The 56,619-nt window shown below is 58.8% G+C and carries 53 protein-coding genes and 2 pseudogenes (1 of these 55 only partly in view); 15 read left to right on the top strand and 40 right to left on the bottom strand.

Annotated features, from left to right (window positions below; all coding sequences use genetic code 11):
• Positions 1-88, top strand: partial view of a DUF2790 domain-containing protein gene (locus AC1DVF_RS20015; RefSeq protein ID WP_477783026.1) — the final stretch only. 245 nt of this gene lie to the left of the window's left edge; only the last 88 of its 333 coding nucleotides appear in the window; the start codon falls outside the window, past its left edge; it ends in the stop codon at positions 86-88.
• A 396-nt stretch (positions 89-484) separates the two neighbouring features.
• A complete protein-coding gene (locus AC1DVF_RS20010; RefSeq protein WP_477783025.1) occupies positions 485-865 on the top strand; it encodes a DUF6124 family protein in 381 nt (126 codons plus the stop codon).
• 556 nt (positions 866-1,421) lie between these two features.
• Here AC1DVF_RS20010 and AC1DVF_RS20005 read toward each other — a convergent pair.
• The 24 genes and pseudogenes from AC1DVF_RS20005 to AC1DVF_RS19890 all read right to left on the bottom strand — a co-directional run bounded on the left by AC1DVF_RS20005 (position 1,422) and on the right by AC1DVF_RS19890 (position 30,118).
• The gene (locus tag AC1DVF_RS20005) at positions 1,422-2,747 is read right to left on the bottom strand and encodes an OprD family porin (RefSeq protein ID WP_477783024.1); all 1,326 of its coding nucleotides are present in this window, start codon (positions 2,745-2,747) and stop codon (positions 1,422-1,424) included.
• A gap of 442 nt (positions 2,748-3,189) precedes the next feature.
• Positions 3,190-3,282 (bottom strand): annotated as a pseudogene (locus tag AC1DVF_RS20000) (transcriptional regulator); the annotation flags it as partial.
• 620 nt (positions 3,283-3,902) lie between these two features.
• Positions 3,903-5,366 carry an NADH-quinone oxidoreductase subunit NuoN gene (gene nuoN / locus AC1DVF_RS19995; RefSeq protein WP_007920173.1) on the bottom strand — a complete coding sequence of 488 codons (1,464 nt, stop codon included), beginning with the start codon at positions 5,364-5,366 and terminating at the stop codon, positions 3,903-3,905.
• A 7-nt stretch (positions 5,367-5,373) separates the two neighbouring features.
• The gene (gene nuoM / locus AC1DVF_RS19990) at positions 5,374-6,906 is read right to left on the bottom strand and encodes an NADH-quinone oxidoreductase subunit M (RefSeq protein WP_077573624.1); all 1,533 of its coding nucleotides are present in this window, start codon (positions 6,904-6,906) and stop codon (positions 5,374-5,376) included.
• Between the two features lie 39 nt (positions 6,907-6,945).
• On the bottom strand, positions 6,946-8,799 hold the full coding sequence (gene nuoL, locus AC1DVF_RS19985; protein WP_007920175.1) for an NADH-quinone oxidoreductase subunit L: 1,854 nt from the start codon (positions 8,797-8,799) through the stop codon (positions 6,946-6,948).
• Positions 8,796-9,104 carry an NADH-quinone oxidoreductase subunit NuoK gene (gene nuoK, locus AC1DVF_RS19980; protein WP_003223790.1) on the bottom strand — a complete coding sequence of 103 codons (309 nt, stop codon included), beginning with the start codon at positions 9,102-9,104 and terminating at the stop codon, positions 8,796-8,798. The genes nuoL and nuoK overlap by 4 nt, the downstream gene beginning before the upstream one ends.
• A 3-nt stretch (positions 9,105-9,107) precedes the next feature.
• The gene (gene nuoJ, locus AC1DVF_RS19975; protein WP_007920176.1) at positions 9,108-9,608 is read right to left on the bottom strand and encodes an NADH-quinone oxidoreductase subunit J; all 501 of its coding nucleotides are present in this window, start codon (positions 9,606-9,608) and stop codon (positions 9,108-9,110) included.
• Between the two features lie 9 nt (positions 9,609-9,617).
• On the bottom strand, positions 9,618-10,166 hold the full coding sequence (gene nuoI / locus AC1DVF_RS19970; RefSeq protein ID WP_007920177.1) for an NADH-quinone oxidoreductase subunit NuoI: 549 nt from the start codon (positions 10,164-10,166) through the stop codon (positions 9,618-9,620).
• An 11-nt stretch (positions 10,167-10,177) separates the two neighbouring features.
• On the bottom strand, positions 10,178-11,185 hold the full coding sequence (nuoH, locus tag AC1DVF_RS19965) for an NADH-quinone oxidoreductase subunit NuoH (RefSeq protein WP_007920179.1): 1,008 nt from the start codon (positions 11,183-11,185) through the stop codon (positions 10,178-10,180).
• Positions 11,182-13,896 (bottom strand): NADH-quinone oxidoreductase subunit NuoG, encoded by a 2,715-nt coding sequence (nuoG, locus tag AC1DVF_RS19960; protein WP_150693916.1) that lies wholly within the window; start codon positions 13,894-13,896, stop codon positions 11,182-11,184. The genes nuoH and nuoG overlap by 4 nt, the downstream gene beginning before the upstream one ends.
• Positions 13,897-14,032: 136 nt before the next feature.
• Positions 14,033-15,388 (bottom strand): NADH-quinone oxidoreductase subunit NuoF, encoded by a 1,356-nt coding sequence (gene nuoF / locus AC1DVF_RS19955; protein ID WP_007920184.1) that lies wholly within the window; start codon positions 15,386-15,388, stop codon positions 14,033-14,035.
• The gene (nuoE, locus tag AC1DVF_RS19950) at positions 15,385-15,882 is read right to left on the bottom strand and encodes an NADH-quinone oxidoreductase subunit NuoE (protein ID WP_477783023.1); all 498 of its coding nucleotides are present in this window, start codon (positions 15,880-15,882) and stop codon (positions 15,385-15,387) included. Before nuoE ends, nuoF begins: the two co-directional genes overlap by 4 nt.
• 2 nt (positions 15,883-15,884) lie before the next feature.
• Positions 15,885-17,669, bottom strand: coding sequence for an NADH-quinone oxidoreductase subunit C/D (nuoC, locus tag AC1DVF_RS19945; protein WP_093434270.1), 1,785 nt, complete (start codon positions 17,667-17,669; stop codon positions 15,885-15,887).
• Positions 17,670-17,742: 73 nt separating this feature from the next.
• Positions 17,743-18,417: a NuoB/complex I 20 kDa subunit family protein gene (locus AC1DVF_RS19940; RefSeq protein WP_003223809.1), complete on the bottom strand. Its 675-nt coding sequence runs from the start codon at positions 18,415-18,417 to the stop codon at positions 17,743-17,745.
• Positions 18,418-18,427: 10 nt separating this feature from the next.
• Positions 18,428-18,841, bottom strand: coding sequence for an NADH-quinone oxidoreductase subunit A (locus tag AC1DVF_RS19935; RefSeq protein WP_003223812.1), 414 nt, complete (start codon positions 18,839-18,841; stop codon positions 18,428-18,430).
• A gap of 645 nt (positions 18,842-19,486) precedes the next feature.
• Complete coding sequence (aceA, locus tag AC1DVF_RS19930) at positions 19,487-20,812, bottom strand: isocitrate lyase (protein ID WP_093434273.1); 1,326 nt, start codon at positions 20,810-20,812, stop codon at positions 19,487-19,489.
• Positions 20,813-21,285: 473 nt separating this feature from the next.
• The gene (locus AC1DVF_RS19925; protein ID WP_116256078.1) at positions 21,286-22,047 is read right to left on the bottom strand and encodes a secretin N-terminal domain-containing protein; all 762 of its coding nucleotides are present in this window, start codon (positions 22,045-22,047) and stop codon (positions 21,286-21,288) included.
• Positions 22,048-22,280: 233 nt separating this feature from the next.
• Complete coding sequence (locus AC1DVF_RS19920; protein ID WP_477783022.1) at positions 22,281-22,706, bottom strand: GNAT family N-acetyltransferase; 426 nt, start codon at positions 22,704-22,706, stop codon at positions 22,281-22,283.
• On the bottom strand, positions 22,699-23,868 hold the full coding sequence (locus tag AC1DVF_RS19915) for a ribosomal protein uL16 3-hydroxylase (protein WP_007920198.1): 1,170 nt from the start codon (positions 23,866-23,868) through the stop codon (positions 22,699-22,701). Before AC1DVF_RS19915 ends, AC1DVF_RS19920 begins: the two co-directional genes overlap by 8 nt.
• Positions 23,869-23,954: 86 nt before the next feature.
• Entirely contained in the window at positions 23,955-25,325 is a 1,371-nt protein-coding gene (gene purB, locus AC1DVF_RS19910; RefSeq protein ID WP_477783021.1) for an adenylosuccinate lyase, read from the bottom strand.
• Between the two features lie 127 nt (positions 25,326-25,452).
• Positions 25,453-26,076 carry a high frequency lysogenization protein HflD gene (gene hflD, locus AC1DVF_RS19905; RefSeq protein ID WP_016987411.1) on the bottom strand — a complete coding sequence of 208 codons (624 nt, stop codon included), beginning with the start codon at positions 26,074-26,076 and terminating at the stop codon, positions 25,453-25,455.
• Positions 26,073-27,197: a tRNA 2-thiouridine(34) synthase MnmA gene (mnmA, locus tag AC1DVF_RS19900; protein ID WP_242207630.1), complete on the bottom strand. Its 1,125-nt coding sequence runs from the start codon at positions 27,195-27,197 to the stop codon at positions 26,073-26,075. Before mnmA ends, hflD begins: the two co-directional genes overlap by 4 nt.
• A gap of 59 nt (positions 27,198-27,256) precedes the next feature.
• Positions 27,257-27,703: an NUDIX hydrolase gene (locus AC1DVF_RS19895; protein WP_095048072.1), complete on the bottom strand. Its 447-nt coding sequence runs from the start codon at positions 27,701-27,703 to the stop codon at positions 27,257-27,259.
• Positions 27,704-27,892: 189 nt separating this feature from the next.
• On the bottom strand, positions 27,893-30,118 hold the full coding sequence (locus AC1DVF_RS19890) for an NADP-dependent isocitrate dehydrogenase (RefSeq protein WP_095124498.1): 2,226 nt from the start codon (positions 30,116-30,118) through the stop codon (positions 27,893-27,895).
• A 481-nt stretch (positions 30,119-30,599) separates the two neighbouring features.
• On the opposite strand from AC1DVF_RS19890, the gene icd reads away from it, so the two are divergent.
• A complete protein-coding gene (icd, locus tag AC1DVF_RS19885; protein WP_007920207.1) occupies positions 30,600-31,856 on the top strand; it encodes an NADP-dependent isocitrate dehydrogenase in 1,257 nt (418 codons plus the stop codon).
• A gap of 82 nt (positions 31,857-31,938) precedes the next feature.
• Here icd and cspD read toward each other — a convergent pair whose 3' ends face one another.
• Positions 31,939-32,214, bottom strand: a complete 276-nt coding sequence (gene cspD, locus AC1DVF_RS19880; protein ID WP_477783020.1) for a cold shock domain-containing protein CspD — start codon at positions 32,212-32,214, stop codon at positions 31,939-31,941.
• Between the two features lie 224 nt (positions 32,215-32,438).
• Here cspD and clpS point away from each other — a divergent pair, with 224 nt between their 5' ends.
• The gene (gene clpS, locus AC1DVF_RS19875) at positions 32,439-32,822 is read left to right on the top strand and encodes an ATP-dependent Clp protease adapter ClpS (RefSeq protein WP_016987405.1); all 384 of its coding nucleotides are present in this window, start codon (positions 32,439-32,441) and stop codon (positions 32,820-32,822) included.
• 30 nt (positions 32,823-32,852) lie between these two features.
• Positions 32,853-35,123, top strand: a complete 2,271-nt coding sequence (gene clpA, locus AC1DVF_RS19870; protein ID WP_016987404.1) for an ATP-dependent Clp protease ATP-binding subunit ClpA — start codon at positions 32,853-32,855, stop codon at positions 35,121-35,123.
• 961 nt (positions 35,124-36,084) lie between these two features.
• Here the strand turns inward: clpA and infA are convergent.
• The 4 genes from infA to trxB all read right to left on the bottom strand — a co-directional run bounded on the left by infA (position 36,085) and on the right by trxB (position 38,882).
• Positions 36,085-36,303, bottom strand: a complete 219-nt coding sequence (gene infA / locus AC1DVF_RS19865; RefSeq protein WP_002553999.1) for a translation initiation factor IF-1 — start codon at positions 36,301-36,303, stop codon at positions 36,085-36,087.
• A gap of 112 nt (positions 36,304-36,415) precedes the next feature.
• The gene (locus tag AC1DVF_RS19860; RefSeq protein WP_093434294.1) at positions 36,416-37,123 is read right to left on the bottom strand and encodes an arginyltransferase; all 708 of its coding nucleotides are present in this window, start codon (positions 37,121-37,123) and stop codon (positions 36,416-36,418) included.
• A 57-nt stretch (positions 37,124-37,180) separates the two neighbouring features.
• Positions 37,181-37,861: a leucyl/phenylalanyl-tRNA--protein transferase gene (gene aat / locus AC1DVF_RS19855; RefSeq protein WP_477783019.1), complete on the bottom strand. Its 681-nt coding sequence runs from the start codon at positions 37,859-37,861 to the stop codon at positions 37,181-37,183.
• Between the two features lie 61 nt (positions 37,862-37,922).
• On the bottom strand, positions 37,923-38,882 hold the full coding sequence (gene trxB, locus AC1DVF_RS19850; RefSeq protein WP_093434300.1) for a thioredoxin-disulfide reductase: 960 nt from the start codon (positions 38,880-38,882) through the stop codon (positions 37,923-37,925).
• 297 nt (positions 38,883-39,179) lie between these two features.
• Here trxB and AC1DVF_RS19845 point away from each other — a divergent pair, with 297 nt between their 5' ends.
• The 6 genes from AC1DVF_RS19845 (at position 39,180) to cysG (ending at position 46,800) form a co-directional block, all read left to right on the top strand.
• Positions 39,180-41,588, top strand: a complete 2,409-nt coding sequence (locus AC1DVF_RS19845) for a DNA translocase FtsK (RefSeq protein WP_034155142.1) — start codon at positions 39,180-39,182, stop codon at positions 41,586-41,588.
• A gap of 67 nt (positions 41,589-41,655) precedes the next feature.
• Positions 41,656-42,276 (top strand): outer membrane lipoprotein periplasmic chaperone LolA, encoded by a 621-nt coding sequence (gene lolA / locus AC1DVF_RS19840; protein WP_477783018.1) that lies wholly within the window; start codon positions 41,656-41,658, stop codon positions 42,274-42,276.
• 136 nt (positions 42,277-42,412) lie between these two features.
• On the top strand, positions 42,413-43,735 hold the full coding sequence (locus AC1DVF_RS19835) for a replication-associated recombination protein A (protein ID WP_034155144.1): 1,323 nt from the start codon (positions 42,413-42,415) through the stop codon (positions 43,733-43,735).
• The gene (gene crcB, locus AC1DVF_RS19830) at positions 43,735-44,109 is read left to right on the top strand and encodes a fluoride efflux transporter CrcB (protein ID WP_007908079.1); all 375 of its coding nucleotides are present in this window, start codon (positions 43,735-43,737) and stop codon (positions 44,107-44,109) included. The genes AC1DVF_RS19835 and crcB overlap by 1 nt, the downstream gene beginning before the upstream one ends.
• A 15-nt stretch (positions 44,110-44,124) precedes the next feature.
• A complete protein-coding gene (serS, locus tag AC1DVF_RS19825) occupies positions 44,125-45,405 on the top strand; it encodes a serine--tRNA ligase (protein ID WP_007908080.1) in 1,281 nt (426 codons plus the stop codon).
• On the top strand, positions 45,406-46,800 hold the full coding sequence (cysG, locus tag AC1DVF_RS19820) for a siroheme synthase CysG (protein ID WP_099756637.1): 1,395 nt from the start codon (positions 45,406-45,408) through the stop codon (positions 46,798-46,800).
• Between the two features lie 117 nt (positions 46,801-46,917).
• On the opposite strand, the gene AC1DVF_RS19815 is transcribed toward cysG, so the two are convergent.
• The 8 genes from AC1DVF_RS19815 to AC1DVF_RS19780 form a co-directional block, all read right to left on the bottom strand.
• On the bottom strand, positions 46,918-47,919 hold the full coding sequence (locus AC1DVF_RS19815) for a glutathione S-transferase family protein (protein WP_116256746.1): 1,002 nt from the start codon (positions 47,917-47,919) through the stop codon (positions 46,918-46,920).
• Between the two features lie 91 nt (positions 47,920-48,010).
• Complete coding sequence (locus tag AC1DVF_RS19810) at positions 48,011-49,012, bottom strand: glycosyl transferase family protein (RefSeq protein WP_477783017.1); 1,002 nt, start codon at positions 49,010-49,012, stop codon at positions 48,011-48,013.
• Positions 49,009-49,344 (bottom strand): TusE/DsrC/DsvC family sulfur relay protein, encoded by a 336-nt coding sequence (locus AC1DVF_RS19805; RefSeq protein ID WP_095118237.1) that lies wholly within the window; start codon positions 49,342-49,344, stop codon positions 49,009-49,011. The genes AC1DVF_RS19810 and AC1DVF_RS19805 overlap by 4 nt, the downstream gene beginning before the upstream one ends.
• Positions 49,341-49,634 carry a sulfurtransferase complex subunit TusB gene (gene tusB, locus AC1DVF_RS19800; protein WP_093434334.1) on the bottom strand — a complete coding sequence of 98 codons (294 nt, stop codon included), beginning with the start codon at positions 49,632-49,634 and terminating at the stop codon, positions 49,341-49,343. The genes AC1DVF_RS19805 and tusB overlap by 4 nt, the downstream gene beginning before the upstream one ends.
• Positions 49,634-49,990 carry a sulfurtransferase complex subunit TusC gene (gene tusC, locus AC1DVF_RS19795; protein ID WP_116256749.1) on the bottom strand — a complete coding sequence of 119 codons (357 nt, stop codon included), beginning with the start codon at positions 49,988-49,990 and terminating at the stop codon, positions 49,634-49,636. Before tusC ends, tusB begins: the two co-directional genes overlap by 1 nt.
• A 1-nt stretch (position 49,991) precedes the next feature.
• A complete protein-coding gene (gene tusD / locus AC1DVF_RS19790) occupies positions 49,992-50,384 on the bottom strand; it encodes a sulfurtransferase complex subunit TusD (RefSeq protein ID WP_116256750.1) in 393 nt (130 codons plus the stop codon).
• A 171-nt stretch (positions 50,385-50,555) separates the two neighbouring features.
• Positions 50,556-51,260 (bottom strand): YoaK family protein, encoded by a 705-nt coding sequence (locus tag AC1DVF_RS19785; RefSeq protein ID WP_477783016.1) that lies wholly within the window; start codon positions 51,258-51,260, stop codon positions 50,556-50,558.
• Between the two features lie 25 nt (positions 51,261-51,285).
• Positions 51,286-51,615, bottom strand: coding sequence for a DUF6388 family protein (locus tag AC1DVF_RS19780; protein WP_460091408.1), 330 nt, complete (start codon positions 51,613-51,615; stop codon positions 51,286-51,288).
• Positions 51,616-51,749: 134 nt separating this feature from the next.
• On the opposite strand from AC1DVF_RS19780, the gene AC1DVF_RS19775 reads away from it, so the two are divergent.
• Positions 51,750-52,100, top strand: a complete 351-nt coding sequence (locus tag AC1DVF_RS19775) for a hypothetical protein (protein WP_093434342.1) — start codon at positions 51,750-51,752, stop codon at positions 52,098-52,100.
• 115 nt (positions 52,101-52,215) lie between these two features.
• Here AC1DVF_RS19775 and AC1DVF_RS19770 read toward each other — a convergent pair whose 3' ends face one another.
• On the bottom strand, positions 52,216-52,641 hold the full coding sequence (locus tag AC1DVF_RS19770) for a GNAT family N-acetyltransferase (protein WP_477783015.1): 426 nt from the start codon (positions 52,639-52,641) through the stop codon (positions 52,216-52,218).
• A gap of 147 nt (positions 52,642-52,788) precedes the next feature.
• Here AC1DVF_RS19770 and AC1DVF_RS19765 point away from each other — a divergent pair, with 147 nt between their 5' ends.
• The 3 genes and pseudogenes from AC1DVF_RS19765 to AC1DVF_RS19755 form a co-directional block, all read left to right on the top strand.
• On the top strand, positions 52,789-53,226 hold the full coding sequence (locus tag AC1DVF_RS19765; protein ID WP_093434348.1) for a hemerythrin domain-containing protein: 438 nt from the start codon (positions 52,789-52,791) through the stop codon (positions 53,224-53,226).
• A gap of 221 nt (positions 53,227-53,447) precedes the next feature.
• Complete coding sequence (locus tag AC1DVF_RS19760) at positions 53,448-54,083, top strand: lytic polysaccharide monooxygenase auxiliary activity family 9 protein (protein ID WP_099756632.1); 636 nt, start codon at positions 53,448-53,450, stop codon at positions 54,081-54,083.
• 43 nt (positions 54,084-54,126) lie between these two features.
• Positions 54,127-55,128 (top strand): annotated as a pseudogene (locus AC1DVF_RS19755) (chitinase); the annotation flags it as partial.
• A gap of 274 nt (positions 55,129-55,402) precedes the next feature.
• On the opposite strand, the gene AC1DVF_RS19750 reads toward AC1DVF_RS19755, so the two are convergent.
• Together AC1DVF_RS19750 and AC1DVF_RS19745 are read right to left on the bottom strand one after the other, a co-directional pair.
• On the bottom strand, positions 55,403-55,831 hold the full coding sequence (locus AC1DVF_RS19750) for a DUF6896 domain-containing protein (RefSeq protein WP_414926397.1): 429 nt from the start codon (positions 55,829-55,831) through the stop codon (positions 55,403-55,405).
• Positions 55,828-56,619 (bottom strand): RHS repeat-associated core domain-containing protein (locus AC1DVF_RS19745; protein WP_477783014.1); only part of this gene is annotated, 792 nt, incomplete at its 5' end. The genes AC1DVF_RS19745 and AC1DVF_RS19750, both read right to left, overlap by 4 nt.

Here is a 56,619-nt window from a genome sequence, read left to right as displayed (position 1 = left end):
CACCGCGATGACCTACGAGGACTCCAAAGGTCAGATCAATACCATCAAGTACAACGTGATGGGCGTGTGTCGCAACGGCGGGAGCTGAATCCTTTACGGCGAAACGCGGTCCCGTGTAGGAGCTGCCGAAGGCTCCTACACGTTCTGTATTTCAATTCGTAATGTTTAAGTGTTGTGTGAGAAGTGCGGAACCTTCCCACAATGTTTTCAGGTTGTCCGTCGGACGTCCGCTCTCTAGCCTGTGTGGGTCGCTGCCAAATCAGTGATCGGGATTGGAACCCCGGAGAACGTGTCAGCGCCAAAGCGTCTTTCATGACGTATGCTTGCCCACCTTCATGGTGTGCAGTCTGTTATGGCGGCTGTGCGCGGGAGACTTTCGAGTCTGCCGGGTTTCTCCGTTCCCCGGGTTCCAACCTGCGTACAGCTGCCACCCCTTCGCGTGGAACCGAATGGATCAGCTTCAACGTTATGAAGGAGAAATATCATGAAAAAGCCAACCCCAAATCCCCCCGAAACAGACGCCATCCCCGACGCCAACTCAACATCGCCTTACGCCTCCGTCGACACCCGAAAACTCCACGAAGCCGCCGACCGCGCCCTCGATTTCTACCTCAAACCCTCAGCCGCCATCATGTCCGCGCCGTACATCCCCAACCAGATGTTCCTGGTCAATCCCAAAGCCGATACCGAATCATTACTGGCCAACGCCAGCGAATCCCTGGCCTCTGCCACGGTGATGCTCGGTGACTTCGCTGCGCTGCTGAACGGCACCCATCGCAAGACTCTGCTCGGCATCGCGCAGGTCGTCATGCTTGGTGAACTGGCGGTGAACAAGGCGCTGGATAACGTAGATCCTGCGGCGTAGCTATCAATGGCCGGGTTTTATCCGTTGTTTGTGTGTTGAACTCACAATCCTGCCCCCTCACCCCAGCCCTCTCCCCCGAGGGGGCGAGGGGTAAGGGAGCAGATCTTCAAGCCATTCAAAATCAGAGTACGCCCCGGTTTTTCAGGTCGGTGTATCTTCAGCAACCAGCTCGGTCCGTTCCCTTTCCCCCAGGGGGGCGAGGGGAGCAGATCTTCAAGCCATTCAAAATCAGAGTACGCCCCGGTTTTTCGGGTCGATGTATCTTCGACAACCAACTCGGTCAGTCCCCTCTACTCGAGGGGGAAGGGAGCAGGCTTTCAAGCCATTCAAAACCAGAGTACGCCCCGGTTTTTCAGGTCGATGTATCTGCAACAGCCAACTCGGTCAGTCCCCTCTACCTCTGGGAGAGGGCTAGGGTGAGGGCCGGGCCTAAACCTGGAAAACATAACCACGGCAAAACGCAAAGCAAAAAAAGCGCCCCGAAGGACGCCAAAAGATTCACCTCTTACCAAAGGAGCAAGGAGCTTCTAAAGGTGAATTTGTATCAGCCGCGCAATCAAAGAATCGCCAGCGGATACTCGACAATCACCCGCACTTCATCCAGATCCGACTCGAACGCCGTGGCGCGGGTTGTGGCCTGGCGCAAGCGCAGTGACAGATCTTTCATCGAACCGCTTTGCACCACGTATTTGACTTCGATATCGCGCTCCCAACGTTGCTGATCGGTCAGCGGATTGCCCTCGGCATCGCGGCGCATATACACGGCGTTAGCGTTTGAATAATCAGCGTCGGTGCCGCGTGCGTAACGGGTCATGAACGACAGACCCGGTACGCCGTAGGTGCTCATGTCGAGGTCATAACGCACCATCCACGAACGTTCTTTCGGCGAGTTGAAGTCGCTGTACTGGATCGAGTTGTCGAGGAAGATCGAGTCGGACTGGCGCAGGTAGTCGAAGTCGTCATTACCGTTGTTGCGCTGGTGGGAGAGGGCGACAGAGTGGGCACCAAGCTTGACGCCAACGCGGCCGCTCCAGATGTTGTTGTCGAATTCGCCGAGCAGTTGTTTGCCCTCGTCGACGGCCTTGTAATAGTTCAGGCCACCGAACAGCGACAGGTCATCCGAGAGCGGATAAGTCCAGGCGGTGCCGGCGTAGTACTGATTCCACGCATCCTTGAGACGGCTGGAATACAGACTGAAACTGAGATTCTTGTTCAGCACATAATCACCGCCACCATAAGCGATCCACGGCGAATTGACCGGACCTGCATAGAAGGTCGCGAAGTTCTCACGCATGTCGCTGGACGCCGGCTGGCTCATCGCATGCAACCGGCCACCCTGCACCGACAGACCTTCAATGCTGGTGTTGGTCGCCGTCACCCCGCGAAAGCTCTCCGGCAGCAAGCGCGAGTCACCGGCCGCGACCATCGGGTTGGCCGGGAACACATCCCCCACCCTGACCACCGTATCGAACGCCCGGATTTTCGCGGCGCCGCCGACCTTGGTGTATTCGTCCCGCGCCTCGCCGTCACTGTTGACCGGCAATACATCAAACGAACTGCGCCCACCGTTGCATCCGTCACCGGTATCGAGTTTCAGACCAATCATCGCAAATGCATCGACACCGATCCCGACGGTGCCTTGGGTAAAACCGGATTCGAACTTGCTGATCACCGCATGCGACCAGGCCTCGGAATAACCGTTGCCGGTGGGGCTGGACTGGCCGTTGCGATGATCACGATTGAAGTAGAAGTTACGGTTGAGCACCGTCAGGCTGCTGCCTTCGACAAAACCTTCAGGCTTGTCTTCAGCAAACACCGTGGACGGCCCGGCGCCGACCACCACCGCTAAAGCGGCCATCGATATTTTTGTAGGGTTAACCATCAAACACTCCTTGGGTTTGGCAGAACGGGAACGTGCTTCGGCGTGGGTTTTATTGTTCGACGGGGCAGGGCCCGCCGGCATGGTCGCCGGGTGACATCGTTGCAAACTGCGGATAACGTCGAGGTGATGGGGGAATTACAATTTCGTCATGTGGTTATATGGATTGAGTGAACGCCACACAAACCTGTGGGAGCGAGCTTGCTCTGGGCGGCGTTCCGACGAAAGCGGAGTGCCAGGCTCTGAAGAGGGTTGATGTGCCGACGCCTTCGTCGGAACGCCGCCCGGAGCAGGCTCGCTCCCACAGTAATCCGGATGATTCTGATAGATCACATGTGAGCGGATGTGGCTTTTATCTTTCGAAGGTATCCAGCAAGCCATGTGATACAGATGCATCAATTTCGGCGGGAAGTATGAGTTTGCCTTTCATGGCGCCGATCCGTGTTACCCGGGTCTTCTTCAAGGTGATTTTGCCTTGGCGTTCTTCGGCTAACGCATCAAGGCCATTCATCAATTCTGAATAAATATCCCGCTTCATGGTTCGTGGATCTCCACTTGATATGTGATCCCCGAATTTAACGAAAAATGTCTTCTACGGAATGTCAGCCATTGCTCAGGGGTTTGCAGGCAAATTCCTAAAAAGGGGAGGGCGTTGAGATCAAAAGACCTCAGTCTTCGGCATCTTCTAAAGGCTGTGATCTTTTGACGGTAACTCTACAAAACGAAACTGGCACTCGAAGGTGCCGTTTTGCGTAGCTAGTAGACTTTTGTGCTTCTACGTTACTTGCGATCCAGCGCTATTTCTTTACGGTTAATGACTTTCTCGTTCACGACGCGACGTACAACCGGAACAGAAGGTTTATGGGGAGGTGTCGGTCTGGTCGCGTCCTCAGGTTTTGATTGGCCATTTGTGTTGTTCATTTCTGATTTCCGCTGGAGTTTTATTTTCTCGTTCCTGAAGACGGACTCGATTTGGATCGATGTCTTTTACGTCGAACAAGATAAGCAAAAAGCCAAATTCTGGCTGTAGGAGGAACCCAACAGTAGGGCGCGAGATTTCGGGGATTTCAGTAGGAAGGGCATAGCATTGGTAAAAGATCCCACAAAAACAAAAACGGCACCCGAAGGTGCCGTTTTCATTTCTAGCCAGCCGAACTATCAGCCCGCCAGACCCGCCTGCTGAACCAGAGTCAGCAATGGCTGCGGGTACACACCCAGGAAGAACGCGACCAGGGCGATAGCCAGCAGCATCACGCCGCCTGCCTTCTGTTCCCAGTGCAGTTGGGCGTCGTGGCGACGCAGGTTTGGCTCGATCAGGTACAGGGTGACCATCACGCGCAGGTAGTAGAAGACGCCGATGGCGCTACCCAGCACCAGCGAACCGACCAGCCACCATTGGTGCGATTCAACACCGGTAGCGATGATGTAGAACTTGCCGATGAAGCCAGCAGTCAGCGGGATACCCGCCAGCGACAGCATCATTACGGTCAAGACTGCGGTCAGGTACGGACGGCGCCAAAACAGGCCGCGGTATTCGTACAGGGCGTCCGCGTCACGGCCGTTGTACGGCGAGGACATCAGGGTGATCACGCCGAAGGCGCCGAGGCTGGTGATCACGTAAGTCACCAGGTACACGCCGATGGCTTCCACCGCCAGACCCTTGCTCGCCACCAGGGCGATCAGCAGGTAGCCGAAGTGCGCGATGGACGAGTAACCGAGCAGACGCTTGAGGTTGCTCTGGGTCAGGGCCAGCAGGTTACCGAACAGGATCGAGGCGATGGCGATGACGGTCAGCACGTCGCTCAGGACGCCGCTGCTGGCAGCAGGGGAGATCTGGAACAGACGCACCATCACCGCAAACACCGCAACCTTCGACGCAGTGGCGAGGAACGCGGCCACCGGTGCCGGAGCACCTTCGTAAACGTCCGGCGTCCACAGGTGGAACGGCACCAGCGACAGCTTGAACGCCAGGCCGATCAGCATCATGCCCAGGCCCAGTTGTGCCAGCGAGCTAGGCAGGCCAGTCGCAGCCAGAGCCTGACCGATACCGACGAAGCTCAGCGAACCCGAGTCTGCGTACAGCAGCGCCATACCGAACAAGAGGAACGCGGAACCGGCGGCCGACAGCACCATGTATTTGATGCCGGCTTCCAGCGAACGCTTGTTGAAGAAGGCGTAGGCCACCAGACCGTAAACCGGTACCGACAACAGTTCCAGACCGATGAACAAACCGGCCAGGTGCTGCGCGCTGACCAGAACCAGACCACCGGCGGCGGCCATCAGGATCAGCAAGTACAGTTCTTCACGGTTGCCCGGGTAACCCGAGCCACCATCACCCAAGTAGGCGTGGGCGAGGGTCACACAGGCGAGGGTGGCGACCAGGATCAGCGCCATGTACAGGCAAGCGAAGGTGTCGATTTGCAGCAATGGGGTCACGGCCAGAGGCGCGACTTTCAGGGCTGGGAGGATCGACAGCAAGGCCAGGTTCAGACCGGCGACCGAGATCAGGAAGGTCTGCGAGTGGTTGCGGCGCCAGGCGATTGCCAGCATCACCACGATAATGGTGAGGCTGGTGATCAACAGTGGCGCAAGCGCAATAAAGTGTTGAATCGTGAATTCCATAGCGCTCTTACCGGGCCGAAGCGAGTTGAGTGAAGGCGGTGCCGAGCCACTGCTGCACGCCATGCATCGTGGCGGCAGAGGTGTCGAGGAACGGTTGCGGGTAGACGCCGAGGTAAACCAGCAGCACCGCAAGGCCCAGCACCATGATCAGTTCGCGAGCGTCCATACCGTGCAGGATCGAATCCGATTTCGACGGACCGAAGTAGGCACGGTGGATCATGATCAGCGAGTAGACCGAACCGAACACCAGACCGGAAGTGGCAATCGCGGTGATCCATGGAGCGCTGGCGAAAGTGCCGATCAGGATCAGGAATTCACCGACAAAGTTACCGGTACCCGGCAGGCCCAAGGAGGCGGCCGCAAAGAACAGGCTGATCGCCGGCAGGTAAGCGATACGCGACCACAGACCGCCCATCTCACGCATGTCACGAGTGTGCAGACGCTCGTACAACTGACCGCTGAGGATAAACAGTGCCGCCGCCGACACACCGTGCGCGAGCATCTGGATCACTGCACCTTGCAGGGCCAGTTGGCTGCCGGAGTAGATGCCAATCAACACGAAACCCATGTGGGAAACGGAAGAGAAGGCGATCAGACGCTTGATGTCGGTTTGCGCGAAAGCGAGGAACGCACCGTAGAAGATCCCGACCAGACCGAGGGTCATGGCGATCGGCGCAAACTCGGCCGAAGCATTCGGGAACAGCGGCAGGGCGAAACGCAGCAGACCGTAGGCAGCGGTTTTCAGCAAGATACCGGCGAGGTCGACGGAACCGGCAGTCGGCGCCTGGGCGTGGGCATCAGGCAACCACGAGTGGAACGGTACGACGGGCAGCTTGACCGCGAAAGCGATGAAGAAGCCGAGCATCAGGATGTACTCGGTGGTCATCGACATCTTGGTTTTCAACAGGTCGGCGTAGTTGAAAGTAATCACGCCGGTGTTGTTGAAGTTGACCAGCACCAGACCGAGGATCGCCACCAGCATGATCAGGCCGGACGCCTGAGTGAAGATGAAGAACTTGGTCGCTGCGTAGATCCGGGTTTTCTTGCCGTCCGAAGAACTGTGACCCCAGAGCGCGATGAGGAAGTACATCGGCACCAGCATCATTTCCCAGAAGAAGAAGAACATGAACAGGTCGAGGGCGAGGAACACGCCGACAACGCCGCCCAGGATCCACATCAGGTTCAGGTGGAAGAAGCCAACGTGACGTTGAATCTCTTTCCACGAGCAGAGTACCGAGAGGATACCCAGCAGACCGGTCAGCAGGATCATCAACAGCGACAGGCCGTCGAGGGCCAGGTGCACGTTGATGCCGAAGCGCTGGATCCAGACATGCTTGAACTCAAGCGCCCAGGTCGGATCGGCGCCAGGCGCCGGCGCAAATGAATAGTCACCGTGGGCCCACAGCCAGAGGCCGAGGGCGAGTTCCAGGGTCATGGTCAACAGCGCAATCCAGCGCGGGAGGGTAGCGCCGAAGCGCTCACCCATCCAGCACAGCAGGCCGCCGATGAAGGGGATCAGGATTAGCCAAGGCAGAATCATGACGGGCTCGTTTCCTTTCGCAAATTCGCAAGGTTCATATCAGACCGCTACCAGCACGATGGCGCCAATCACCAGCACGGCACCAGCAGCCATCGAAGCAGCGTACCAACGCAGTTGACCGGTCTCGGTGCGGCTCAGGGCAGTGTGACCACCCTTGGCCATACGCGGGATCAGACCGATGGTCTGGTCGAGCGGGTCTTTGCGCAGTACGTGGCTGATCGCCAGGTAAGGCTTGACGAACAGTTTGTCGTAGATCCAGTCGAAGCCCCAGGCAGCGAACCACCAGGCCGAAAGGAAACGGCCGATGCCGCTATTGGCGATGGCCGTGACGAAGCGACGCTTGCCGAGGAACAGCAGCGCTGCCAGCAGGATACCGGCCAGGGCAATGGCGCCCGAAGCGATTTCCAGACTGTGCTTGGCTTCGCCACCGGCATGGCCAACGCTTTCCGGCAGTACGCCGTGCAGCGGTGGCACGATCATGGCGCCGACGAAAGTCGACAGCACGATCAGCACCGACAGTGGCAGCCAGTGCGAGATGCCGTGACCGGCGTGGGCTTCGGTCTTGGCTTCACCGTGGAACGTGATGAAGATCAGGCGGAAGGTGTACAGCGACGTCATGAACGCGCCGACCAGACCTGCGTAAAGCAGACCGTGGTTGCCGCTGGCGAACGCTTCCCAAAGAATTTCGTCCTTGGAGTAGAAGCCTGCGGTAACCAGTGGCAGAGCGGCCAGCGCAGCACCACCGACGATGAAGCTGGCATAGGCCAGTGGCAGTTTTTTCCACAGACCGCCCATCTTGAAGATGTTCTGCTCGTGGTGGCAGGCAACGATCACCGCACCGGAAGCAAGGAACAGCAGGGCCTTGAAGAAGGCGTGGGTCATCAGGTGGAAAATCGCGCCATCCCATGCACCAACGCCCAGCGCCAGGAACATGTAGCCGATCTGGCTCATGGTCGAGTAGGCGAGGATACGTTTGATGTCGGTCTGTACCAGTGCGGCGAAGCCTGCGAGAACCAGGGTCACGCCACCAACGATGCCGACCAGATGCAGGATTTCCGGCGCCAGGGTGAACAGACCGTGGGTACGGGCGATCAGGTAGACACCGGCGGTCACCATGGTCGCGGCGTGGATCAGTGCCGAAACCGGAGTAGGGCCAGCCATCGCGTCCGCGAGCCAGGTTTGCAACGGCAGTTGTGCCGATTTACCGACTGCGCCACCCAGCAGCATCAGGGTTGCCAGGGTGATCCAGAAGTCGCCGACCTGGAATTTCTGCGGTGCCAGCACCAGCAGTTCCTGGATGTTCAGCGTGCCCACTTGCTGGAACAGGATGAACAGGCCGATGGCCATGAACACGTCGCCGATCCGGGTCACGATGAAGGCCTTGAGCGCGGCGTTACCGTTGTTGCGGTTGCTGTAGTAGAAACCGATCAACAGGTACGAGCACAGGCCTACGCCTTCCCAACCGAAGTACAGGAACAACAGGTTATCGCCGAGCACCAGGAACAGCATGCTGGCGATAAACAGGTTGGTGTACGAGAAGAAGCGCGAGTAACCCGCTTCACCGCGCATGTACCAGGATGCGAACAGGTGGATCAGGAAACCTACACCGACAACCACGCCGAGCATGGTGATCGACAGGCCGTCAACGTAGAGGGCGAAGTCAGGCTTGAAGCCTTCGACCGCCATCCACTTCCACAGTACCAGCGTGTAGTGACCGCCTTCGGGTGGTGCGACGTTGAATTGCCAGATGACGTAGGCGGCGACAATCGCCGACAAGCCAATGGAACCCACGCCGATCAGCGCCGAGAGGTTTTCCGACCAGCGTCCACGGGAGAACGACAGCAGCAGGAAACCGATCAGAGGGAATACGAAAGTCAGAAAGATAAGATTCATCCGCGCATCTCACTGGCAGCGTCGATATCGAGCGTGTGGAAGCGGCGATACAGTTGCAGCAGGATCGCCAGACCAATGCTGGCCTCGGCGGCTGCAAGGCTGATCACCAGGATGAACATGATCTGTCCATCCGGCTGGCCCCAACGGGCGCCTGCAACAATGAACGCCAGTGCAGAGGCGTTCATCATCACTTCCAGACTCATCAACACGAACAAAATGTTGCGGCGGACCATCAGGCCGACCAGACCAAGGCAGAACAGGATGCCGGCAACTGCCAGACCATGTTCGAGAGGGATAGCAGGCATGTCTTACTCCTTCGCCTCGTTACGGCCCAAATGGAACGCCGTGACGGCTGCGGCAAGCAGCAGCATCGAGGCGAGTTCGACCACCAGCAGGTACGGGCCGAACAGGCTGATGCCCACGGCTTTCGCGTCTACGGTGGTGTGGCCGATGGCCTGGCCGCTCTGGTGAGCGAACAGCACATACAGCAGTTCGGCCAGCAGCAAGGCGGCGAGAATCACCGGACCGGCCCAGATGCCGGGCTTGAGCCAGACGCGTTCTTGCTGAACCGAGGCCGGGCCGAGGTTGAGCATCATCACCACGAACACGAACAGCACCATGATGGCGCCGGCGTAGGCGATCACTTCCAGCACGCCGGCGAACGGTGCGCCGAGTGCGAAGAAGGTCATGGCCACGGCGATCAACGAGATGATCAGGTAGAGCAGGGCGTGCACAGGGTTGGTGTTGGTGACTACGCGAAGCGTGGACACAACAGCGATACCCGATGCGAAATAGAAAGCGAATTCCATCGTTCTTCCTTAAGGCAGCAAGCTCTTCACGTTGATCGGTTCGGCTTCGTTCTGCGCGGAGCCTTTCGGCTTGCCAGCGATTGCCATACCTGCAACACGATAGAAGTTGTAATCAGGGTTTTTGCCGGGGCCGGAGATCAACAGATCTTCTTTCTCGTACACCAGGTCCTGACGTTTGAACTCGGCCATCTCGAAATCCGGCGTCAGCTGGATCGCGGTGGTCGGACAGGCTTCCTCGCAGAGACCGCAGAAAATGCAGCGCGAGAAGTTGATACGGAAGAAGTCCGGGTACCAGCGACCGTCTTCGGTTTCCGCTTTCTGCAGCGAGATGCAACCCACCGGGCAAGCCACAGCGCAGAGGTTGCAGGCAACGCAACGCTCTTCGCCATCGGGGTCGCGGGTCAGGACGATGCGACCACGGTAGCGTGGTGGCAGGTAGACCGCTTCTTCCGGGTATTGCAGGGTGTCGCGTTTGCGAAAGCCATGGCCGAAGACCATGACCAGGCTGCGCAACTGGGTACCAGTACCCTTAACGATGTCGCCAATATATTTGAACATGGGTCAAATCCTCACTGAACCGCGACTGCAGGCGTGTTCCACAACACGACCGCAGCGGTCACCAGCAAATTGATCAGGGTCAGTGGCAGGCAGAATTTCCAGCTGAAATCCATCACCTGGTCATAACGCGGACGCGGAATGGAAGCGCGCAGCAGGATGAACAGCATGATGAAGAACGCGGTCTTCAGTGCGAACCAGACGAAGGCCAGTTGCGGCAAGATGCCGAACGGACCGTGCCAGCCACCGAAGAACAGGGTGACCAGCAGCGCCGAGATCAGGATGATGCCGATGTATTCACCGACGAAGAACATGCCCCATTTCATACCGGCGTATTCAATGTGGTACCCGTCGGCCAGTTCCTGTTCCGCTTCCGGCTGGTCGAACGGGTGACGGTGAGTCACGGCGACGCCAGCGATGAAGAAGGTACAGAAGCCGAAGAACTGCGGAATGATGAACCACAGGTTCTGCGCCTGGTACTCGACGATGTCGCGCATGTTGAACGAGCCGACCTGGACCACGATGCCCATCAGGGCCAGGCCCATGAACACTTCGTAGGACACGGTCTGCGCCGATGCACGCAAGCTGCCGAGCAGGGCGAACTTGTTGTTACTCGACCAGCCGGCGAACAACACCGCGTAGACCGACAGACCGGCCATGGCGAAGAAGAACAGCAGGCCGATGTTCAGATCCGCGACGCCCCAGGTCGGGGTGATCGGGATGATCGCGAAGGCGATCAGCAGGGCGGACATCGCCACCACCGGTGCCAGGGTGAAGATCACCTTGTCGGCAAACGGCGGGGTCCAGTCTTCCTTGAAGAACATCTTCAGCATGTCGGCGGCGATCTGGAACATACCGAACGGACCAACGCGGTTCGGACCGTAACGGTCCTGCCACCAGCCCAACAGGCGACGTTCGACAAAGCTGAGCAACGCGCCTGCGACCACCACGGCCAGCAGAATCACGATGGCTTTGACGACCGAGAGGATCACATCGATCACTTCAGGGGTGAACCAGGTCATTGCGCTGCCTCCTGCAGACCGTCGACGGATACGCCGGCGAATGCCGGTGGAATGCCGGCGATGCCCGCAGGCAATGCCACCAGACCGGCGCCCAGTTCTTCATTGATGCGCAGCGGCAGACGCAGGGTCTGGCCGGCCACGTTCAGGCTCAGCAGCGCACCGTCGTTGACGCCCAGACGATCCGCTTCGGACTTGGCCAGAGCAACGTATGGAGCCGGAATGCGCTCTTGCACCGGTGCGGCTTTCGAAGAGTTTTCTTCGCTGCCGAACAGGTGGAAGAACGGCACGGCTTGCCAGGTACCCGGCGCCGGGTTGAACGCACGTGGCGCTGCAGCGAACCAGTTCAGCGAATCACCGGTGCTTTCGATCAGGCGGGTGCCCGGGTCGCCAGCGCGAATGTGACCACCGACTTCGTCCTGGAACTTGTTCCACGCTTGTGGCGAGTTCCAGCCCGGCGACCAGGCAAACGGCACCTGCTGACGCGGTTCGGCAGAGCCCGAGTAACCTTCCATGGAGAAGGCAAACGCGGTGTCTTTGTCTTGCGGGGTGCGCGGTTCGTGAACGCTGATGTCGGCGCGCATCGCGGTGCGACCGGAGTAACGCAGCGGCTCACGCGCCAGTTTCAGACCCTTGATGCGGAACGCGGCGGACGGTGCAGCGTCGACGATACGCGCCAGTTGCTCGGTGCTTGAAGCAACGGCAGCGGTGACGTGGTCGAGTTGCGTCCAGTCGATCGGCTGGTTCAGCAGGGTCGCGCGCAGGGCGTGCAGCCAGCGCCAGCCTTCGTGAACCAGGATGCTCGCGTCCATGTATTGCGGGTCGAAAACCTGGAAGAAGCGCTGGGCGCGACCTTCCTGGCTGACCAAAGTACCGTCGCCTTCAGCGAAGCTTGCGGCTGGCAGAACCAGATGCGCGCGGTCGCTGGTAGCCGTTTTCTGATGGTCAGCAACGATCACCACTTGCGCAGCGTTCAGTGCAGCATCGACTTTGTCTTTGGCGGTGCGGGTGTATAGATCGTTTTCCAGCACAACGATCGCGTCAGCCTTGCCATCGATGACAGCTTGCAGCGCCGCGTCGACCGATTCGCCACCGAGCATGGCCAGACCAAGGCTGTTGGCTTCCGGGACGATCAGGCTGATCGAACCGTTCTTCTCGCGCAGCTTCAGCGCCTTGGCGATGTTCGCGGCGGCTTCGATCAAGGCTTTGGAGCCCAGCGAAGTACCGGCGATGATCAGCGGACGTTTGGCAGCGAGCAGGGCGTCGGCGATGCGCTTGGCCAGTTCCAGTGCTTCGGCGTCCAGACCTTCAACGGCAGGGGCGCTGGCGTCCAGAGCGTGAGCCACGGCGAAACCGATGCGCGCCAGATCGTCTGGAGCGGCGTGTACACATTCTTCAGCAATGTCGTCGAGCTTGGTTTCCGCCAGGCTGGCGATGAACAGCGGGTTCAGCGCGTGCTGACCGATGTTCTTCACCGCCGCGTCGAGCCAAGGCTGAACGCGCATGGCTTCGGCCATGTCTTCAGCTTTGCCTTTGACCGATTGACGCAGCGACAACGCCACACGGGCGGCGGTCTGGGTCAGGTCTTCACCGAGCACGAAAATCGCGTCGTGGTCTTCGATGTCACGCATGTTCGGCACAGGCAGCGGGCTGTCTTTCAGCACTTGCAGGACCAGACGGATGCGCTCCAGTTCGGACGCTTCGATACCCGAGTAGAAGTGCTCGGCGCCGACCAGTTCGCGCAACGCATAGTTGCTTTCAAGGCTGGCACGCGGCGAACCGATACCGACGATGTTGCGCCCGCGCAGCAGGTCAGCGGCTTTATCCAGTGCAGCATCCAGACCGAGCTTGGTGCCGTCGGCCAGCAGTGGCTGACGTGGACGGTCGGTGCGGTTGACGTAGCCATAACCGAAACGGCCACGGTCGCACAGGAAGTACTGGTTCACCGAACCGTTGAAACGGTTTTCGATGCGACGCAGTTCGCCGTAACGCTCGCCCGGGGAGATGTTGCAACCGCTCGAGCAGCCATGGCAGATGCTCGGTGCGAATTGCATGTCCCACTTGCGGTTGTAGCGCTCGGAGTGAGTCTTGTCGGTGAACACACCGGTCGGGCAGACCTCGGTGAGGTTGCCGGAGAACTCGCTTTCGAGGGTGCCGTCTTCAACGCGACCGAAGTACACGTTGTCATGGGCGCCGAATACACCGAGGTCGGTGCCGCCAGCGTAATCCTTGTAGAAACGCACGCAGCGGTAGCAAGCGATGCAGCGGTTCATTTCGTGGGAAATGAACGGGCCCAGTTGCTGGTTCTGGTGGGTGCGTTTGGTGAAGCGATAACGGCGCTCGTTGTGGCCGGTCATCACCGTCATGTCTTGCAGGTGGCAGTGACCGCCTTCTTCGCACACAGGGCAGTCGTGCGGGTGGTTGGTCATCAGCCATTCAACAACACTGGCGCGGAACGCCTTGGATTCTTCATCGTCGATGGAGATCCAGGTGTTGTCGGTGGCCGGGGTCATGCAGGACATGACGATGCGACCACGGGTGTCGTTCTCGTCGGTGTACTGCTTGACCGCGCACTGGCGGCAAGCCCCGACGCTACCAAGCGCGGGGTGCCAGCAGAAATAAGGGATGTCGAGGCCCAGCGACAGACATGCCTGTAACAGGTTGTCTGCCCCGTCGACTTCGAGCGCTTTGCCGTCTACGTGGATAGTGGCCATGGTTCAAAGGTCTTCGTTGGCCCGGTGTCAGCGGGCGTGGCTAATGGAATCTTGTTATTCGTCCGAATCCAGTCAGCCCCGAAAGGCGTCATCGGACGAAAGGCGAAGGGCACGGACCCTTCGCCTTTTTAAACGTTTACGCGCCGATTACGATCGGCCTTGCCAGAGGCGGGACGGCGGCGCTGACTGGCGCGATACCGGCTTCGAACTCTGGACGGAAGTATTTGATGGCACTGCCCAACGGTTCCACGGCACCCGGTGCGTGAGCACAGAAGGTCTTGCCCGGGCCGAGGAAGTTGACCAGACCCAGCAGGGTCTCGATGTCGCCTGGCTGACCGCGACCTTGTTCGATGGCCATCAAGAGCTTGACGCTCCATGGCAGACCATCGCGGCACGGGGTGCAGAAACCGCACGACTCGCGAGCGAAGAACTGCTCCATGTTGCGCAGCAAGGAGACCATGTTGACGCTGTCATCCACCGCCATGGCCAGGCCGGTACCCATACGGGTGCCCACTTTGGCGATGCCGCCGGCGTACATCTGTGCGTCGAGATGTTCTGGCAGGAGGAAACCGGTACCGGCGCCACCTGGCTGCCAGGCCTTGAGCTTGAAGCCGTCGCGCATGCCGCCGGCGTAGTCTTCGAACAACTCGCGACCGGTGACGCCGAATGGCAGCTCCCACAGCCCCGGGTTTTTCACTTTGCCGGAGAAGCCCATGAGCTTGGTGCCCATGTCTTCGCTGCCTTCGCGCGCCAACGATTTGTACCAGTCAACGCCGTCGGCAATGATCGCCGGCACGTTGCACAGGGTTTCGACGTTGTTCACGCAGGTCGGCTTGCCCCACACGCCGACTGCGGCAGGGAAGGGCGGCTTGGAGCGCGGGTTGGCGCGGCGGCCTTCGAGGGAGTTGATCAGTGCGGTTTCTTCACCGCAGATGTAACGCCCGGCGCCGGTGTGGACGAACAGCTCGAAATCGAAGCCGCTGCCGAGAATGTTTTTACCCAGCAGGCCCGCAGCCTTGGCTTCTTCCACGGCACGGTTGAGGTGCTTGGCGGCGGTGGTGTATTCGCCGCGCAGGAAGATGTAGCCACGGTAGGTTTTCAGTGCGCGGGCACTGATCAGCATGCCTTCGATCAGCAGATGGGGCAGTTGCTCCATCAGCATGCGGTCTTTCCAGGTGTTCGGCTCCATTTCATCCGCGTTGCACAGCAGGTAGCGGATGTTGATGGATTCGTCTTTGGGCATCAGGCCCCACTTCACGCCCGTGGGGAAGCCTGCACCGCCGCGACCTTTGAGGCCGGCGTCTTTCACGGTCTGGACAATGGCGTCCTGATCCATGTCGGCGAAGGCTTTGCGCGCCGCGGCGTAACCGTTCTTGGCCTGGTATTCGTCGAGCCACACGGCTTCGCCGTCGTCACGCAGACGCCAGGTCAGCGGGTGAGTCTCGGCCGAACGCTGAATGCGGTTGGCAGGACCGAAAGATGTCAGGGTCATACGTAGCCCTCGAGCAGTTTGGCGACGCCAGCAGGCTGCACATCACCAAAGGTGTCGTCGTCGATCATCAGCGCCGGTGCCTTGTCGCAGTTGCCGAGGCAGCAGACAGGCAGCAGGGTGAAACGACCGTCGGTGGTGGTCTGACCCAGGCCGATGCCCAGATTGTTCTGGATTTCGCTGACCACCGACTCGTGGCCACCGATGTAGCAGACCATGCTGTCGCAGACGCGAATGATGTGACGGCCAACCGGCTGACGGAAAATCTGGCTGTAGAACGTCGCCACACCTTCAACGTCGCTGGCCGGGATGCCGAGGATCTCGCCGATCGCGTACAAGGCGCCATCCGGCACCCAGCCGCGTTCTTTCTGAACGATCTTCAGGGCTTCGATCGACGCCGCGCGCGGGTCTTCGTAGTGATGCAGCTCGTGCTCGATGGCCGAGCGCTCGGTTTYACTGAGGGTGAAACGGTCTGTCTGGATAAGCGTGCTGTTCATGCTTAGCGGTCCACGTCGGCCATAACGAAATCGATACTACCCAGGTACGCAATCATGTCCGCGACCATGCTGCCTTTGATCACCGAAGGGATCTGTTGCAGATGCGGGAAGCTTGGAGTGCGGATCCGGGTACGGTAGCTCATAGTGCCGCCGTCGCTCGTCAGGTAATAACTGTTGATGCCCTTGGTCGCTTCGATCATCTGGAAGGATTCGTTGGCCGGCATCACCGGGCCCCACGAAACTTGCAGGAAGTGCGTGATCAGGGTTTCGATGTGCTGCAGCGTGCGCTCTTTCGGTGGCGGCGTGGTCAGCGGGTGATCCGCCTTGTACGGGCCTTCCGGCATGTTGCGCATGCACTGGTCGATGATCTTGATGCTCTGGCGCATCTCTTCGACGCGAACCATGCAGCGGTCGTAGGCATCGCCGTTGGCAGCCAGCGGTACTTCGAACTCGAAGTTCTCGTAGCCGGAGTACGGACGCGCTTTACGCAGGTCGAAATCGCAACCGGTCGAACGCAGGCCAGCACCGGTGACACCCCATTCCAGGGCTTCTTTGGTGTTGTACTGGGCGACGCCGATGGTACGACCCTTGAGGATGCTGTTCTGCAGGGCAGCCTTGGTGTATTCGTCGAGGCGTTTTGGCAGCCATTCAACGAAGTCTTTCACCAGTTTTTCCCAGCCGCGTGGCAGGTCGTGCGCGACGCCACCGATGCGGTACCAGGCCGGGTGCAGACGGAAACCGGTAATGGCTTCAATCACCGTGTACGCCTTCTGGCGGTCGGTGAAGGTGAAGAACACCGGAGTCATGGCGCCGACGTCCTGGATGTAAGTCCCGAGGAACAGCAGGTGGCTGGTGATCCGGAAGAACTCGGCCATCATGATGCGGATGACGTCGACCTTCTCAGGCACCTTGATGCCGGCCAGCTTCTCGACCGAGAGCACGTACGGCAGGTTGTTCATCACGCCGCCGAGGTAGTCGATACGGTCGGTGTACGGGATGAAACTGTGCCAGGACTGACGCTCGGCCATCTTCTCGGCACCACGGTGGTGGTAACCGATGTCCGGCACGCAGTCGACGATCTCTTCACCGTCCAGTTGCAGAATGATGCGGAACGCACCGTGCGCAGAAGGGTGGTTCGGGCCGAGGTTGAGGAACATGTAGTCCTCGTTCGGGCCGGAACGCTTCATGCCCCAGTCTTCCGGACGGAAGCGCGCGGCTTCTTCCTCAAGCTGTTGCTTGGCGAGGTTGAGGCTGTACGGATCGAATTCGGTGGCGCGCGCCGGGAAGTCCTTGCGCAGCGGGTGACCTTCCCAGGTCGGCGGCATCATGATGCGCGACAGGTGCGGGTGACCTTTGAAGTCGATGCCGAACATGTCCCAGACTTCACGCTCGTACCAGTTGGCGTTCGGCCAGATGCTGGTGACGGTCGGCAAGCTGAGGTCGCTCTCGGACAAGGCAACCTTGATCATCACGTCACTATTACGCTCGAGCGACATGAGGTGATAGAACACGGTGAACTCGGCGTCCGATGGCAGCCCTTGACGCTTGGTGCGCAGACGCTCGTCCACGCCGTGCAGGTCATAGAGCATGACGTACGGCTTGGGCAGATTGCGCAGGAAGGTCAGGACTTCGACGAGTCTGGCACGCGCCACCCACAGCACCGGCATACCGGTGCGGGTCGGCTGGGCGGTGAACGCCTCCGGGCCAAAACGGTTGTTCAATTCGACGACCACATCCTGGTCGTCTGCCTTATAAGGCGGGATGTACAGAGCGCTGCCTGTAGTCATGGTTATTTTTTCGCTTTCGGTCAACGTAAAGAATGAAGCCAGCTTCTCGTTTCTATTTCAGAACAGATCTGGATCAGACTTCGTCAGGGCTGCGCAGGTTGGTGACTGCGATTCGCTGTTCGCGGCGCTGTTCCTTCTGCGAAGGCATGTCGGCGCGATACACGCCTTGATCACCAACGACCCAGGAAAGCGGACGACGCTCCTGTCCAATCGATTCCTGCAACAGCATCAAGCCTTGCAGAAATGCTTCCGGACGGGGCGGGCAGCCAGGTACGTAGACGTCCACGGGCAGGAACTTGTCCACCCCTTGAACCACAGAGTAGATGTCGTACATGCCGCCGGAGTTGGCGCACGAACCCATGGAGATAACCCACTTTGGTTCGAGCATTTGCTCGTAGAGACGCTGAATGATCGGCGCCATCTTGATGAAGCAGGTGCCGGCGATAACCATGAAGTCGGCCTGACGCGGCGATGCCCGGATCACTTCGGCGCCAAAGCGCGCGATGTCGTGGGGCGCCGTGAAGGCGGTGGTCATTTCCACGTAGCAGCACGACAGGCCGAAGTTGTACGGCCACAGGGAGTTTTTACGCCCCCAGTTGACCGCGCCACTCAGCACGTCTTCCAGCTTGCCCATGAAAATGTTTTTGTGAACTTGATCTTCTAACGGATCGGAAACGGTTTCCCGTTCGCCAATCGGATATTGCTCGTTAGGAGCATCGGGGTCGATCCTGGTGAGATTGTATTGCATTGCCAAAGCCTCATTGTTTCAGCTTCGCCTGCCGCTTGCGACGAGCTTCCGGAGCCCAGTCAAGGGCGCCCACTCGGAACAGGTAGACAAGACCTGCCAACAGAATTGCTATGAAAACGAGAGCTTCGACGAATCCGGTCCAGCCGCTTTCGCGGACGGACACAGACCATGCAAAGAGAAAGAGGGCTTCGATATCGAAGATCACGAAGAGCATCGCGACCAGATAGAATTTGGCTGAGAGCCGCAAGCGGGCGCCACCGGTAGGTAGCATGCCCGACTCGAACGGTTCGTTTTTGCTGCGGCCCCAGGCTTTTGACCCGAGGAGGCTGGAGACGCCAAGCATGAAGGCACACAGGCCGACGACACCCAGAAGGAAAATGGCAAAGCCCCAGTTGTGGGCCATGAGTCCTGTCGCTTCGGGCATGCTGGTAATCCTTAACAGAGAGCAAAGGTCTCTGAGCTTGATAAAGAAATAGGCAGTGACGATATGTCGCAGCAATCAATCGCGCTGATTTTATGGCTAAACACCCTGCAAGTAAAATTCCTATAGCGAAATTATTTATTGGAATAAGGACATAGCGCATCTCCAATGCCCTGCAGCCCATGCGTTGCGGGCATTAGGCGGGTTTATGCAAATAATGTTTTGTAGGGAATGTAACGAACATAGTTGCCGCTAAATGATAATTGATATCGTTTGCGGGCGTTTTGTAACTGTTTAACGGGATGTCAGTTGGGAAGTTGTCTTACTTGCACGTTACTGCAATTAGCGACGGCGCCCGTTTTAGCGGATTTTTCTGACGGTTGTACCGCTCTGGATCAATGTTTTGATTCGCGGCTGACGCTTTTCCTGTGGGAGCGAGCTTGCTCGCGAATGCGGTTCATCATTCGACATGGATAGTGACTGACATGACGCCTTCGCGAGCAAGCTCGCTCCCACAGGGGGGTTGTGGCGTATGGGAGATTGTCTCGGGCAAAAAAAACGCCCCGAACCAGTCGGGGCGTCAGTTTTGCGGCTCTGCGGTTAGCTTTCTATACGATCCGCAAAGGCCGTTTGCTCAGCGAAGCAGAATCAGTGGAACTGTTCTTCTTCGGTCGAACCGGTCAGTGCGGTTACCGAGGACGAGCCACCCTGGATCACAGTGGTCATGTCGTCGAAGTAGCCGGTGCCCACTTCCTGCTGGTGAGCCACGAAGGTGTAACCCTTGGCGGCGTCAGCGAATTCCTGCTCCTGCAGCTTCACGTAGGCAGTCATGTCGTTGCGGGCGTAGTCGTGCGCCAGGTTGAACATGCTGTGCCACATGTTGTGAATGCCGGCCAGGGTGATGAACTGGTGCTTGTAACCCATGGCGGACAGTTCGCGCTGGAACTTGGCGATGGTCGCGTCGTCCAGGTTTTTCTTCCAGTTGAAGGAAGGCGAGCAGTTGTACGACAGCAGTTGGTCCGGGTATTCCTTTTTGATCGCTTCGGCGAAGCGACGGGCTTCGTCCAGATCCGGCTTGGCAGTTTCGCACCAGATCAGGTCGGCGTATGGCGCGTAAGCCAGGCCACGGGCGATGGCTTGATCCAGGCCAGCACGAACCTTGTAGAAACCTTCCTGAGTGCGCTCGCCAGTCACGAACGGCTGGTCGTACGGGTCGCAATCGGATGTCAGCAGGTCAGCAGCGTTCGCGTCGGTACGGGCCAGAATGATGGTCGGGGTACCGGCAACGTCAGCAGCCAGACGAGCAGCGGTCAGCTTCTGTACGGCTTCCTGAGTTGGAACCAGTACTTTACCGCCCATGTGACCGCATTTTTTCACGGAAGCCAGTTGGTCTTCGAAGTGAACGCCGGCGGCGCCTGCTTCGATCATGCTCTTCATCAGCTCGTAGGCGTTCAGCACGCCACCGAAACCGGCTTCGGCGTCAGCCACGATCGGCGCGAAGTAGTCGATGTAGCCATCGTCGCCCGGGTTCTTGCCGGCTTTCCATTGGATCTGGTCAGCACGACGGAACGAGTTGTTGATGCGCTTGACCACGGTTGGCACCGAGTCCACCGGGTACAGCGACTGGTCCGGGTACATGGATTCTGCGGAGTTGTTGTCCGCAGCAACCTGCCAGCCCGACAGGTAGATCGCCTGGATGCCGGCTTTAACCTGCTGAACAGCCTGGCCACCGGTCAGGGCGCCCATGCAGTTGACGAAATCTTTCTCAGGACGGAAGGAAGGCTTGGCACCCTGGGTGACCAGGTTCCACAGCTTCTCGGCGCCCATTTTTGCAAAGGTGTGCTCAGGTTGAACCGAGCCACGCAGACGGACGACGTCAGCAGCGGAGTAAGTGCGTGTCACGCCTTTCCAGCGCGGGTTTTCAGCCCAGTCTTTTTCGAGGGCTGCAATTTGCTGTTCGCGTGTCAGTGCCATGGAGATAAACCTCGTCGCGTCTTTATGAAAAGTTGTTCTGCGGTGGAAAATTCCTGCGCTCGCTGACCAGAAGCTTAGGTGGTCAAGTCGGATTCGGCGGGGTAGGCGACGGGATGAACGATAGGCTCGAGGGGAAGTGAGCAGGTAGTGGCGGACTGCGGGCGCATTCGGGCGTCGTGGGCCTTTATACGGTCTACAGTGTGAAGCCGGGTTACCTAATTACGCTTCCGTCCCTCGGGACAACTTCGTTCCAGTCGGCAACCTCGTCAAACACACCTTGTGGGCGGTACAGACACGAAGCGGTTCGCGGGGTAGGTGCGAACATCGCTTCGAAGGCCCTTGCCAGGGCCTCTGATTAGCGGGAGCGAGGCCATCATGCCTTCGCTTTTTTACCCCGTCAAACGTTTTGTAGTGCTTTTTTTCAAGCACTACATCTTTCGTCTAATACGACTAATCAGTCAGTTTTCGGTGCTTTAGTCCAGGGCGTCGACTTTGACCCGCAAGGTCATGTCATCCCGGCCTTGAGTCGAGTAGCTGCGGGTCAGGCCCTGTTTGTCGGCCTGAGTCTGGCGATTCACGCCAGCGAGGGTGATCCACTCACCAAGGCGCCCGCTGACCGTTGTGTCGGTGCTTTGCACGTTCACTACATCGGGACGTTCCTGGCTCATGCGGTCACGGTTGGTACTGATTGCCAGGTGAACGATGTCGCCGGTGACGCTGGCGGTGACATAGAAACCCTGGGTGACGTTGCGGTATTGGGTCTGGCTGCTGTAATCGCCATAGGAATTGGTCTGGCTGCTGGTGATCGGCACACTTTGACCGACTTGAATCAGCGCCGGCATGCCGTCGGTGGCCTGCACCTGCTGCACGCCGCCGTCGCGACTGGCGGTGCTGCGGCTGATGATGCGGGTCTGGTTCGGCTGGGCGCCGTTGACCGAATAACCTTCGTCGCCACGGCCATTGTTTTCATTGGTGTCGACGGTGATCAGCAGACGCTTGGGCGCCGTGTCCAGTTGGGTGATCAGCGCCTTGAGCTCCTGGATCTTGTCCGGCTCAGCCTTGATGATCAGTTGGTTGCCATAGGCGCTGACCTGACCGTCCTTGCCGAGGAAGTCTTGCGCCATCGGCAGCATGTCAGTACTGGTGCGGTAATTGAGGGGCACGATTTCTGTGGCTGCCATCACCGAAAAACTGCAACCGAGCAGCAGGGTGGTGAGCAGGGTGCGTAGGGACATGTCCGTTATCTCCGCTTTCGAAAGTCTTGATATTGCCAGTTTGTCGGCCTTGGGTGGGGCAAGTTGAATCGTAGACAGTAAAACGCCCCGGCATCGGTTGATGTCGGGGCGTGATCGTTCCCACGCTCTGCGTGGGAATGCAGCCAGTGACGCTCTGCGTCACATGCCGCAAGGGACGCGGAGCGTCCCGAGAGGCATTCCCACGCAGAGCGTGGGAACGATCAGGGCAGAGCTCAACCCGAATGCCGAACCATGTCGACATGCGGAATCCCGGCTTCGAGGAATTCCTCGCTGATCAGGCTGAAGCCGAGGCGCTCATAGAACGCCGTGGCCTGCACCTGAGCGCTGAGCATTTGCTGCTTCAGGCCGCGTTCTTCCGCTTCAGCAATCACCGCTTGCATCAGCGCATCACCCACCTTCATCCCGCGCCAGTCTTTCAGTACCGAAACGCGGCCAATGTGCCCGTCAGGCAGCAGGCGCGCAGTACCGATCGGAAAGTCGCCTTCAAACGCCAGAAAATGCACGGCGGTCGCGTCGTCCGCGTCCCATTCCAGCTCAGGTGGCACCGATTGCTCGGCGATGAACACCGTTTCACGAATGCGCCGGATCTCGGCGATGTCCTTCTGCCAGTCTGCGACACGTACGCGAATCTTATTCATCGGCGAACCCCAGGCTCCCTTGCTTGACCAGCTGGCACAGCAGGCCGCAAGCGTCTTCGTCGTTCAGCCACTCACCGAGGTTGTCGGTGTGCAGGGCGTCGGCGGCGCAGATCAGCTTCAGCAGTTCGCGCAGCTTGCCCGGCAGGTAACGGCTCTGGCCGCTGGCAAACAGCAGCAGGTCGTCATCGACTTCCGACCAGGCCAGGCGTGCGCTCGGATTGCGGATCAGAATGGCGCCATCCTGCAGGGCAGCGAGGAAATCTTCTTCTTCGATTTCTTCCGGGCCGGCCACCAGTTCCGGGTAGCGCGGCTCGGTCATGTACTGGCCGAACCAAGTCAGCAGCAGCCGCTCGTCGCTCATGTGTTCGGCAAGCAGGGCTTTCAGGCGATCCAGTGCATCGTGCTGAATCTGGTGTGGATCGGCTGCAGGCTGTGCGTCGGCGTCGGTGTAGCGCTCTTCATCAGTCAGGAACTGGCTGAGGAAGTCGGTGAAGTGAGTCAGCACTTCGGAAGCGCTTGGTGCGCGGAAGCCGACCGAGTAGGTCATGCAGTTATCGACCGCGACACCGCAGTGCGCCAAGCGCGGCGGCAGGTAGAGCATGTCGCCCGGTTCCAGGACCCATTCTTCGGTCTCGTGGAATTCAGCGAGGATGCGCAGGTCCGCGTGTTGCAGCAGCGGGCTCTCGGAATCGCACATCTGGCCGATTTTCCAGTTGCGCTTGCCGTGGCCTTGCAGCAGGAACACGTCGTAGTTGTCGAAGTGCGGGCCGACGCTGCCACCCGGGGCGGCGAAGCTGATCATCACGTCGTCGACGCGCCAGCTCGGCAGGAAACGGAAGTTTTCCAGCAATTCGCTGACTTCCGGGACGAATTGGTCGACGGCTTGAACCAGCAGGGTCCACTCTTTTTCCGGCAATTTGCTGAATTCGTCTTCAGCGAACGGGCCGCGACGCAGTTCCCATGGACGCTCGCCGTGCTCGATCACCAGGCGCGATTCGACTTCTTCTTCCAGGGCCAGGCCGGCCAGTTCGTCGGCGTCGATCGGGCTTTCGAAGTCAGGAATCGCCTGACGGATCAGCAGTGGCTTTTTCTGCCAGTAGTCGCGCAGGAATTCGCGTGCTGTGAGGCCGCCCAGAAGTTGAAGAGGAATATCGGAATTCATATGTAACCTATTGAAAAAAAGCACTTTTCAGACGGGAATAAAAACGCCCGGCGCGGCCGGGCGTCTCAAACGGATCAAGCGGTCGATCAGATGCGTTTGGYTTGCGCTACAGCGTTGCCGATGTAGTTGGCCGGAGTCAGTTGCTTGAGCTCGGCTTTCGCTTGCGCTGGCATGTCCAGGCCGTCGATGAAAGTCTGCAACGCTTCAGGGCTGATGCCCTTGCCGCGGGTCAGTTCTTTCAGCTTCTCGTACGGGTTTTCGATGTTGTAGCGGCGCATCACGGTCTGGATCGGCTCAGCCAATACTTCCCAGCAAGCGTCGAGGTCAGCGGCAATCTTCTGCTCGTTGAGCTCCAGTTTGCTGATGCCTTTGAGGCTGGCTTCGTAGGCGATCACGCTGTGGGCGAAGCCGACACCGAGGTTGCGCAGGACGGTGGAGTCGGTCAGGTCGCGCTGCCAGCGGGAGATCGGCAGTTTGCTCGCCAGGTGCTGGAACAGTGCGTTGGCGATGCCCAGGTTGCCTTCGGAGTTTTCGAAGTCGATCGGGTTGACCTTGTGCGGCATGGTCGACGAACCGATTTCGCCAGCGATAGTGCGCTGCTTGAAATAACCCAGGGAGATGTAGCCCCAGATGTCACGGTCGAAGTCGATCAGGATGGTGTTGAAGCGCGCGATCGCGTCGAACAGTTCGGCGATGTAGTCGTGCGGTTCGATCTGCGTGGTGTACGGGTTGAAGCCCAGGCCCAGTTCGTCTTCGATGAAGGCGCGGGCGTTGGCTTCCCAGTCGATCTGCGGGTAGGCCGACAGGTGGGCGTTGTAGTTGCCGACAGCGCCGTTGATCTTGCCCAGCAGCGGTACGGCAGCGACCTGAGCGATCTGACGCTCGAGACGGTAAACCACGTTCGCCAGCTCTTTACCCAGAGTGGTTGGCGAGGCTGGTTGACCGTGGGTGCGCGACAGCATTGGCACGTCAGCGAAACGGATGGCCAGTTCGCGGATCGCGTTGGCGGTCTGGCGCATCAGCGGCAGCATCACGTCGTCACGGCCTTCGCGCAGCATCAGGGCGTGGGACAGGTTGTTGATGTCTTCGCTGGTGCAGGCAAAGTGGATGAACTCGCTGACCTTGGCCAGCTCCGGCAGCTTGGCCGCCTGCTCTTTGAGCAGGTATTCGATCGCTTTGACGTCGTGGTTGGTGGTGCGCTCGATCTCTTTGACGCGCTCGGCGTGCTCCAGCGAGAAGTTTTCAGCCAGTTCATTGAGAACGGCGTTGGCCTCGGCGGAGAAGGCTGGCACTTCAGGGATGCCAGCGTGGACGGCCAGACGCTGGAGCCAGCGCACTTCAACCAGAACACGGGCACGGATCAGGCCGTACTCGCTGAAAATCGGGCGCAGGGCCTGGGTTTTGCCGGCGTAGCGGCCGTCAACAGGGGAAACCGCAGTGAGCGAAGAAAGCTGCATGGGGTGTTCTCGGACAGTCGGGCAACGAAATGGGGCGCGTATCATACATGAAAAAATCCGCCGGTCCGTTGCCAACTGACCGGCGTATTACGCGTTACAGACTACAAAGCTTCTATTGCAGGGCGATTTACTCGCTGCGCATCAACGGATACAGCTCTTTGAGCAGCTTGCGCCGGCTGATCACCAGCTGCCAGCGATGCCCGCCGAGCTGCCGCCACAGGCGCGCTGAACGAATGCCGGCAAGCAGCAGGGCGCGAATTTTCGAGGCGTTGCTTGGCTGCTGCAGATTGCGCATGTCGCCATGCACCTGAATGCGTTGGCGCAAGGTGCTCAGGGTGTCCTGATACAGCGCGCCGCAAGCCGCGACCACGTTTTCGTGGGCCGGGCCGAAATGCTCGACCTGCGACTGGATCTGCGGCAAGCGCTTGCCGATGATGTCGAGCATGTCGTTGCGCTTGGCCAGTTGACGTTCCAGGCCGAGCATCGACAGGGCATAACGCAGCGGCTCGCGTTGCAGCGTGCTCGGGTCGCGTTCAAGGGCGCCAATCAGTGCACGGTAACCTTCGCGCAAATTGATGTCGTCGCCGCCGTACACGTCCAGCGTGTCCTTCGGGTCGCGCACGAGCAGGCTGCCGAGCATGCAGCTCAGGCCGGCCTCGCTGGTCTGGCCGGTCTTGGCGATCCGGTCGACCAGCACGGCGGCGAGAAACACGCCGCCGAGCGCCGTCAGTTGCTCCTGAGTCGGGCTCATGCCTGGCCGCTCCACGGCTCGGCCACTTCGATCACGCCGCCACCGAGGCAGATTTCACCGTCGTAGAACACCACGGACTGACCCGGCGTCACCGCGCGTTGCGGTTCATCGAACACGGCACGGTAGCCGTTGGCGGTTTTTTCCAGGGTGCAGGCTTGATCGCTCTGGCGATAACGCACTTTCGCGGTCAGGCGCAGCGGCTGGCTCAGGTCGATCGGGTTGACCCAATAGATTTCCGAAGCAAGCAGGGCGCCGGAGAACAGCCATGGATGGTTGTTGCCTTGGCCGACGATCAGCTCGTTGCTGTCCAGGTCCTTGCGCAGCACGTACCACGGCTCGTCACCGGCATCTTTCAAACCGCCGATGCCCAGACCTTGGCGCTGACCGATGGTGTGGTACATCAAGCCGTGGTGACGGCCGATGACTTCACCTTCGGTGGTCTTGATCTCGCCCGGTTGCGCCGGCAGGTATTGCTTGAGGAAGTCGCTGAAGCGACGCTCGCCGATGAAGCAGATCCCGGTGGAGTCCTTCTTCTTGGCGGTGGCCAGCTCGTATTTCTCGGCAATTGCGCGCACTTCCGGCTTTTCCAGTTCGCCGACCGGGAACAGGGTCTTGGCGATCTGTTCACCGCCGACGGCGTGCAGGAAGTAGCTCTGATCCTTGTTCGGATCGAGGCCTTTGAGCAGTTCGGTACGACCATCAATGTCGCGGCGGCGCACGTAGTGGCCGGTGGCAATCAGGTCGGCGCCGAGCATCATGGCGTAGTCGAGGAACGCCTTGAACTTGATCTCGCGGTTACACAGGATGTCCGGGTTCGGCGTACGGCCGGCCTTGTATTCGGCCAGGAAGTGCTCGAACACGTTGTCCCAGTATTCAGCAGCGAAGTTGGCGGTGTGCAGCTTGATGCCGATCTTGTCGCAGACAGCCTGAGCATCCGCCAGGTCGTCCATGGCGGTGCAGTATTCCGTTCCGTCGTCTTCTTCCCAGTTCTTCATGAACAGGCCTTCCACCTCGTAACCCTGCTCGATCAGCAGGAGAGCGGAAACGGAAGAGTCCACGCCGCCGGACATGCCGACAATGACGCGCTTCTTGGATGTGTCAGAAGGGGCTGGATCACGCATAGGGATTCAATGAGTGTCTTGAAAAAGGACGCGATTCTAGCAGGCTCGCGGCCTCAAGGCTAAAGAGAAGGGCGGATCAGTTCGAGGCTGAAGTGATGGCCGGCCAGATAATCGTCGATGCAACGGATGATCAGCTCGCTGCGCCAGTTGTCGCGCTGGGCGATTAATTCGTCGCGGGTCAGCCACTTGGCGCCGACGATGCCGTCGTCGAGTTGGTAATCGGGGTGGTGTTGCACGGCTTTGGCGCTGAAGCACACGCGCTGGTAAGTCACGCCGTTGCTCGGTGCGGTGTACAAGTAAATGCCGATCACGCCGGTAGGTTCGACGTCCCAGCCKGTTTCTTCGAGGGTCTCGCGCACGGCGGCGTCGATCAGGGTTTCGTCCGGGTCGAGATGGCCGGCGGGCTGGTTGAGCACGTTACGCCCAGCCTTGTGTTCCTCGACCATCAGGAAGCGGCCGTTGTCCTCGACGATGGTGGCGACGGTAATGTGGGGGAGCCATTCCATAAAACCTTCCTCAATCTATTGGTTGAAACCCATTCCCATTGTGGGAGCGAGCTTGCTCGCGAATGCGGTTTATCATTCAACATTTTCGTTGACTGACTCGCCGCCTTCGCGCTCCCACAGGGGAATTGTGTGAGCTCTGGAAACACAAACCCCGGCACAGGGCCGGGGTTCGTTTACAGCGCTACAACCTTAAACCAGCGCAGCAATCGCCGCGTTGAGGGTTGCGCTTGGGCGCATGGCCTTGCTGATCAGCTCGGCATTGGCGTGGTAGTAACCGCCGATGTCGACTGGCTTGCCCTGAACGGCGTTGAGCTCGGCAACGATGGTTGCTTCGTTCTCGGTCAGAGTCTTGGCCAGAGTCGCGAACTGCGCTTGCAGTGCAGCGTCTTCAGTCTGGGCAGCCAGGGCCTGGGCCCAGTACATCGCCAGATAGAAGTGGCTGCCGCGGTTGTCGATGTTGCCGACTTTGCGCGATGGCGACTTGTTGTTGTCGAGGAACTGGCCGGTGGCCTGATCCAGGGTTTTCGACAGCACCAAGGCTTTCGGGTTGTTGTAGTTCACACCCAGGTGCTCAAGGGACGCTGCCAGTGCGAGGAACTCGCCCAGCGAATCCCAGCGCAGGAAGTTCTCTTCAACCAGTTGCTGCACGTGCTTCGGTGCCGAACCGCCGGCGCCGGTTTCGAACAGGCCACCGCCGTTCATCAGCGGCACGATCGACAGCATCTTGGCGCTGGTGCCCAGTTCCATGATCGGGAACAGGTCGGTCAGGTAGTCGCGCAGTACGTTGCCGGTCACCGAAATGGTGTCCTTGCCTTCGCGGGTGCGCTGCAAGGTGTACTTCATGGCGTCGACCGGCGCCATGATCTGGATGTCCAGACCGGTGGTGTCGTGATCCTTCAGGTAAGCCTGAACTTTCTCGATCACTACGCCATCGTGAGCGCGCATCGGATCCAGCCAGAAGATCGCTGGCGTGCTGCTCGCGCGAGCACGGTTGACGGCCAGTTTGACCCAGTCCTGGATCGGCGCGTCTTTGGTCTGGCACATGCGGAAGATGTCGCCGGCTTCAACAGCCTGTTCCATCAGCAGGTTGCCCTTGCTGTCGGTGACGCGAACCACGCCGTCAGCCTTGATCTGGAAGGTCTTGTCGTGCGAGCCGTACTCTTCGGCTTTCTTCGCCATCAGGCCAACGTTTGGCACGCTGCCCATGGTGGTCGGATCGAAAGCGCCATTGGCTTTGCAATCTTCGATCACGGCCTGGTAGATGGTCGCGTAGCAACGATCCGGGATCACAGCCTTGGTGTCGTGCAGCTGACCGTCAGTGCCCCACATTTTGCCGGAGTCACGGATCATTGCCGGCATCGAGGCGTCGACGATCACGTCGCTCGGCACGTGCAGGTTGGTGATGCCTTTGTCGGAGTTGACCATCGCCAGCGATGGACGAGCAGCGTAGACGGCGGCCATGTCGGCTTCGATCTGCGCTTGCTGCTCGGCCGGCAGGGCTTTGATGCGCGCGTACAGATCGCCGATGCCGTTGTTCAGGTTGAAGCCGATCTCGGCCAGCACGTCAGCGTGCTTGGTCAGGGCGTCTTTATAGAACTCGGCAACGATCTGGCCGAACATGATCGGGTCGGAGACCTTCATCATGGTCGCTTTCAGGTGAACCGACAGCAGCACGCCTTGCGCCTTGGCGCTTTCGATTTCAGCAGCGATGAACGCGCGCAGGGCGTTTTTGCTCATCACGGCGCAGTCGAGGATCTCGCCAGCCTGAACGGTGGTTTTTTCTTTCAGAACGGTAGCGGTACCGTCCTTGGCGATCAGCTCGATCTTCACGGCGTCAGCGGCGTCGATCAGGGCAGCTTTTTCGCTGCCGTAGAAATCGCCGGTGCTCATGTGAGCGACGTGGGACTTGGAGTCTTTGGCCCAGGCGCCCATTTTGTGCGGGTGCTTGCGCGCGTAGTTCTTCACCGACAGCGGTGCACGACGGTCGGAGTTGCCTTCACGCAGAACCGGGTTCACGGCACTGCCCTTGACCTTGTCGTAACGCGCCTTGGCATCTTTGTCGGCGTCGCTGGTCACGGTTTCCGGGTAGTCCGGCAGGTTGTAACCCTGAGCTTGCAGCTCTTTGATCGCGGCTTGCAGCTGTGGCACCGAAGCGCTGATGTTCGGCAGCTTGATGATGTTGGCTTCAGGCGTAACGGCCAGGTCGCCCAGTTCGGCGAGGTGGTCGGCTACGGCTTTGTCGCCCAGTTGCTCGGGGAAGCTGGCCAGAATACGTGCTGCAAGAGAGATATCGCGGGTTTCCACGGCGATATCGGCCGAGGCGGTGTAAGCCTCGATGATCGGCAGCAGGGAATAGGTGGCGAGGGCTGGAGCTTCGTCGGTGAAGGTATAGATGATCTTCGAGCGGGTGGGCATATTCGGATTAACTCTCTCTTCTTTGCTAAAGCGTGCGCAGAAACTCGAGGGGCGCCGGGTAAGCGCGTTCGTTCAAAGTCATCCATGAACCGAATGTCGAGATTCTTCGCGGTGATGTTGGGTGCATCAGTAGAGCGTCAAGCAGTCGGACTGCGGTAACAACCCGACCAATCAGGCGGAAAGTCTCGTGCTAGAGAGGCCAGCCGTCGTGACCCTGTGGTCAGCGGGCGGCATTATACATAGGTAGCTGGCAATCTGCCGATGGTTCATATGCAACGATTCTCGTCCATTGGTCTAAAGGTCGCAGGGCGGGGTCGGGCGTAGAGTCGTCGCGAATGCTTGAGTTTGGCGCTTTTCCCTTTGCTTTCAGGCTTGTACGAAACGAGATGTAGGCGCGCCACGAACAGAGGGTTTGCGTGTTGATTTAACTGGGTTACGCTCGGACCAAGCCAGATGTTCAATCCAAACAATGGAGTTCAGCATGGGTTACAAGAAGATTCAGGTTCCAGCCGTCGGCGACAAAATCACCGTCAATGCAGACCATTCTCTCAATGTTCCTGATAACCCGATCATCCCCTTCATCGAAGGTGACGGCATTGGTGTCGACATCAGCCCGGTGATGATCAAGGTTGTCGATGCTGCAGTTCAAAAGGCATACGGCGGTAAACGCAAGATTTCCTGGATGGAAGTCTACGCCGGGGAAAAAGCCACTCAGGTTTATGATCAGGACACCTGGCTGCCTCAGGAAACTCTCGATGCAGTCAAGGATTACGTGGTTTCCATCAAAGGCCCGCTGACCACCCCGGTCGGTGGCGGCATCCGCTCGCTGAACGTGGCCCTGCGTCAGCAACTCGACCTGTACGTCTGCCTGCGCCCGGTGCGCTGGTTCGAAGGCGTGCCAAGCCCGGTGAAAAAGCCCGGCGACGTCGACATGACCATTTTCCGCGAGAACTCCGAAGACATCTATGCCGGTATCGAGTGGAAGGCCGGTTCGCCGGAAGCCACCAAAGTCATCAAATTCCTTAAAGAAGAAATGGGCGTTACCAAGATCCGTTTCGACGAAAACTGCGGCATCGGCGTCAAGCCGGTTTCGCTGGAAGGCACCAAGCGTCTGGCGCGCAAGGCCCTGCAATATGTGGTCGATAACGACCGCGATTCGCTGACCATCGTGCACAAAGGCAACATCATGAAGTTCACCGAAGGTGCCTTCAAAGAGTGGGCCTACGAAGTGGCCGCTGAAGAATTCGGCGCGACTCTGCTCGACGGCGGTCCGTGGATGCAGTTCAAAAACCCGAAAACCGGCAAGAACGTTGTGGTCAAAGATGCCATCGCCGACGCCATGCTCCAGCAGATCCTGCTGCGCCCGGCCGAATACGATGTGATCGCGACCCTGAACCTGAACGGCGACTACCTCTCCGACGCCCTGGCGGCGGAAGTGGGCGGTATCGGCATCGCGCCGGGCGCCAACCTGTCCGACACCGTGGCGATGTTCGAGGCCACCCACGGTACTGCGCCGAAGTACGCCGGCAAGGATCAGGTCAACCCGGGTTCGCTGATTCTCTCTGCAGAGATGATGCTGCGCCACATGGGCTGGACCGAAGCGGCGGATCTGATCATCAAGGGCACCAACGGCGCTATTTCGGCCAAGACTGTGACCTATGACTTCGAGCGTCTGATGGACGGCGCCAAACTGGTTTCGTCTTCGGGCTTCGGCGATGCGCTGATTTCGCATATGTAAAACGCGGGCACATAAAAACCGCCTGACTCGATGAATTGAGTCAGGCGGTTTTTTTATGGCTGGACGTCTTGGGCGGAGTTGCTCAGCTCATGACTGCCGCTTGGCTGGTCGCGGCGGCAGCAGCTGCTGCTGCACCGACTGCGTCATCCACTGTTTTTTTGTCCTGAATCGCGACGGCGTGCAGGCCTTTGGGGCCTTGAAGGAGTTCGAAGTACACCTCTTGGCCTGCCTTCAGGGTTTTATAGCCTTCCATCTGGATAGCCGAGTAGTGGGCAAACAGGTCTTCTGTCTGGCCGTTCTCGATAATGAATCCAAAACCCTTGGCATTGTTGAACCATTTCACCTTGCCGACAGCCATGCTCAAATCCCTCTGCAACAGACTCCATCGCTGGAGTATCATCCAATTCATCCGCAATCTTATTCGTTAAAAGAATTGACTCCGCGGATCTTTTTTACCCACTGTGGGTTCTATTGGTTGTAACACCGTTTTCCCGATAGTCAAGGTGACCGGGCAGTCGGAGTTGAAAACGTGGACAGCCGCCCCCACCACTGTATTTGCACAACTGAMGAACCTTTCTTTCCATGCATGCAATCAGCCAGATTCGACTAACATTCAATCAGGATCGCCCGCTTCTCCAAAAGGATCTTCCAGAGGAGCACGACGACGATTCGGCAGGCGTTGCTGTTCAGGAAGCAAAGCCTGCGTTACAGGCGCCGCCGATGTACAAGGTGGTTTTGTTTAATGATGACTACACACCGATGGATTTCGTCGTCGAAGTGCTCGAGGTGTTTTTTAACCTGAATCGCGAGCTGGCGACCAAGGTCATGCTGGCCGTCCACACAGAAGGGCGGGCAGTATGTGGAGTGTTTACCCGCGACATCGCCGAGACAAAGGCCATGCAGGTCAACCAGTACGCCAGGGAAAGCCAGCATCCGCTACTCTGTGAAATCGAGAAGGACGGTTAATCGCCGACCACTTGGGTATGAGGTGAAGCTATGTTAAACCGCGAGCTCGAAGTCACCCTCAATCTAGCCTTCAAGGAGGCTCGTTCGAAACGTCATGAATTCATGACCGTCGAACACCTTTTGCTGGCCCTATTGGACAATGAGGCTGCCGCCACCGTTTTGCGTGCCTGCGGCGCAAACCTCGACAAACTCAAGCATGACCTGCAGGAGTTCATCGACTCCACCACGCCATTGATCCCCGTTCATGACGAAGATCGTGAAACCCAGCCAACCCTGGGCTTCCAGCGTGTACTGCAACGTGCTGTTTTCCACGTACAGAGCTCGGGCAAACGCGAAGTGACTGGCGCCAATGTGCTGGTCGCAATCTTCAGTGAGCAAGAGAGTCAGGCAGTGTTCCTGCTGAAGCAGCAGAGCGTTGCGCGCATCGATGTCGTCAATTACATCGCTCATGGCATTTCCAAAGTGCCGGGGCATGGCGATCACTCTGAAGGTGAACAAGATATGCAGGACGACGAGGGCGGTGAGTCTTCTTCTTCAGGCAATCCTCTGGATGCTTATGCCAGCAACCTCAACGAACTCGCGCGCCAGGGTCGTATCGATCCGCTGGTCGGCCGTGAGTCGGAAGTCGAGCGTGTCGCGCAGATTCTCGCGCGTCGGCGCAAAAACAATCCGCTGCTGGTAGGCGAGGCGGGCGTGGGTAAAACCGCGATTGCCGAAGGCCTGGCCAAGCGCATTGTTGATAATCAGGTGCCGGACCTGCTGGCCAACAGCGTTGTTTACTCGCTCGACCTTGGCGCTCTGCTCGCGGGCACCAAGTATCGTGGTGATTTCGAGAAGCGCTTCAAGGCGCTGCTCAACGAACTGAAAAAACGTCCGCAGGCAATCCTGTTCATCGACGAAATCCACACCATCATCGGTGCCGGCGCTGCTTCCGGTGGCGTGATGGATGCTTCGAACCTGCTCAAGCCGCTGCTGTCGTCTGGCGACATTCGCTGCATCGGCTCGACCACGTTCCAGGAATTTCGTGGCATCTTCGAGAAGGACCGTGCCCTGGCGCGTCGCTTCCAGAAGGTCGATGTCGTCGAGCCGTCGGTGGAAGACACCATCGGCATCCTGCGCGGCCTGAAAGGGCGTTTCGAGCAGCACCATAACATCGAATACAGCGATGAGTCGTTGCGCGCCGCTGCTGAGCTGGCTTCGCGCTACATCAATGACCGGCACATGCCGGACAAGGCCATCGACGTGATCGACGAGGCGGGCGCCTATCAGCGTCTGCAACCGGTCGAAAAACGTGTGAAGCGCATCGAAGTGCCACAGGTCGAAGACATTGTGGCGAAAATCGCACGGATTCCACCGAAGCACGTCACCAGTTCCGACAAGGAGCTGCTGCGTAACCTGGAGCGTGACCTGAAGCTGACGGTGTTTGGTCAGGACGCGGCGATCGATTCGCTGTCGACCGCGATCAAGCTGTCGCGTGCCGGGCTTAAATCGCCCGACAAGCCAGTCGGTTCGTTCCTGTTCGCAGGCCCGACCGGTGTTGGTAAAACCGAGGCTGCGCGGCAATTGGCCAAGGCCTTGGGGATCGAGCTGGTTCGCTTCGACATGTCCGAATACATGGAGCGTCACACCGTGTCGCGTCTGATCGGTGCGCCTCCTGGGTATGTCGGTTTCGATCAGGGCGGTCTGTTGACCGAGGCGATCACCAAGCAGCCGCATTGCGTATTGCTCCTTGATGAAATCGAGAAGGCGCATCCGGAAGTCTTCAACCTGCTGTTGCAAGTGATGGATCACGGTACGCTGACCGACAACAACGGGCGCAAGGCGGACTTCCGCAACGTAATTGTGATCATGACCACCAACGCTGGTGCCGAAACAGCGGCGCGTGCTTCGATCGGTTTCACCCATCAGGACCACTCGTCTGATGCGATGGAAGTGATCAAGAAGAGCTTTACGCCGGAGTTCCGTAACCGTCTGGACACCATTATCCAGTTTGGTCGCCTCAGTCATGAGGTCATCAAAAGTGTGGTGGACAAGTTCCTTACCGAGCTTCAGGCGCAGTTGGAAGACAAGCGTGTGTTGCTTGAGGTCACTGATGCTGCGCGTAGTTGGCTGGCGGCGGGTGGTTATGACTCGGCGATGGGTGCGCGTCCGATGGCTCGTCTGATCCAGGACAAGATCAAGCGTCCGTTGGCGGAGGAGATTCTGTTTGGCGAGCTGGCCGAGCATGGCGGTGTGGTGCACATCGACATCAAGGATGGTGAGTTGACGTTTGACTTCGAGACTACCGCTGAGATGGCCTGACGGTTTGATGTTGATTGGGAAGGCGCCTTCGGGCGCCTTTTTGTTATTTGTCGTTTGGGTTTTTTGGGTGAATATCCGTTGCTGCGGTGATGGCTTATTACGGTTTCGCCCTTACGGCGACTCACTTTTTTTCAAACGCCAAAAAAAGTAAGCAAAAAACGCTTGCTCCTACGTGCGGCCCGCTCGCTGGGGCTCGGGGTTCCTTCGCTGCGGGATCGATCCGGGCGCAGCGCCTACGGTTTGCTTCGCTGCACCTCCTCTCGCTGTGTTTGGCTGCGCCAAACGGTCGCTGCGCTCCCACGCCCGGATCAATCCCTCCACTCAGCCTTCCGACGTCGCCTTACAGATCAAAAGCTGCAGCCGAGCTAACGCTCATCCTGTTGAGTGGTGAGGAGCACAGCGTGGTCGGCTTTGGATTTGTGGTGGATTCGCCCCTCACCCCAGCCCTCTCCCGAGGGAGAGGGAGCCGATGGTGAGTCTCTCAAAATTCGCGTTCAACTCGATATCCCAAGTCGGAGTAGTTCTCCCAAACAACTCGGTCAGTCCCCTCTCCCTCCGGGAGAGGGCTAGGGTGAGGGGCTTTTGATCTGGCTTTGGCTTTTGATGTGGTTTTTGATCTTTTGCCCCATCGGCAGGCCGAGCGTAGGTGTTCATCCGGGGGTAGGCGCGCAGCGCCGTGCGGCGTAGCCGCATACATCGAGAGGAGGTGCAGCGAAGCAAACCGTAGGCGATGCCCCCGGATGGACACCGTAGCTCGGGAACCCCGAGCCCCAGCGAGCGGGCCGTACGCCAGGGGCAAAGCCTTTTGGTTCCTTTTTGGCGTTTGAAAAAGGGACTCGCTGTAAGAGCGAAACCGCCAGCGGCAGCACCCGGAGAAACGGATATACACCCAAAACCCAAAACCCAAATCCCAGACAAACAAAAACGCCCGGTATAAACCGGGCGTTCTGTATTGACTTGATTAACGAGCGCGGTAAGTGATGCGCCCTTTGCTCAAGTCATAGGGCGTCAGCTCGACGCGCACTTTGTCACCGGTAAGAATACGAATGTAGTTCTTGCGCATCTTGCCGGAAATATGCGCGGTTACGACGTGCCCATTTTCCAACTCCACACGAAACATGGTGTTGGGCAGGGTGTCGACGACAGTGCCTTCCATTTCGAAGCTGTCTTCTTTCGACATGCAGTAAAGCCCTCGGTATCCAATGAATGGCCCGGTGCAACTGCGCCAGGCAAAAGCGGCGTGCATTGTGCCCGAAAAATGGGGTTTACGCCAAGGGGTTTACGGCTTGGGTTTAGTTGAGGATCACCCAGCGCTGATTAATCAGCAATTCGATGGGGCGATATTGCGTCTTGTAGTTCATCTTTTTGCAGTTCTTGATCCAGTAACCGAGGTAGACCGCCTCAAGCCCGAGGCGCTGGCTCTCGGCGATTTGCCAGAGGATGGCAAATCGGCCAAGGCTGCGGCGTTCTTCGGCGGGTTCGTAGAAGGTGTACACGGCTGACAAACCGTTGGGCAGCAAATCGGTGACCGCCACGGCGAGCAACCGTCCGTCGAGTCGGAACTCGTAAAAGCGCGAGAACGGCAAGTCGCGGACCAGAAACGTCGCGAACTGATCACGGCTCGGCGGGTACATGTCGCCGTCTGCGTGGCGCTGTTCGATGTAACGCTGATACAGGTCAAAATATTCTTCGCTGAATTGCGGTTTGGCCGGGCGCACCTGCAAATCCGTATTGCGCTTGAGAATCCGCTTCTGCTGACGATTGGGCATGAACTGCGCCACGGGAATGCGCGCAGGCACGCACGCATTGCAGTTCTGGCAATGCGGACGGTACAGATGATCGCCGCTGCGACGAAAGCCCATTTCCGACAGGTCTGCGTAGACATGCACATCCATGGGCTGGCTCGGATCGAGAAACAGGGTCGTGGCCTGCTCCTCGGGCAGATAACTGCAAGAGTGAGGCTGAGTGGCATAGAACTTCAATCGCGCCAACTCGGTCATGATCAACCCTCGGGATAAGCTGGTGAATTAAGTGTAAGCCACGCGCGCAAAAGTCGCTCAGCAAACCCAGGTGGCACGATTGGGTTGGTCCAGATGGCGGGCCAGATAGTCGGCGAATTCCTGGCGGGGAATGGCTCTGGCGCCGAGGCTGTGCAGATGATCGGTCGGCATCTGGCAATCGATCAGCACGAATCCCGAGTCTTTCATATGCCGCACCAGGGTCGCAAAGCCGAATTTCGAGGCATTGTCGGCGCGGCTGAACATCGATTCACCAAAAAACAATTGGCCCATCGCCAGGCCGTACAGGCCACCGACCAGTTCGCCCTGATCCCAGACCTCCACCGAATGCGCGAAGCCGCGACGATGCAGTTCGACATAGGCGCCCTGCATCGCCTCGGTGATCCAGGTGCCATCGGCGTAATCCCGTGGTGCGGCACAGGCGCGGATCACGGCGTCGAAATCCTGATCGAAGGTCACTTGAAAGCGTTCCTGACGCAGCAGTTTGCCGAGACTGCGCGAGACATGCAGTTCGTCGGGAAATAAGACGGTGCGCGGATCCGGCGACCACCAGAGAATCGGCTGACCCTCGGAAAACCATGGAAAGCAGCCATGGCGATAAGCTTGAATCAGCCGGTCGGCCGACAAATCGCCACCCGCAGCCAGCAATCCGTTGGGGTCGCGCATGGCCTTTTCCAGTGGCGGAAAAGTCAGGGAATTACGTTGTAACCAAGTCAGCATGGCATCCAGGCTTACAGAAGGGGAGGGCGGTGGGGCGTCTGGCCCGCGATAAAGTGTGCCGTTAAATGACAGGAATGTCGTCCAGATACTTCTCGGCATCCAGTGCGGCCATACACCCGGCACCGGCTGACGTTACCGCCTGGCGGTAAACGTGGTCAGCCACGTCACCGGCGGCAAATACCCCGGGAATCTCGGTGGCGGTGGCGTCGCCGTCGCTGCCGCCCTTGACCCGCAAGTAGCCGTCGCGCATCGGCAACTGGCCTTGGAACAGGTCGGTGTTGGGCTTGTGACCAATGGCAATGAATACCCCGGCTAACGCCAGTTCGCGGGTTTCGCCGGTATGACTGTCCCGCAGTCGCGCGCCGGTGACGCCGCTGGCATCGCCGAGCACTTCGTCGAGGTTCTGGTTCCAGTGCAGGCGCACGTTGCCGTTCGCAGCTTTCTCGAACAGTTTGTCCTGAAGGATTTTCTCCGAACGCAGTTTGTCGCGACGATGGATCAGGTGCACCTCCCTGGCGATGTTCGACAGGTAAAGTGCCTCCTCAACCGCCGTATTGCCGCCGCCGACCACGGCGACCACCTGATTGCGATAGAAGAAGCCGTCACAGGTCGCACAGGCGGAAACGCCTTTGCCGGCGAAGGCTTCTTCCGAGGGCAAGCCCAGATACTGCGCCGAGGCGCCGGTGGCAATGATCAGTGCGTCGCAGGTGTAAGTGCCGCTGTCGCCGATAAGCTCGAACGGGCGCTGCTGCAACTTGGCGGTGTGGATGTGGTCGTAAACAATCTCTGTGGCAAAGCGTTCGGCGTGTTTCTGCATGCGCTCCATCAGCACCGGGCCGGTGAGGCCTTCGACGTCACCGGGCCAGTTGTCGACCTCGACGGTGGTGGTGAGCTGGCCACCGGCCTGCAGGCCGGTGATGACCACAGGTTTGAGGTTGGCACGGGCGGCATACACGGCAGCGCTGTAACCGGCCGGGCCGGAGCCGAGGATGATCAGGCGTGAATGCTTCGCTACGTTCATCAAATAGACCTCATAAGCCTTTGTCACAAAAGGTAATGCATGCTCAAATTGAGTCTCGGCTTCTGTGTGCTTGACTATGCTAAATCCTGGGGCTTGAAGCATGGCATCGCACGCACAAACCCGTACAATGCCGGGCTGTTACAGAATGTTCGCCGTGCGCTGTATTTATAAAAGCGGCAGCACAGTGTTAAAAGTAGTCTCAGTTGCGCTCGTTCACTTTTTTACCTGCCTGGATTGGGCAGTTTTTTATCGTCATTCAATAGATGGACGCGCCTCGGGCGCAGGAAAAGAAGCGTTTTGAAGAAATCCACCGAAGCACCAAAAACAGTCGTCCCGCTCTGGCGCCAACAGTTGCACTACCGGCTCAAGGAAGGTGCATTGATCGCCATCGGCGCCTTGTGCCTGTTCCTGATGATGGCTTTGCTGACCTACGGCAAGGACGATCCAGGCTGGAGCCACAACAGCAAGATCGATGACGTACAGAATTTCGGCGGCCCGGCGGGTTCCTACAGCGCCGACATTCTGTTCATGGTGCTGGGTTACTTCGCCTATATCTTCCCGTTGCTGCTGGCGATCAAGGCGTACCAGATTTTTCGCCAGCGCCACGAGCCATGGCAGTGGAGCGGCTGGCTGTTTTCCTGGCGTCTGATCGGTCTGGTGTTTCTGGTGTTGTCTGGCGCTGCGCTGGCGCATCTGCACTTTCACGCGGCCTCGGGCCTGCCCGCGGGGGCTGGTGGCGCGCTGGGCGAAAGCCTCGGCAATCTGGCGAAGAATGCGCTGAATATTCAGGGCAGCACGCTGCTGTTCATTGCGTTGTTTCTGTTTGGCCTGACAGTATTTACCGATCTGTCGTGGTTCAAGGTGATGGACATCACCGGCAAGATCACCCTTGATCTGTTCGAACTGTTTCAAGGCGCGCTCAATCGCTGGTGGTCGGCCCGTACCGAGCGCAAGCAACTGGTTGCGCAATTGCGTGAAGTCGACGATCGCGTGCATGACGTGGTCGCGCCGACGGTCACTGACAAGCGCGAACAAGCCAAAGTCAAAGAACGCCTGATCGAACGTGAGCAAGCCCTGAGCAAGCACATGTCCGACCGCGAGAAACAAGTGCCGCCGGTTATCGCCCCGGCCCCGGCCAAGGCGCCCGAGCCAAGCAAGCGCGTGCAGAAAGAGAAGCAGGTGCCGTTGTTCGTCGACAGCGCCGTGGAAGGCACCTTGCCGCCGATCTCGATTCTTGATCCGGCGGAAAAGAAACAACTCAATTACTCACCGGAATCCCTGGCGGCGGTCGGCCATTTGCTGGAGATCAAGCTCAAGGAGTTCGGTGTCGAGGTCACGGTGGATTCGATCCATCCTGGCCCGGTGATTACCCGTTACGAAATCCAGCCTGCCGCCGGCGTCAAAGTCAGCCGCATCGCCAACCTGGCGAAAGACCTTGCACGTTCCCTGGCCGTGACCAGTGTGCGGGTGGTCGAGGTGATTCCGGGCAAGACCACCGTCGGTATCGAGATTCCCAACGAAGACCGGCAGATCGTGCGCTTCTCCGAAGTGCTGTCGACGCCTGAATACGACAATTTCAAATCACCGGTCACCCTGGCGCTGGGTCACGACATCGGCGGTAAGCCGGTCATTACTGACCTGGCGAAGATGCCGCACCTGCTGGTGGCCGGTACGACCGGTTCCGGTAAGTCGGTGGGTGTGAACGCGATGATCCTGTCGATCCTGTTCAAGTCCGGCCCGGAAGACGCCAAGCTGATCATGATCGACCCGAAAATGTTGGAACTGTCGATCTACGAAGGCATTCCGCATCTGCTTTGCCCGGTCGTGACCGACATGAAGGACGCCGCCAACGCCTTGCGCTGGAGCGTTGCCGAGATGGAGCGTCGCTACAAGCTGATGGCGAAGATGGGCGTGCGCAACCTGTCCGGCTTCAACGCCAAGGTCAAGGAAGCGCAGGATGCCGGCGAGCCATTGAGCGATCCGCTGTACAAACGCGAAAGCATCCACGACGAAGCACCGTTGCTGCAGAAGCTGCCAACCATCGTTGTAGTGGTCGACGAATTCGCTGACATGATGATGATCGTCGGCAAGAAGGTTGAAGAACTGATCGCCCGTATCGCCCAGAAGGCCCGAGCTGCCGGTATTCACTTGATCCTCGCGACCCAGCGGCCATCGGTGGACGTGATCACCGGTCTGATCAAGGCCAACATTCCGACGCGTATGGCGTTCCAGGTATCGAGCAAGATCGACTCGCGCACCATCATCGATCAGGGTGGCGCCGAACAGCTGCTCGGTCACGGTGACATGCTCTACATGCCGCCGGGCACCAGCCTGCCGATTCGGGTTCACGGTGCATTCGTATCCGACGATGAGGTACACCGTGTGGTCGAAGCGTGGAAACTGCGCGGCGCACCGGAATACAACGATGACATCCTCAACGGTGTCGAAGAAGCTGGCAGCGGTTTTGAAGGCAGCAGCGGTGGCGGCGACGGCGATGATCCGGAAGCCGACGCGCTGTATGACGAAGCCGTACAGTTCGTTCTCGAAAGCCGTCGTGCCTCGATTTCCGCTGTACAGCGCAAGCTGAAGATCGGCTACAACCGCGCCGCTCGGATGATCGAAGCCATGGAAATGGCCGGCGTCGTCACCTCGATGAACACCAACGGTTCCCGCGAAGTCCTGGCCCCGGGCCCGGTACGCGACTGATTGCAAACGCAAGAGGCGGGACAATGATGTGCCGCCGCTCTCCCAACGAGTATTCAAGAGGACTCCCATGCGTCTTATCCGCATGCTGCTGCCAGTACTGGCGCTGACCACTCTCACGGCCCACGCCGATCAAAAGGACGTGGCGCGTCTGACCCAATTGCTGGAAACATCCAAGACCCTGAGCGCGAACTTCTCGCAGTTGACCCTCGACGGCAGCGGCACGCAGTTGCAGGAAACCACCGGCAACATGACCCTGCAGCGTCCGGGCCTGTTCTACTGGCACACCAATGCGCCAAACGAGCAGACCATGGTTTCCGACGGCAAGAAAGTCACCCTGTGGGACCCGGATCTGGAACAGGCGACCATCAAGAAGCTCGACGAGCGTCTGACCCAAACCCCGGCGCTGCTGCTGTCCGGTGATGTGTCGAAGATCAGCCAGAGTTTTGATATCAGCGCGAAAGAGGCGGGCGGCGTGATCGACTTCACCCTCAAGCCGAAAACCAAAGACACTCTGTTCGATAACCTGCGTCTGTCGTTCCGCAACGGTCTGCTCAACGATATGCAACTGATCGATAGCGTCGGCCAGCGCACCAACATCCTGTTTACCGGGGTCAAGGCCAACGAGCCGGTATCGGCATCGAAGTTCAAGTTCGACATCCCCGAGGGTGCCGACGTGATCCAGGAATAAACACGTAAACCCTGTGGGAGCGAGCCTGCTCGCGAAAGCGATATTTCATCCAGCATTAATACCGCTTTCGCGAGCAGGCTCGCTCCCACAAGGGCAAATGATCGACCTGATCAAATAGAGGTTTCAACGCTACGTGATGGATCTGTTTCGCAGTGCACCGATTGCCCAGCCACTGGCCGCGCGTTTGCGTGCGACCAATCTGGATGAGTACGTCGGTCAGGAGCACGTGCTCGCTCGCGGCAAGCCTCTGCGTGAGGCGCTGGAGCAGGGTGCCCTGCATTCGATGATCTTCTGGGGGCCGCCCGGAGTGGGTAAAACCACTTTGGCGCGGTTGCTCGCGGAAGTCTCCGATGCGCACTTCGAAACGGTCTCGGCAGTGCTCGCCGGGGTCAAAGAGATCCGTCAGGCCGTTGAAATCGCCAAGCAGCAGGCCGGCCAGTACGGCAAGCGCACCATTTTGTTCGTCGATGAAGTGCACCGCTTCAACAAATCCCAGCAGGATGCGTTTCTGCCTTACGTTGAAGACGGCACGCTGATCTTCATCGGCGCCACCACCGAAAACCCTTCGTTCGAACTCAACAACGCCTTGTTGTCGCGTGCTCGCGTCTACGTGCTGAAAAGCCTAGACGAAGCGGCGCTGCGCAAACTGGTGCACCGCGCGCTTACCGAAGAGCGCGGTCTGGGCAAGCGCAACCTGACGCTGAACGATGAAGGCTTCCAGATGCTGCTGTCCGCCGCCGATGGCGATGGCCGGCGTCTGCTCAACCTGCTGGAAAACGCCTCGGACCTGGCTGAAGACAACAGCGAAATCGGCACCGAGTTGCTGCAGAGCCTGCTCGGCGATACGCGTCGGCGTTTCGACAAGGGCGGCGAAGCGTTCTACGACCAGATATCGGCGCTGCACAAGTCCGTGCGCGGCTCCAACCCCGACGGTGCACTGTACTGGTTTGCGCGAATGATTGACGGCGGTTGTGATCCGCTGTACCTGGCCCGGCGCGTAGTGCGCATGGCCAGCGAAGACATCGGCAATGCCGACCCGCGCGCCCTCAGCCTGTGCCTGGCGGCGTGGGAAGTGCAGGAGCGTCTCGGCAGTCCGGAAGGCGAGTTGGCCGTGGCCCAAGCCATCACCTATCTGGCCTGTGCGCCAAAAAGCAACGCGGTGTACATGGGCTTCAAAACCGCTTTGCGCGCCGCCGCTGAAAACGGCTCGCTGGAAGTGCCACTGCACCTGCGCAACGCACCGACGAAACTGATGAAGCAATTGGGCTACGGTGACGAATACCGCTACGCCCACGACGAGCCGGACGCTTATGCCGCCGGCGAAGACTATTTCCCGGAAGAGCTTGATCCCATCCCGTTCTACCAACCGGTGCCGCGCGGTCTGGAATTGAAGATCGGCGAGAAGCTCAACCACCTCGCCCAACTCGATCGTTTAAGCCCTCGGCAGCGGAGAAAATAGTGCTTCCATTGATCATTGCGGTCTCCGCCGGCGGGGTTGCCGGCACCTTGTTGCGCTTCGCCACCGGTAATTGGGTCAACGCCAATTGGCCGCGGCACTTCTATACCGCGACGCTGGCCGTTAATATCGTGGGCTGTTTGCTGATTGGCGTGTTGTACGGCCTGTTTTTGATACGCCCGGAAGTACCGATCGAGGTACGCGCCGGGTTGATGGTCGGCTTCCTTGGGGGGCTGACGACATTTTCATCCTTTTCACTGGATACGGTGCGCCTGCTGGAAAGCGGGCAAGTGCCGCTGGCTCTGGGCTATGCGGCACTCAGCGTATTCGGCGGGCTGCTCGCGACGTGGGCCGGCCTGTCTTTGACCAAACTTTGATAACGAGAAACCGACATGCTCGATTCCAAACTGTTACGTAGCAACCTTCAGGACGTAGCGGACCGCCTGGCTTCCCGTGGCTTTGCCCTGGATACCGCGCGCATCGAAGCGCTGGAAGAACAGCGCAAGACCGTCCAGACCCGCACCGAAGCACTGCAGGCTGAGCGTAACGCGCGTTCCAAATCCATCGGTCAGGCCAAGCAGCGCGGCGAAGACATCGCGCCGTTGATGGCGGACGTCGAGCGCATGGCGGGCGAACTGAGTGCCGGTAAAGTCGAGCTGGACGCGATCCAGACCGAACTGGATTCGATCCTGCTCGGTATCCCCAACCTGCCGCACGAATCCGTGCCGGTCGGCAAAGACGAAGACGACAACGTTGAAGTGCGCCGCTGGGGCACGCCGACCGCGTTCGACTTCGAAGTGAAAGACCACGTTGCCCTGGGCGAGAAGTTCGGCTGGCTGGATTTCGAAACCGCCGCCAAGCTGTCCGGCGCGCGTTTCGCCCTGCTGCGTGGCCCGATCGCGCGTCTGCACCGTGCGCTCGCACAGTTCATGATCAACCTGCACGTCAACGAACACGGCTACGAAGAGGCTTACACGCCTTATCTGGTTCAGGCGCCGGCGCTGCAAGGCACCGGTCAACTGCCGAAGTTCGAAGAAGACCTGTTCAAGATCGCGCGCGAAGGCGAAGCCGATCTCTACCTGATCCCGACCGCTGAAGTGTCGCTGACCAACATCGTTGCGGGCGAAATCGTCGATTCGAAACTGCTGCCGATCAAGTTCGTCGCGCACACTCCGTGCTTCCGCAGTGAAGCCGGTGCATCGGGCCGTGACACCCGCGGCATGATCCGTCAGCACCAGTTCGACAAAGTCGAAATGGTCCAGATCGTTGAGCCATCGACTTCGATGGAAGCGCTGGAAGGCCTGACCGCCAACGCCGAAAAAGTCCTGCAACTGCTCGGTCTGCCTTACCGCACCCTGGCGCTGTGCACCGGCGACATGGGTTTCAGCGCGGTCAAGACCTACGATCTGGAAGTGTGGATCCCGAGCCAGGACAAGTACCGCGAAATCTCCTCGTGCTCGAACTGCGGCGACTTCCAGGCCCGTCGTATGCAAGCGCGTTTCCGCAACCCGGAAACCGGCAAGCCTGAGCTGGTGCACACCTTGAACGGTTCCGGTCTGGCCGTAGGCCGTACGCTGGTTGCCGTGCTGGAAAACTACCAGCAGGCCGACGGCTCGATCCGTGTGCCGGACGTACTCAAGCCGTACATGGGTGGCCTTGAGGTCATCGGCTAAATGAAATATCTGCCGCTGTTTCACAACCTGCGCGGCAGTCGTGTGTTGGTCGTCGGTGGGGGGGAAATTGCCTTGCGCAAATCCCGCCTGCTGGCCGATGCCGGTGCGCTGCTGCGGGTGGTCGCACCTGAAATCGAAACGCAACTGCGTGAACTGGTCGTCGCCTCTGGCGGTGAATGCCTGTTGCGCGGTTACGTCGAGGCGGATCTCGACGGTTGCGGGCTGATTATTGCCGCCACCGACGATGAGACGCTGAACGCCCAAGTCTCCACCGATGCGCACAAGCGCTGCGTGCCGGTCAACGTGGTCGACGCGCCTGCCTTGTGCAGCGTGATCTTCCCGGCGATCGTCGACCGTTCGCCGCTGATCATTGCCGTGTCCAGCGGCGGCGATGCGCCGGTGCTGGCGCGTTTGATCCGCGCCAAGATCGAAACCTGGATTCCATCGACCTACGGCCAATTGGCCGGGCTCGCCGCGCGTTTCCGCAATCAGGTGAAAAGCCTGTTTCCGGATGTGCAGCAGCGTCGTGGTTTCTGGGAAGACGTGTTTCAGGGGCCGATTGCCGACCGGCAACTGGCCGGGCAGGGCGCCGAAGCCGAGCGTCTGCTGCAAGCCAAGATCGATGGCGAAGCCATGGTCACGACCGGCGAGGTGTATCTGGTCGGCGCGGGCCCGGGCGATCCGGACCTGCTGACCTTCAAGGCGTTGCGTCTGATGCAGCAAGCCGATGTGGTGCTGTACGACCGCTTGGTGGCGCCAGCGATTCTTGAGCTGTGCCGTCGTGATGCCGAGCGGGTCTACGTCGGCAAACGTCGGTCTGATCACGCTGTGCCGCAGGATCAGATCAACCAGCAATTGGTCGACCTGGCCAAGGCCGGCAAGCGTGTGGTGCGGTTGAAGGGCGGTGATCCGTTTATCTTCGGCCGTGGCGGCGAAGAGATCGAAGAGCTGGCCGCTCACGGCATTCCGTTTCAGGTTGTGCCGGGTATCACGGCGGCAAGTGGCTGCGCGGCATATGCCGGGATTCCGCTGACGCATCGTGATCACGCGCAGTCGGTGCGCTTTGTTACCGGCCATCTGAAGGACGGCTCCACCGATCTGCCTTGGGCCGACCTTGTCGCGCCGGCGCAGACGCTGGTGTTCTACATGGGCCTGGTGGGGTTGCCGGTCATCTGCGAACAACTGATCAAACATGGTCGTTCAGCCGATACCCCGGCGGCATTGATTCAGCAGGGCACCACGGTCAATCAGCGCGTCTTCACCGGCACGCTGGCTGATCTGCCGCGACTGGTGGCGGAGCATGAAGTGCATGCGCCGACACTGGTCATCGTCGGTGAAGTGGTGCAACTGCGCGAGAAGCTGGCGTGGTTCGAAGGGGCTCAGGCGCAGGTCTGAAAAACCGAGTTGACCCATTCGCGAGCAAGCTCGCTCCCACAGGGGATTTGTGAACGACACATATCCAGTGTGGGAGCGAGCTTGCTCGCGAAGAGGCCTTCCAAAACCCTATAACTCTCAACCTTTTCGCCAAACCCCTTTGCCGCTCAACCGCGCCCGATCATGGACGACGTTGAAATCCTGCTCCGGCCCCTTCGGCACAACTCCCGTCGGGTTAATGGTCTTGTGACTGCCGTAGTAGTGGTTCTTGATGTGCTGGAAGTCCACCGTCTCGGCAATCCCCGGCATCTGATACATCTCCCGCAGCCAGTTTGACAGATTCGGGTAATCGGCAATCCGCCGCAGGTTGCACTTGAAGTGGCCGTGGTAGACCGCGTCAAAACGAATCATCGTGGTGAACAAACGGATGTCCGCTTCCGTCAAGTACTCACCCGACAAGTAGCGATTGGCACCCAGCACCCGCTCCAGATGATCCAGCTCGGCAAACACCTCATCGAACGCTTCTTCATAAGCCTGTTGTGACGTCGCAAAACCTGCGCGATACACGCCGTTGTTAACCGCTGGATAAATCCGCTCGTTCAGCGCATCGATCTCGCCGCGTAATGGCGCCGGATAGAAATCCAGATCACTGCCGGTCAAACCATCGAACGCGCTGTTGAACATGCGGATGATTTCCGCCGATTCATTACTGACGATGCGCTTGAGCTTTTTGTCCCACAGCACCGGCACGGTGACACGGCCGGTGTAATCGGCAGTGTCGGCGGTATAGCGCTGATGCATGAATTCAAACCCATCGAGTTTGTCGCCGGTTGAGCCGAGCGCCGTGTCGAAGGTCCAGCCATTTTCCAGCATCAACCAACTGACCACCGAGACGTCGATGAGACTTTCCAGGCCTTTGAGTTTGCGCAGGATCAGCGTGCGATGCGCCCACGGACAGGCGAGCGAAACATAGAGGTGATAGCGCCCGGCCTCTGCGGCAAAACCGCCTTCACCGCTGGGGCCGGGTTCGCCGTTGGCGGTTACCCAGTTGCGGCGCTTGGCCTGTTCGCGCTGGAAGGCGCCGTCCTTGCTGCTTTCGTACCACTTGTCCTGCCAGTGGCCATCGACGAGTAAACCCATGATCAAGACTCCGTAAACCAATAATCGTTGGAGTCGAGTCTATTCCGATGAGTTCGAACAAAAAGCGCAAAGATCAGGCGCGAATGATCGGTTAAATCGATTTGTTCCGCGCGGCCCAGTAGTGCTCGGCGGTTGCGAAGGCTTGCTCACGGCTTTGACCGAGACCGCGCAAGGCCAGTGCCATGGTCGCAATCAACGCCATTTGCGGGTAACTGTCGACCACCTCGCCACGCCATACGGCTTTCAGGTGTTCGACGTCCAGGGTCGCCGGTTTGACGTGGCGCTGCGCCGACAATCGCGGCCATTCCTCGTCCCAGCTCTCGCCGGCGGTGGTGCCGTAGAGGTGGCTGTCGGCATCCGGGTTGATCTCGATTTCGCCGCCGTCGCCCTTGACCACAATCGCCGTGTCGCCCAGCAGACCGCTGGCATCGCGGTGCACTGCCTGATAGCCGGGGTGGAAAATACTTTGCAGGCCGCAGCGTGCGCCCAACGGATTGAGGATCCGCGCCAGGGAATGGATCGGCGAACGCAGGCCGAGGGTGTTGCGCAAATCGATCATGTTCTGCAATTGCGGCGCCCAGTCCACCAGCGGCATGAATGCCAGTCCGCCGTTGTCCAGCGCTGTGCCGACCTGCTGCCAGGTGCGGCACAACGGGATGTTCAATTCAGCAAGCAGTTGCTCGCTGTACAGACGCCCGGCGGTGTGTGCGCCGCCGCCGTGCATGAAAATGCGCACGCCGTTCTGTGCCAGACACTTGGCCGCCAGCAGATACCACGGCAGATGACGCTTCTTGCCAGCGTAAGTCGGCCAGTCCAGATCGACGTTCAGCGCCGGCGCCTGCAGGCGCTCGCGCAGGGCTTCGGTGAAGCCGGCCATTTCCTCGGCGCTTTCTTCCTTGTGCCGCAGCAACATTAGAAAAGCGCCGAGCTGGGTGTCTTCAACCTTGTCGTCAAGCACCATGCCCATGGCTTCGCGGGCCTCTTCGCGGGTCAGGTCGCGAGCGCCACGTTTGCCTTTGCCAAGAATGCGCACGAATTGGGCGAACGGATGCTCGGCAGGGGTTTCGAGGGTCAGCGCTGGAAAGTCGGTCATAAGCAATTCGTCGGTTTGGGCAGGCCCGCCAGTTTCGCGGCGAGTTTGGCAGGGGTGCCTTTGAACAGTCTGTTGAGGTGCAGGCTGTTACCTTTGTCCGGGCCGAGTTTCAACGCGGTGTACTTGATCAGCGGCCGGGTGGCCGGGGACAGCTGGAATTCTTCGTAGAAGCTACGCAGCAGTTCGAGGACTTCCCAGTGTTCGGCGGTCAACTCGATCTCTTCGGCGGCAGCGAGGGCGCTGGCAACATCGGCAGACCAGTCGCTGAGGTCGACGAGAAAGCCGTCCTTGTCCAGTTCGATGGCGCGGGCGCCGACGGTCATGGAATTCATAGCCAGCTGTTGACCTTGTCGTGATGGATCGACAACTCGACGAAGGCCGGGTAATCAATGGCCTCAGCCCAGTCCGGGACTTCGATGGCGCGAGCCTGTGCATCTTCGGCCAGAACCAACAATTTGATCTGGCGGTTTTGCAGGGCGGTGAACGGCGCGGTGCCCGGTTGCAGAGCATAGACCGCGTCGCCGGACAGCAACACAGCATCAGCGCTGCCGATCAGGCGCAGGCAACTGGTCAGGCGATCATCGCCGAACGGGGAATGAGACAACACATGCAAAGTCGACATCAGAGGGTGATCACCTGGTCGTAACGGTCAATAAGGGCGGTGATTTGCTCGGCGGCCAGCGGCTGCGCTTCGTCCAGCGACAGAGTGCCGAGGCCACGAGTGCTGGCGCTGTCGGCGCAGTAAAACAGTTCTTCTACACCAAACATCGGTAGCGCTTGCAGGTTAGCGCTCAAGTCTTTCTGTTGCAGGGCCTTGGCGCTCTGCCCGGCGGCGAGTTGTAAGACGCCATCATCGAGAAACAGCAAGCCAATGGGCAGATCGAAGGCGCCACCGGCCAGCACGATGTCCAGCGCTTCGCGGGCCGCGGGGCCAGACCATGGCGATTGACGGCTGATGATCAACAGGGATTTAGCCATCTCACGCACCTCCGAAGCAGATCAAGCGGTCAGCGTCTTGTACCGCGTCATGCAACTGACCGAGGCCGGACAATTCCCACGGCGCGCTGACGGAGACGGCGTCACGCTGATAGCGCTTGGCTTCTTCAGCGTTCAGCACGCCACGGCGCAGGGCGGCGGCGATGCACACCACGCCGTCGAGCTTTTGCTCGGTGATGAAGGTGCGCCATTGTTTGGGCAGGTCCAGTTCGTCCTGCGGGGTGACCACCGCGTCCGAAGCGTTGTAAACGCCGTCCTGATAGAAAAACAGCCGGACAATTTCATGCCCACCGGCCAGCGCGGCTTGTGCAAACAGCAGGGCGCGGCGCGAGGAGGGCGCATGGGCGGCGGAAAACAGCGCAATGGCGAACTTCATGACGGACTCGATCAGCAAAACTGCGGCCATGATAAAGCTTTATCGCGACAGCCGCGAAACCTTGTAGGAGTGAGCCTGCTCGCGATAGCGGTCTGTCAGTTGGTGAAGATGAAGAATGTGCCGGCGTCTTCGCGAGCAGGCTCACTCCTACAAAGATTTTGTTGTCCTCGGTTAGCGCGGCATATAGCCCAGCTGCCAGCGCCGTGGGATTCTCAGCGAGACCAAGCCGATCACCGCCGCCAGCAAACCGCTGACAAACATCGCCTTCAGTCCCAAATGATGTTCCAGCACCGCCCCCAGAATCGCGCCGATAAACATCCCGCTCCACGGCACCAGTTGCACCCGCCAGCCGCTGCGCCGTTCGCCAAGCATCCAGCGCCCCAAACCACGGCCGAACCGCGACAATGCGCCAGTCACGTAAGTCAGTCCGACCGGCAAGCCGTTCACCTCTTCGACCGACGCGTTGAGCATGCCCATCGCAATGATCGCCGCCATCAGCGCCGGCAGTTGGGTGTCGAAGGGCCAGGCGGCCGCCGCACACAGCAGGGTGGCGATACACAGCAGCAACGGCAACGCCCGGCGGCCACCGAAACGGGCAACGATAACGCCCAAGGCGTTCCCGGCTATAAAAGTGGCGACGAGGACCAACAAACGCAGGGTCAGCCCGATATCACCATCGCTGATCGCCACGGCAAGTCGGGTGGTGTTGCCGCTCATGAACGAGACGAAGTCGCCGCTGGCCATAAAGCCGATGGCATCGGTCATGCCGGCCAGTACCGAGAGGCCGGCCACCAGCGCCAGACCAATCCGCCCGCGCCACTTCTGAGTGTGCAGATGCCCGGGGCTTGCGCGGTGAGTCGAGGCGGATGGCAGCATCGGTAGAAGTGTCCTTGGGCGGCGGTTATGGTTCTATGCCATACAGATCGCAATATTCCGGCCAACCCATATGAGCCATTTCTGCGACTTCACGATGCACCTCAAGGCGCTGCGCTTGGTATTCCTCAGGCGTTGCGGCCGTGAGTAGCAGTGTCAGCTCCCAGGCAAACAGACCTTGTTCTTCCGCCTCGGCCTCAAATGCTTCATGCAGTCGCTCTTCACGATACTGCGCCTGAGTTTCGCCTTTGGCCTGAGCCAGTAACGGGTTGAGGTGGTCGAGGTTTTCGCGCAGTTCGGGACGCGCGTCGAGAAATACTTTCAGGGCATGTTCATGTCGCTGGTCGGTAGGCGCCATGTGTTTTCCTTGTGAGGCTGATGACCTTAGGTTGCCGCAGCGGCCTGCGCCTGTCGCGCTATAAATGCAGTAAAGCAGAACGATTCCTGCTGCTGCGATGATACAGTCCGCTTTTTTCTGAATGAGCGAATGCAATGCGAATTCTGATGGTAGCGCTGGCCGCGACACTGCTGGCCGGTTGCGCAGGCTCGGTGATGGACGATGCTCGCACGAAAACCCCGTACAAGGTATTGACGTCGGACAAAGCCGAAAAAGACGTGGCGCGTTGTGTGCAGTTCGGCTGGCAGGACGAAGCGGTGTTTGGCGTGGATGCGGCGGCGTATCTGGAACCGCGTAAATCGGGCGGTACGACGGTGTATACCCGTTCGGCAGAGTCTTTTGTCGATGTGCTCACCGAAGCATCGGGGACGACGCTGAATTACTACGCGCAGAAGGATGATTTTGTCGCCAAGCGCCGGTTGGCGGCGTTGGCAACCTGTCTGTAGGGCCAATGGTCGCGGTGAGGTTCAAGCCGCCTTCGCAAGCTCGCTCCCACATCGATTCTTTGTCGATCACTCATCCAGTGTGGGAGCGAGCTTGCTCGCGAAGGCGGCGTCACATTCAACCGTTCAGGCGCTTCTGGAAAAAATGCCGCTTGTGCCCCGGCGGATAATCGACAATCTCACCAAACTGGCTGTACCCGAGTTTCTTGTAGAACTCCGGTGCCTGAAAGTCGAACGTGTCGAGCCATGCGCCGATGCAACCTTTCTCCCGCGCCAGCTCTTCGGCCATGCGCATCAGTTTCGAGCCAATACCCTGGCCCCGGGCTGCTTCAGGCACTGACAGCAAATCGATGAACAACCACTGGCAGACCAGCCGGCCATAGAGTCCACCCAGAATCTGATCGTGATCGTCACGCACCAGCAGGGTGAGCGGTTCGGATACCGCGATCCCGGCCTTGGCCACGTTATAGGCATGCAGGGGGGCGAGAATCGCTTGGCGTTCTTCTTCTGTGGAATGTTGTGACAACTCGATGCGCAAGTTCATGCCTGACTTCCTTGTAGTTTGAACCCGCAGCCTATCCTGCCCGGCGGTGATCTTCCAAGCCCCCCTCAACCCGGTGGAACTGCCGCTCACGCGCCGGGGTCTAGCTGTTACAGCGTCATTCCAGCACGCGGTTGATGAGGATCCCCCATGAATATTTTCGAAGCCCTTCGCGAAAGCCATGAGCGCCAGCGTAGCTACGCCAAAACCCTGATCGAAACCAGCGGCGACACCCCGGAGCGGGTCGAGGCGTACAAACAACTCAAAGCCGAACTCCAGGCCCACGAAACCGCCGAAGAACGCCATTTCTACATTCCGTTGATGGAGCTTGACGAGGGTGTCGATCTGAGCCGCCATGCCATCGCTGAACACCATGAAATGGACGAGATGATGGAAGAACTCGACGAGACCGAGATGTCCAGTCCGGCGTGGTTGGCAACCGCGAAGAAGCTGTCGGACAAGGTTCATCATCATTTGAAAGAAGAAGAACAGAAGTTCTTCCAGATGGCCGGCAAATTGCTCAACGAGAAACAGAAAGTACAACTCGCCGGGCAATACGAAAAGGAGTTCAAGGCACAGTTGCCGTGAGTACTGAATGGCAGTTTTTGCAGCATCGGCGTGTAATCTTTTGGCGTCATCTCGGGTGGGTATTATCGTAAAAGACTGGATATACATCCAGTATTTGCAGTGTTTTGCTGGCCTTCATCCGCTGACTGCGAGAAAATCGCCGATGGACAAAAAATTCGCCTCCGTTAGCTTGAAGGCCTCTCCTCGGAAAGGAGAGTTCTTAAATCAACGGAGTGAAAAACATGAATCAACCACAAGCACAAACCCAACTGCGACATGGTCGCGTCATCTCTCCTGCCAGCCGCGGTGCGGTGGCCATTGAGCAAGGACTGCTCGGTGCCTGGCAGGTCAATGAAATGGAAGGCGGGAAAAATTTCCCGGCGCTGGCAGCGGGGCCGTTTCCGGCGCCATACCAGAGCGACTCGGACAGTGTCACGCCACCGGCCGACGGCTACATCCTCAGTGGTGGCAAGAGTGACGCCCGCGACTGCGTGAACTTCACCCATGAAGAAATGAGCAAGAAACTCGGTCGTCCATTCACCTGGCCGCTGCTCAATGTCACCCCGGGACAAACCCTCGAAATCAAGTGGGAATACACCGCACCGCACACCACTCGCGGCTATCGCTGGCTGATCACCAAGGACGGCTGGGATCCGAAGCAGCGCATCACCCGTGCGCAACTGGAAAGCCAACCGTTCTTCGAGGACTTCTACACTCAGGTGCCGTATTACAGCTACCCGAATGAGCTGAAGGCCAAGGTCAATCACGCGGTGAAACTGCCGGCCAACAAAAAAGGCCATCACGTGATCGTGCTGATGTGGATCGTCGCCAACACCGGCAACGCTTTCTATCAGGCCTTCGACGTCGACTTCAAATAACGGCGCTGCGTCGCCAAACCCACACGTTCTGAAGGATTAGAACATGTCAAAAATCGATTTCTCTTTAGTGCAAAACGCCGCGAGCGATGCCGCCTCGCTGATGCCGAGCATTGCCGGCAAAAAGATCCTCATGGGCTTCTGGCACAACTGGCCGGCGGGACTGAGTGATGGTTACCGCCAGGGTCGCTTCGCCAGCCTGTCGCTGGAAGAGGTGCCCAAGGAATACAACGTCGTCGCGGTAGCCTTTATGAAGGGCAGCGGCATTCCGACCTTCAAGCCGTTCAACGTTTCCGATGCCGAGTTCCGCCGTCAGGTCGGTGTGCTCAACAGCCAAGGGCGGGCCGTGTTAATTTCCCTCGGCGGCGCCGATGCGCACATCGAGTTGCGCAGCGGTCAGGAACAACCGCTGGCCAATGAAATCATCCGTCTGGTGGAAACCTACGGCTTCGACGGCCTGGATATTGATCTTGAACAGAGCGCGATTGATTTCGCGGCCAACAGGACCGTCCTGCCGGCCGCACTGAAACTGGTCAAGGATCACTACGCAGGCCAAGGCAAGCACTTCATCATCAGCATGGCCCCGGAGTTTCCATACCTGACCAGCACCGGCAAATACCTGAGCTATCTGCAGGCGCTGGAAGGCTACTACGACTTCATCGCCCCGCAGTTCTACAACCAGGGTGGCGACGGGGTCTGGGTGCCGGAAGCCAACAACGGCGCGGGCGCGTGGATTGCGCAGAACAACGATGCGTTGAAAGAGGATTTCCTTTATTACCTGACTGAAAGCCTGGTGACCGGTACTCGCGGCTTCACCCGCATCGCGGCGGACAAGTTCGTCATTGGCCTGCCGGCCAACAACGATGCGGCTGCCACCGGTTATGTGATCGACAAAACCGTGGTCGGGAATGTCCTCAAGCGTCTGGCGATCAAAGGGCTGCCGATCAAAGGCTTGATGACCTGGTCGGTGAACTGGGACAACGGCAGCAGCAAGGATGGCGTGCCGTACAACTGGGAGTTCAGTCGGCGTTATGGGCCGTTGATTCACGGGGTGGGTTCCGTTGAGTCGGGGGTCGATGACAGGCTGTCGCACGTCGCTCGCTAGGCGAAAAAGACCCGAGTGAATTGCCGTTCATCAATGACCCGAGGAATGAGGGTCCGGCTCATTGATGGACGACGCGACGATGCCATGAATGATTCGGATGAGGCAGATAAAGAGTATGAGGGGTATGCGTATGAGCTGTGACGGTTTTTTGTAGTGAGTTGAGAGTATGTATTTGGTTTTTCAGGGCCTGATTCAACAGGCCCTTTTTTGGTCGTGTCTAATCGGTTTCTGTTGAGTCAGCCAATACATACAAGTTACTTATGCCTGACATTTTTTTGATTTTTTTTAGCTTCAGATATTCTGCGAGTTCTTTTTTAATGGTTTCTTCATCGCAATATTTTCTATGCTTAGAGGGTCTTTCACGAGCAAAGTTGTATAGGCGCCAAGTATCAAAGCCATTGATTTCACCGTTAGGGCCATAGTCAAAATCTACGCATCCTGTCGATAAATTGATGCGGCAGCCAATACCATGCAATTCATATTTAACGCCTCGAGTAACTCTCCCGCGTCGCTTTATTACCTTGGTGTACCAAAGCCTTCGAATGTCTCGAGTGCCAAATTTTCGCTCAAATATCAGGGTGCTGGACTCCACCATGGAAATGAAGTCATTTATCAGGATGTCCAAAGTTTCATTTTGGTCGCTCATCTTCTTCTCCGGTGCTCCAATCTGTCTAGGCCCACATTGTTTGCTGACTCTAATATATCTTCAATGCTTCTTAGCGCTCCGTTATACGCTTTGAGGTCGGTTATGAGTTTGATTGTCACATTAGTTGAAGTTTGCCGTGCAGCTGCTGCGCGATGGTGTCCGTCCAAAATATATAGATTGCCGTCATGTTCTATGACCTTGATGGGATCTGTTGGATCGTATCCGTTTTGCATTTTATTTTTATAATTCTCGACTGTCTTGGTTGAGGTTTTTCCCTCTATTGTATGTACTCGCTTCAAAGTTTTTGGATCTATATTGTGAGCAATTTCCGGTAGTTTCGGCTCATCCTCATCAACCTGAGCCCCGTCACTTCCACCCGGCACCTCACACCCAGGCTTCTTCGGCGGCGGGCAGTTGGAGTTCAACCCCAACGGATCCACCCACCCCGTCGGATTCGGCACGTACTGGTACTGATTCAACCCACCCGCCAACTTGATCGGATCCGGCGTCAGATACCGTCCCAACCTCGGGTCGTAATACCGGTGCCGGTTGTAATGCAGCCCGCTTTCGCCGTCGAAGTACTGCCCCTGAAAACGCAGCGGCTGGTTCAGGTAGTCCTCGCCGGCCAGGGTCAGTGCGGCGACTTTGCCGTAGGCGTCGTATTGCGCGGACCAGACGATGTCGCCGCTGTAGTCGGTGAGTTCCTGCGGGGTGCCGAGGTGGTCGAGCTGGTAGTAGAACGGGCAGGCTTTTTTCGGGCCTTTGCCGTCGAGCAGTGCCAGCGGGCG

The sequence above is a fragment of the Pseudomonas sp. P4_D7 genome (assembly GCF_056401755.1).
This window is presented reverse-complemented; position numbering and strand designations above follow the sequence as displayed.

What these genes read in the sequence shown, in the direction of transcription:
- AC1DVF_RS20010 (WP_477783025.1), top strand. Translation starts at nt 485, where the DNA reads ATGAAAAAGCCAACCCCAAATCCCCCCGAAACAGACGCCATCCCCGAC.
- AC1DVF_RS20005 (WP_477783024.1), bottom strand. Translation starts at nt 2,747, where the DNA reads ATGGTTAACCCTACAAAAATATCGATGGCCGCTTTAGCGGTGGTGGTC.
- nuoN (WP_007920173.1), bottom strand. Translation starts at nt 5,366, where the DNA reads ATGGAATTCACGATTCAACACTTTATTGCGCTTGCGCCACTGTTGATC.
- nuoM (WP_077573624.1), bottom strand. Translation starts at nt 6,906, where the DNA reads ATGATTCTGCCTTGGCTAATCCTGATCCCCTTCATCGGCGGCCTGCTG.
- nuoL (WP_007920175.1), bottom strand. Translation starts at nt 8,799, where the DNA reads ATGAATCTTATCTTTCTGACTTTCGTATTCCCTCTGATCGGTTTCCTG.
- nuoK (WP_003223790.1), bottom strand. Translation starts at nt 9,104, where the DNA reads ATGCCTGCTATCCCTCTCGAACATGGTCTGGCAGTTGCCGGCATCCTG.
- nuoJ (WP_007920176.1), bottom strand. Translation starts at nt 9,608, where the DNA reads ATGGAATTCGCTTTCTATTTCGCATCGGGTATCGCTGTTGTGTCCACG.
- nuoI (WP_007920177.1), bottom strand. Translation starts at nt 10,166, where the DNA reads ATGTTCAAATATATTGGCGACATCGTTAAGGGTACTGGTACCCAGTTG.
- nuoH (WP_007920179.1), bottom strand. Translation starts at nt 11,185, where the DNA reads ATGACCTGGTTCACCCCTGAAGTGATCGATGTGATCCTCTCGGTCGTC.
- nuoG (WP_150693916.1), bottom strand. Translation starts at nt 13,896, where the DNA reads ATGGCCACTATCCACGTAGACGGCAAAGCGCTCGAAGTCGACGGGGCA.
- nuoF (WP_007920184.1), bottom strand. Translation starts at nt 15,388, where the DNA reads ATGACCCTGACATCTTTCGGTCCTGCCAACCGCATTCAGCGTTCGGCC.
- nuoC (WP_093434270.1), bottom strand. Translation starts at nt 17,669, where the DNA reads ATGACTACAGGCAGCGCTCTGTACATCCCGCCTTATAAGGCAGACGAC.
- AC1DVF_RS19940 (WP_003223809.1), bottom strand. Translation starts at nt 18,417, where the DNA reads ATGCAATACAATCTCACCAGGATCGACCCCGATGCTCCTAACGAGCAA.
- AC1DVF_RS19935 (WP_003223812.1), bottom strand. Translation starts at nt 18,841, where the DNA reads ATGCCCGAAGCGACAGGACTCATGGCCCACAACTGGGGCTTTGCCATT.
- aceA (WP_093434273.1), bottom strand. Translation starts at nt 20,812, where the DNA reads ATGGCACTGACACGCGAACAGCAAATTGCAGCCCTCGAAAAAGACTGG.
- AC1DVF_RS19925 (WP_116256078.1), bottom strand. Translation starts at nt 22,047, where the DNA reads ATGTCCCTACGCACCCTGCTCACCACCCTGCTGCTCGGTTGCAGTTTT.
- AC1DVF_RS19920 (WP_477783022.1), bottom strand. Translation starts at nt 22,706, where the DNA reads ATGAATAAGATTCGCGTACGTGTCGCAGACTGGCAGAAGGACATCGCC.
- AC1DVF_RS19915 (WP_007920198.1), bottom strand. Translation starts at nt 23,868, where the DNA reads ATGAATTCCGATATTCCTCTTCAACTTCTGGGCGGCCTCACAGCACGC.
- hflD (WP_016987411.1), bottom strand. Translation starts at nt 26,076, where the DNA reads ATGAGCCCGACTCAGGAGCAACTGACGGCGCTCGGCGGCGTGTTTCTC.
- mnmA (WP_242207630.1), bottom strand. Translation starts at nt 27,197, where the DNA reads ATGCGTGATCCAGCCCCTTCTGACACATCCAAGAAGCGCGTCATTGTC.
- AC1DVF_RS19890 (WP_095124498.1), bottom strand. Translation starts at nt 30,118, where the DNA reads ATGCCCACCCGCTCGAAGATCATCTATACCTTCACCGACGAAGCTCCA.
- icd (WP_007920207.1), top strand. Translation starts at nt 30,600, where the DNA reads ATGGGTTACAAGAAGATTCAGGTTCCAGCCGTCGGCGACAAAATCACC.
- cspD (WP_477783020.1), bottom strand. Translation starts at nt 32,214, where the DNA reads ATGGCTGTCGGCAAGGTGAAATGGTTCAACAATGCCAAGGGTTTTGGA.
- clpS (WP_016987405.1), top strand. Translation starts at nt 32,439, where the DNA reads ATGCATGCAATCAGCCAGATTCGACTAACATTCAATCAGGATCGCCCG.
- clpA (WP_016987404.1), top strand. Translation starts at nt 32,853, where the DNA reads ATGTTAAACCGCGAGCTCGAAGTCACCCTCAATCTAGCCTTCAAGGAG.
- infA (WP_002553999.1), bottom strand. Translation starts at nt 36,303, where the DNA reads ATGTCGAAAGAAGACAGCTTCGAAATGGAAGGCACTGTCGTCGACACC.
- AC1DVF_RS19860 (WP_093434294.1), bottom strand. Translation starts at nt 37,123, where the DNA reads ATGACCGAGTTGGCGCGATTGAAGTTCTATGCCACTCAGCCTCACTCT.
- aat (WP_477783019.1), bottom strand. Translation starts at nt 37,861, where the DNA reads ATGCTGACTTGGTTACAACGTAATTCCCTGACTTTTCCGCCACTGGAA.
- trxB (WP_093434300.1), bottom strand. Translation starts at nt 38,882, where the DNA reads ATGAACGTAGCGAAGCATTCACGCCTGATCATCCTCGGCTCCGGCCCG.
- lolA (WP_477783018.1), top strand. Translation starts at nt 41,656, where the DNA reads ATGCGTCTTATCCGCATGCTGCTGCCAGTACTGGCGCTGACCACTCTC.
- AC1DVF_RS19835 (WP_034155144.1), top strand. Translation starts at nt 42,413, where the DNA reads ATGGATCTGTTTCGCAGTGCACCGATTGCCCAGCCACTGGCCGCGCGT.
- serS (WP_007908080.1), top strand. Translation starts at nt 44,125, where the DNA reads ATGCTCGATTCCAAACTGTTACGTAGCAACCTTCAGGACGTAGCGGAC.
- cysG (WP_099756637.1), top strand. Translation starts at nt 45,406, where the DNA reads ATGAAATATCTGCCGCTGTTTCACAACCTGCGCGGCAGTCGTGTGTTG.
- AC1DVF_RS19815 (WP_116256746.1), bottom strand. Translation starts at nt 47,919, where the DNA reads ATGGGTTTACTCGTCGATGGCCACTGGCAGGACAAGTGGTACGAAAGC.
- AC1DVF_RS19810 (WP_477783017.1), bottom strand. Translation starts at nt 49,012, where the DNA reads ATGACCGACTTTCCAGCGCTGACCCTCGAAACCCCTGCCGAGCATCCG.
- AC1DVF_RS19805 (WP_095118237.1), bottom strand. Translation starts at nt 49,344, where the DNA reads ATGAATTCCATGACCGTCGGCGCCCGCGCCATCGAACTGGACAAGGAC.
- tusB (WP_093434334.1), bottom strand. Translation starts at nt 49,634, where the DNA reads ATGTCGACTTTGCATGTGTTGTCTCATTCCCCGTTCGGCGATGATCGC.
- tusC (WP_116256749.1), bottom strand. Translation starts at nt 49,990, where the DNA reads ATGGCTAAATCCCTGTTGATCATCAGCCGTCAATCGCCATGGTCTGGC.
- tusD (WP_116256750.1), bottom strand. Translation starts at nt 50,384, where the DNA reads ATGAAGTTCGCCATTGCGCTGTTTTCCGCCGCCCATGCGCCCTCCTCG.
- AC1DVF_RS19785 (WP_477783016.1), bottom strand. Translation starts at nt 51,260, where the DNA reads ATGCTGCCATCCGCCTCGACTCACCGCGCAAGCCCCGGGCATCTGCAC.
- AC1DVF_RS19780 (WP_460091408.1), bottom strand. Translation starts at nt 51,615, where the DNA reads ATGGCGCCTACCGACCAGCGACATGAACATGCCCTGAAAGTATTTCTC.
- AC1DVF_RS19775 (WP_093434342.1), top strand. Translation starts at nt 51,750, where the DNA reads ATGCGAATTCTGATGGTAGCGCTGGCCGCGACACTGCTGGCCGGTTGC.
- AC1DVF_RS19770 (WP_477783015.1), bottom strand. Translation starts at nt 52,641, where the DNA reads ATGAACTTGCGCATCGAGTTGTCACAACATTCCACAGAAGAAGAACGC.
- AC1DVF_RS19765 (WP_093434348.1), top strand. Translation starts at nt 52,789, where the DNA reads ATGAATATTTTCGAAGCCCTTCGCGAAAGCCATGAGCGCCAGCGTAGC.
- AC1DVF_RS19760 (WP_099756632.1), top strand. Translation starts at nt 53,448, where the DNA reads ATGAATCAACCACAAGCACAAACCCAACTGCGACATGGTCGCGTCATC.
- AC1DVF_RS19750 (WP_414926397.1), bottom strand. Translation starts at nt 55,831, where the DNA reads ATGAGCGACCAAAATGAAACTTTGGACATCCTGATAAATGACTTCATT.